Raw genomic sequence first — 57671 nt, 5'->3', positions numbered from 1 at the left:
TCCAATCATTTTGAGTATTTAAATTTTTTAGGATTGACGAATCATTAACTTCTACTTCAGTAATTTCGTCCAGATTCACTTTTTTTATTTGGAAGTCTAATCTTGTATTTTCTTCTTTTGGATCTAATGGCGTTAAAGATTTCCAAAAGGCGTTAGATAGTTTAATTGGATGACCATTTTTGCCTTCAAAATTGGGGAGAACAATGGTATTTTTAATTTCAATTATTGCATTCAGTACCGTAGCATTTGGAATTGGAATATCAATGGGACTAATAAGAACAGCTTGATTGGTTTTTATTTTTTGTAATACAGTTTGCAGTGTTGAAAAAGAACCTCGTTCTGGATTTGGATTAATAACGACTCTCACTTTCATTTCTTTAAAATACATAAAATGAGTTTGCGCCTCAGCTAGCAATGGAATAGCGTTGAAATAGTCTTGGTAATGGAAACCCAAACCAATGTAGACTTCTGTGATTTGTGTTTTCGAAATCCGATCTAATTGCTCTAAAATCCAATACGTATTATTATAATCTAATAAACCTTTAGCAATACCCATTCTTTCTGATTTGCCCCCAGCAAGTACTATAAAAACGGTATTATTTGCCATAATACACTTTTAGTAATTCAGATGCCACACTGATTGCTATTTCTTTGGGATTGGTTCCGCCTAAATCTAGTCCAACTGGACAATGAACTGCTTTGATTCCAGCTGTAAAACCCAATTCGTTAATCAATAAATTATTAAATTTATTTTTCTTGGTTTTACTGCCTATCAATCCGATGTATTTTGTTTTGGAGTGAACGGCTAATGCGGTAATTTCAAAATCCAATTTGTGATCATGTGTCATGATAACTACGTAGCAATTGTCTCCCCAATTGATCGTTTGTTTGTAGTGATCGAATGCAACACTACTAAATAAAATTGATTTATCTATTTCAATAGTGTTTTTCCAATTCTCTCGTGTATCAAAAAGAGTGATATTAAAAGGAGTATCTTTTAGAACTTCACATAAAGCAATGCCAATATGTCCGGCTCCAAACAGAAACAATTCAGGGGATTGATTCATAGGTTCAATAATTAGTTCTACTTTGCCACCACAGCATTGCTCAAATTCAGGCCCCAGAGTATAAGAGAATTCTTTTGTTTGATTTTCATGAATTGCATTAACTGCCTCTTCAATAATTTGAAATTCTAATTTACCGCCACCTATGGTTCCGTGAATCTTTTTTTGATAGGTTACAATCATTTTAGAAGCTACTTTGCAAGGAGCAGAGCCTAAAACTTTAGTTACTGTAACCAGAGCTACGGGTATTTTTTTAATTTTAAATTCGTGTAATAATTCAATCCAGTTATTCATTAAAATAATTATTGGTTGGAGTGCATAATAGATTAAGCAGGTAAAAATGATATTATACAATATCAAAATCGCTCAAAGGTAAATTATGGTACCTTTTACCAGTAAGTTTAAAGATAGCATTTATAATAGCGGGAGCAATTACGGGTACTCCAGGTTCTCCTACGCCAGTTGGGTTTTCGGTACTCTCCACAATTTCAACATGAACATTTGGAATTTCATTCATTCGAATCATTTTGTAATCAGTAAAACTATTTTGCTCAATCGCCCCATTTTTAGCAGTAATTTTCCCATAAAAGGCTAATGACATTCCAAAAATAGCGGCGCCTTCCATTTGTGCTTTTACGGTATCTTTGTTTATTACGGTTCCGCAATCTATAGCAGTATAAATGTTATGCACTTTTATTTTATTATTTACCATTGATACTTCAACAACTGAGGCCACGTAGCTATAAAAACTATATTGAACCGCTATTCCGTAAGCATGACCTTCTGGTAATGGTTTTCCCCAATTGGCATTTTTTGCAACCACATTTAAAACGTTTTTAAGTCGGGCTGTGTTGTATTTTAGAGGATCTTTTGTGTCTTCGATTCGGTCAGGGCCTATTAGATTCAAACGAAACTCTAATGGGTCTTTATTGGCAGCAAAAGCCAATTCGTCAGCAAATACATTCACCGAAAAACCATGAGGAATATTAATTACAGATCGCATCCAGCCAATTCGCACATGAGCAGGTGCTTGACCTACTTCGACCTTAAAGTTTTTAATGGCATAAGGAATATTAGCTGCACTGGCTATTTCCCAATCGGCTGGAAAATCAGTTCCGGGCGCAAAGGTCGACATGATAGAAGGGAATGCAAATCGGTGTAGCCAGCTGGTAACATTACCTTGACTGTCTATAGATGCCTTCATGTATTGCGCACTTACAGTATGATAATATCCATGCTTCACATCGTCTTCACGTGTCCAAATTACTTGTACAGGAGCTTTAATCATTTTTGATACCATAACAGCTTCTACCACATAATCTGGCTTTGATTTTCTTCCAAAACCACCCCCTAAAAAAGTAACATTTAAAGTTACTTTATCAACAGTTGTTTTTAAATAATCTACTACTTCATTTCGGGCAGTTTGAGGATCTTGTGTGGGTGCCCAAACTTCGCAAGTATCTCCTTGAACCCAAGCAACTGCATTTGGTACTTCCATTGGGGTATGTACTAAATGAGGAAGTTGAAAGGTGCTTTCGATAGTTTTATGCCCTCCTTTAAAGCCTTCGTTTACATTGCCTATTTCTTTAGCCACTTTCCCTGGTTTATGGACATTTTCGGTAATTTGACTCATGTAATGATCCGAATCATACGTTTCGTTTTCGCCGTAATTCCATTCAATTTCTAATGCAGCTTTACCTTTGAATGCAGCCCAAGTATTCGTAGCAATTACAGCTACACCACCAAGAGGACCAAAAGGTCTTTCAATGCGAGGAATTTCAATTATGGCTTCCACTCCACGAATTTTCATTGCGGCAGTCTTATCAAAAGATTTAACGGTTCCAAATGTAACGGGACAACGTGCGATAGCTACAAATTTCATATTTGGTAAACGTTTGTCTAATCCAAAAACAGCAGCTCCATTTACATATTCATTTATATCAATGCTTTTTAAATGTTTACCAATGTATTTAAAGTCATTTGGATTTTTATAAACAACGTTTGTTGGAACTTTAAGTGTTTTAGCTGTTTCTACAAGTGCTCCAAATTCTATTTTTTTACCACTTGTGTGAATAATAAAGTGATTTTCGGCAGTACATTCTTTTTCAGGAACCTGCCATGTTTTTGCTGCGGCAGTAATTAACATGGCTCTAACCGTAGCGCCCATTTTTCGCATAGTGTCATATAGGTAAAGAATACTTTTAGAACCATCGGTATTTTGATCCCCATATTTTATGTCACCCATAGCTTGTTTAACCGTCACTTTATTCCAGTCGGCATCCATTTCGTCAGCAATGACTGAAGTTAAAGAGGTTCTTACTCCATTCCCCATTTCAGATCGGGAAGCAATTAAAATCAAACTTCCATCAGAATTCAATTGAACGAATAAATTAGGATTAAATTCAATTTTGTTTTCAGGCTTTTTTTTATCGAAATATAAGTAAGTACTACCAGCTAGAATTAATCCACCCGAGGCCAAACCAATGTTTTTAACAAAACTTCTACGGCTCATGTTATGAATATCACTCATGGTTTGCTTTATTTTTAAGTTCAACAGTATGGTGAATGGCTTTTTTTATTCGCTGGTAGGTGCCACAACGGCAAATATTACCACTCATGGCGTCATCGATATCTTTGTCTGTAGGATTTTCGTTTGAGTTAAGTAGGGAAGTAGCAGTAATTAATTGGCCAGGTTGACAGTAGCCACATTGTGGAACATTATATTCCGACCATGATTTTTGCAATAATTGTAGATTTTCTTGAGTACCTTCAATTGTTGTAATCTCTTTTCCAGTAACTGCAGAAACAGGTGTCAAACACGAATAGGTAGCAGTATTGTCAATTAATACTTTGCAAGAGCCACAAGCACCTATTCCACAGCCAAATTTAGTGCCAGTCAGGCCAATAATGTCTCTAATAGCCCATAATAAAGGCATTTCTGGATCTACATCTATCTGATGTTTTTCTCCATTAATTTGAAGTGTAATCATGTTGCTTTACAATTTGTGTTACGGACCCCCAATTTAAGCTTTTTATTTCTAATTTAATTTTTTTTTAAAATTAGGTTCAATTGAGTAGATTTTATTACTTAAGTATTAAGGTTGATAGGAATGTGCTTTTAATACGAAAGTTTAAAATCGCACTCTCTATTATAAGATTAATAAATGCAGCCTTTTATTTTATTAATATGATTATTAATAGTTGGTTTTTAGAATATTTGATAATTATTTTAATCGCAATTATTTTTTTTATTTTATATCAATTCTTCTATTCTATTTGCATTATTATATTGAAAATGTAATACCGGTCATTTACACACATCATTTGTTTTATATAATGCTTCAAATCTTTTATTTTAATTTTTAAAATAAATCTATTTTCACAAAAATAATTTTACTGTTTTAGAAAACGTTAAATATTGTGAAGCAATATTTTCTGAAATTTAATTTTCGAAATAGCACTGCTATAAGAGCACAACTTTTTCCGTAAACAAACTGATTGAATTAATAATATAAACCAAAATTACGCTCTGTTACAACTAAAAAATTAACCATTAAACTAAAAATTATGAAAAAATTAGGTATGATTGCTTTTGCACTAACTTGCTTATTAGGATTAGAATCCTGCTCGGATAATGTAACATCTGTCGAAGAAAACCAACAGGTAACTGCAAGTATAAGTAGTGCTACAAGTAAAGTCGCTGGTGCTCCATGGGTAAAGCAATTTGAGGAAACATTTAATATGGGTTCTTCACTCTCGCAATGGACAAAAGCACAACGTACAGATTATAATTCTAACTATTGTGATTATAAAAGTTCCGTACCTACAATACAAACTAGGGATGGTAGAGATTGTTTAGAAATAAAGACTACAAAGTTGAGTGCAAGTAAATACCAATCGGGTCTAATTAAGTCCATATATCAGTATAAACCTGAAAATAATACAGAATATATGCTATCTGCTAATATTAAATTAATAGCTATGGATGGTGCTAATTATAAATCATTCACAGATACTTATGGAGCTTGGCCCGCTTTCTGGAGTGTCCAAGAAAATGCTTGGCCAGTTCAAGGAGAAATTGACACTATGGAGGGTTATTCTTTTGCTCCTAATGCGTCCCGTTTTACCTCTAATCTTTTTTACGGTACAACATCTGGGACAAATCAATTAGGAAACGCTGCAGAAAGAAGTTATCCAAGTGCATTTAATGTAAATGGTAATAATGGGTGGCATTTATACGAATCTTTTTGGAGTGTAAAAAATAATGTGGTGACGGTAACTATAAAATTAGATAATGTAACGGTTTCTACATACACTAATAGCAGCGTGTCAAAGCTCAATTTGAACAATTTTGGACCGCATAATATCATTATAAATATGAATGTAGGATCAAACGATTCCAATTTTATTGACCCCAATAAAATAAACTTATTTACAAGTACTATGATGTGGGTAGATGATGTTACGGTATATAAAAGATCCATCTAAATAATTTAGAGAAGATAACCCGTGTCATAACACTGCTATAGGTAAATAAGTATTAAAAAAAAATATTTAATACTTGGATTTGATAAAATCCGCAAAAATAGGCTTGCTATTTGCACGTCGATTTTGCGGATTTTTTAATATTCTGTTAAAATGTAATTTATCAGAAACCACAATTTCATCAAAAGTGAGTTAAAGTGGGGATATTGATAGATAAAAAACAAATTGTAATAGGGCTTTAGGTCTTACTAAAAAGTGGAAGTAATAACTCTGGATTTTATAATTAATATATGAGACTCTTTTTATGTCAGTTTTTTTTTGATTTTATCATTACTTTAAAAATAGAATAGTAGAATTATATTTTTGATATTAAAAATAACTCAAATATCACTAAAAGTTGGTATTGTGTATAATGGGGGTATTGTTTTACTTTGTAATATAATAAATGCAAATAGATTAGATTAAAGCGAAGAGATGAAAACTAAGTCAATAAATAGAATTAATAAATACGATACGTTGTTCTTGTATATCGGAACTTTTTTTGTTGCAATAGCTGGTTTGTCTGGAATTTTAATGGCAATCTATTTATCAATTCAACTAACTGAGAGTTTTTAATTATATAGATTAACCAATATATCAGTTTGTAAACGAAAAAAAGGTATAAGTAGTTGATCAACTACTTATACCTTTTTTTTAAGTGACCACGGTGGGATTTGAACCCACACGCCCTTGCGAGCACCAGCCCCTCAAGCTGGCAAGTCTACCGTTTCTCCACGTGGCCTAAAAATAAAAAAGGTCAAGTAATAAATTACTCGACCTTTTAGTGACCCGACTGGGGCTCGAACCCAGGACCCCATCATTAAAAGTGATGTGCTCTACCAACTGAGCTATCGAGTCAAAGCTTTCAAGGAAATTATGTGTTGATCACTACAATTGTGACCCGACTGGGGCTCGAACCCAGGACCCCATCATTAAAAGTGATGTGCTCTACCAACTGAGCTATCGAGTCATATTCTTTCCTTGAATGCGGGTGCAAATATAAGGACTTTTTTTGAAGTTTTCCAAGCAATTTTATTATAAATTTGTCTTTTTTTAACAATTAATCTTAACGCCTTAGTTTATAAGGTTTTATTCTATGAAAAAAATTATATTATTAGGCTATATGGGTTGCGGTAAGTCTACCATTGCCAAAATGCTTTCAAAAAACATTCATATTCCATTTGTCGATTTAGATAAATATATCGAGGATAAAGTAAATAAGTCTATAAATTCTATTTTCGAATTGTATGGTGAGATTTATTTTAGAAAACTAGAACACGAATGTTTTGTTGAGTTATTGAATTCTGATCAGGAAGTTATTATTGGCTTAGGTGGAGGTACTCCATGTTATGCAAATAATCATGAATTATTAAAAGGGAGTGGTGTGAAGTCAATATACTTGAAAGCATCGATCCAAACCTTGTTTGATAGATTGTCTGTCAATAAAAGTAAAAGACCGCTTATTGCCAATAAAAATGATGAAGAGATGAAGGAGTTTATAGCCATGCATCTTTTTGAAAGGAGCTTTTATTACAATCAGGCACAATATATCGTTTCAGTAGATGCTAAAACGATAGATGAGACGGTAAATGATATTCTAGCTGTTTTAGCTTAAATAAGCGTAACTGTCATCGTTTTCATCAAATACAACTTGAACGTGCTCTAATAGAGAGGTAGAAAGTGAAATTCCTTTAAAATCAGCTTTAACTGGGTATTTTTTGTGATTGCGATCTACTAGGACAGCTGTTTTGAATTTTTTCAATGGAACATCTAGAAAATGTCTTACAGCATATATAAGTGTAGTACCTGAGTTTAATACGTCGTCAATTAGGATTAGTCCTTTGTTGGCATATTGTTCTTTGGTTATAGATGTGTGTATTGGTAATTCAGGATGTTGTTTGTCAATATGAACTTCGCATAGTAAAACATTTAAAGTGGAAATGGTTTTAAGTTCACTTGCTATTTTTTCTGCAAAAACATAACCATTAGTGGCAATTCCGGCAAGAACTACCTCGTTTTCATCTACAAAAGTCTCGTAAATTTGATAGGCAATTCTTTTTATTTTATGCTCTATTTCTTGATTTGTTAAGATGATGTTTTTGCTCATTATTAGATTTGTTTCAAGTTTATTATTTCAAGTTATTCTGTGTCTTCTTCTTCGGATATGATTTCGTTACCAAATTCATCAATATCTCGTCGGTCTTTTTTGGTTGGTCTTCCAGTACCGTTTTTTCTATAATGGTCTTTCGATAATTTTAGTAGTTCTAAATGTTGATACACTTCGGCTGGAGTATCATTTCTTCTGTAAATATCAACTAATTTAGCTCCTACGCGATTCTCTGGAATATCTAAAACGGTGATTATCTGGGTGATTTGATCTTTTCTAAATGTGATTTTATCAGTCGGAAAAACCTCTTTTGAGGGTTTAGCAACAAGACCATTTACAGTGACATGATTCTTTTTACAAGCCTCTGTTACCATATTTCTTGTCTTGTAATATCGGACACACCATAAATATTTGTCTATTCTCATAAAAATTCTAAAATCGGAGTTAAATTGTTTACAAAAATAAATCAATATTGTATCTTGCGCACTTAAAAATCAACAATAATGAACAAATTTAAGTATTATTTTATTTTAATAATTACAACATTCTCTTTATTTTCATGTTCGAAGAATGATACCCCTGCAGTTGAGCCACTTAGAGATTATGCAGAACAATATACAACCGATAATACTACTATTGAACAATATTTAAAAACATATTATATTACTGTAGTGGATCACCCTGGTTTTTATGATGATCAGGATGTTACTTTTACTAAAATTCCGGATGGTGGAAGTCAAAAATCAATTTGGGATCAAACGGATTATGAACTAAAAAGTAGAACAGTAAGTTTAAATGAGGTTAATTATAATTTATATTATTTAGTTTTGAGAACGGGAACAGGAAGTTCACCTACAAATGTAGACGGAGTTTTGTCGTCTTATAAAGGAGATTATTTGGAAGAGATTAGTGCATCAAATGTAACTACACTAACAGCAACACCATTTGAGGAAGTGAAATACCCACAACAAATGATAAGTCTATTCAGTACTATCACAGGTTGGAGTGAGATTTTTCCACAATTTAAAACAGGGAGTTATACTACTAAAGAGGACGGTACTATTTCATACAAAGATTTTGGAGCTGGTATCATGTTTGTTCCGTCAGGATTGGCTTATTATGCTTCAGGAAGTGGAGTTGTTCCTGCTTATGTCCCTTTGGTTTTTAGTTTTAAACTATATGAATTGCAAAGACTGGATCAAGATGGAGACGGTGTTCCTTCTTATTTAGAAGATCTAAATGGTGATGGTTATGTTAGAAGTTTTGCTACGGGTATTGTAAATCCTGACGATACTGACGGTGACGGTATTCCCAATTTCTTAGACGTTGATGATGATGGAGATGGCTATAGCACGAAAAGAGAAATTGCTGCAGGAACAGATTATTTAGATAAAAATAGTCACCCATAGTTAGTTAGTTTATAAACTTCAAAATTTAAGAAGTTTCAGTTTTTTAGTTGAGATTTACTTATTTTAAGATATAAAAAAATCCCATTCAGTAATGAATGGGATTTTTTAATGATATAATAAAGAAGAATTATTTTCTTTTGATTACTCTTTCAACAGCTTCAACAATCGCTTCATTGTTTAACTTGTATTTTTCCATTAATTGAGCAGGAGTTCCAGATTCACCAAAACTATCATTGACAGCAACAAACTCTTGTGGAGCAGGATTGTTTAAAGCTAATACTCTAGAAACGCTTTCTCCAAGTCCTCCAAGGATGTTGTGCTCTTCGGCAGTAACGATACATTTAGTTTTAGCCAATGATTTTAGAATGGCGCCTTCATCTAATGGTTTAATCGTATGGATGTTAATTACTTCAGCAGAAATTCCTTTAGCTTCTAATGCTTCAGCTGCAATAAGTGCTTCCCAAACTAAATGCCCTGTTGCTACAATAGTTACGTCAGTACCTTCACTAAGCATAATCGCTTTCCCTATTACGAAAGGCTCGTCAGCAGGCATAAAGTTAGGTACAACTGGACGTCCAAAACGCAGGTAAGCTGGACCATGATGATCTGCTAATGCTAGCGTAGCTGCTTTAGTTTGATTGTAATCACAAGTATTAATTACTGTCATTCCTGGCAACATTTTCATTAATCCAATGTCTTCAAGAATTTGGTGTGTTGCACCATCTTCTCCTAATGTTAATCCAGCATGTGAAGCACAGATTTTTACATTTTTTTCGGAGTAAGCTACTGATTGACGAATTTGGTCATATACTCTTCCTGTAGAGAAGTTAGCAAAAGTTCCTGTGAAAGGAATTTTTCCACCAATAGTTAAACCAGCTGCAATTCCAATCATGTTTGCTTCAGCAATTCCAATTTGGAAAAAACGCTCCGGGTGATTTTTTTTGAAATCATCAAATTTCAATGATCCAATTAAATCCGCACAAAGTGCAACAACATTTTCATTTTTCTGACCTAATTCAGTCATTCCCGCTCCAAAACCTGAACGAGTATCTTTACTTCCTGTATTTGTATATTTTTTCATTTTCTAATTTAGATTTTTGGCAGTATTCTACTGAACACTAATTACTGAATACTTTTTTAGTAATCTGAATTACCTCCAGTATTATAATTCTGTCCTAAAGCATTTTCTAGTTGAGCATCATTTGGTGCTTTACCATGCCATGCATGACTGTACATCATATAGTCTACTCCGTTACCCATCTCAGTGTGCAATAATACACAAACTGGTTTTCCTTTTCCTGTTCTTGATTTTGCGTCATTCATACCAGCAATGATTGCTTCGATATTGTTCCCTTCTTTTATTTCAAGAACATCCCAATCAAATGCTTCAAATTTTGCACGGATACTACCCATAGCCAAAACTTCATCAGTAGTTCCGTCAATTTGTTTTCCGTTAAGGTCAATAGTAGCAATAAGATTATCTACTTTTTTAGCAGATGCATACATGATTGCCTCCCAATTTTGACCTTCTTGTAATTCACCATCTCCGTGAAGCGTATAAATCAAATGGTTGTCACCATTTAATTTTTTTGCTTGTGCAGCACCAATACCAACAGATAAACCTTGTCCAAGTGAACCAGATGCTATTCTTACTCCTGGTAAACCATCGTGAGTAGTTGGGTGTCCTTGTAATCTTGAATTAATCAAACGAAAAGTCGCTAATTCAGAAACTGGGAAATAACCGCTTCTTGCTAGTACGCTATAAAATACTGGAGAGATATGACCGTTTGAAAGGAAGAATAAATCTTCTCCAATTCCGTCCATATCAAAACCTTCTTTGCGTTCCATAAGGTTTTGGTATAAAGCTACTAGAAATTCAGTACAACCAAGTGAACCTCCAGGATGTCCTGAGTTTACGGCATGTACCATTCGAAGAATGTCTCTTCTTACTTGGATAGTTAAATCGTTTAATTGTTGTGTGTTAGGCTTCATTTTGTGTGTAAAAGTTAAACTGTTGCAAATGTAATTTTTATTTTGGCGTAAGACAAATGATTTTTGATTTTGTTATACTGCGATTTTGCTCATTATTATTCTAAAAAATAATGAATAACTACTATTTTGGGTATAATTTTTTTCTTTTTTTTTACAATCTCTTTTTTTATAATGTTCCTGTAATTATTACCTTGCGAGTATGTACGAACAATTAGAAAAGAGTATTTGTGAAAAGGTAACACTGTCAACTGAAGAGTTTGAATTGTGTAAAACTTTTTTTATCCCAAAAAAAATCAGAAAAAAACAAACCTTACTTCTTGAAGGGGATGTTTGTACGTACAATGCCTTTGTTGAAAAAGGAATTTTAAGGTCCTATACTACTGACGAGAAAGGACATGAAAATGTGATACAGTTTGCTTTTGAAGGATGGTGGATTACCGATTTATCTAGCTTTTTAACTGGAGGAAATTCTACTTATACTATTGAAGCTTTAGAAGATTCCGAATTATTGTTATTAACCACGACAGCCAGAGAATCATTAATGAATGCGATTCCTGCTTTTGAAAGGTATCAAAGACTTTTGTTGCAAAATGCATATATCGCTTTACAAACTAGAATCAATAGTGCATTGACAGCTACGGCCGAAGAAAAATATTTAAAATTGACCACTTATTACCCTGATATTGTGACCCGTATCCCACAACATATGGTGGCCTCGTATTTAGGCCTTACTCCCGAGACATTAAGTCGAGTGAGAAAACAAATAAACCTTCGCAAATAAAATTGATCTAGATCAATGTCATTTCTTATTCTACCTCAATGGAAGAAGAGACTTTCCCGTTGTAGTTTTGCGTCACTAAAATGATGAAGATGCAAAATAGTAAAACAATTGCCGTTATTGGTGCTTCAGACAAAAGAAATTTTGTGGTATTAAATGAGCTAGCAGCTCGTTACCAAATGTTATTATTTGATAAAAACGAAAAGGCACTTTCGGATGTCCATCAAGCACTTTTAGTTCAAAATCGATATGCTTCTATCGAAAAGATGGATTGTCCCACTAATGCAAGTTGGGAAGCAGATATCATTATTCTTTCAGGATTTTGCATTAACGATGCTAATATAGTTCATAATATTAAAAATGTTGCTACAGCAAAAATTGTAATTATTATGGAAAATGATGATGAGTTTACCAAATCAATAAATCATCAAGTAAGTTTTGATCTTATTTTTCCACATTCAAAAATAGTCGAAGTTATAAATATAAACACCGATGATAAAGCAGAGAAAGAGTTCCTTTTAGAAGGACATGATTCTAATGCTTTAGATATCGTTTCAACCATTTTAGAAGGAATTGGTTTCAACACGTATGTCTCACAAATTAATTAATAAAAATAAATCTTATGAATAATAGCATTTTATTACAACCCTATACATTCAATTCTACATCTTTTAATAACCGTATGGCTATGGCACCTATGACAAGAAGCCGGTCAGGAAACGAAGGAAACTTGGCTACGGAACAAATGGCAATATACTATTCTGATCGTGCCGATGCAGGTTTACTAATTACCGAAGGTACCGTAGTGAGCACGAAAGCAGTAGGTTTTATTAATGTTCCGGGAATTTACAGTGCAGCACAAACGGAAAGCTGGAAGCAAGTGACGCAAGCGGTTCATAATAAAGGAGGGAAAATATTTGTTCAATTATGGCATACTGGTAGGTTGTCACATCCAGATTTACATAATGGAGAATTACCTCACGCTCCCTCGGCAATTAATCCTGAGGCCAAAGCATTTACTGCTCAAGGTTTTGTAGATACCGTAACTCCAAAAGAAATGACTGTTGCCGAAATTAAAACAACTATTGAAGATTTTGCAAATGGGACTAGAAATGCCGTAGAAGCGGGTTTTGATGGTGTTGAATTACATGCAGCCAATGGGTATTTATTTCATCAGTTTTTTAATGGAGCCTCAAATACACGTACAGATGAATACGGCGGAAGTATTGAAAATAGAGCCCAAATTTTATTTGAAACCTTAGATGCCCTAAAAGGAATTATTGATTACTCTAAAGTGGGAGTTCGATTGAATCCATCTATGCACGGTGTACAAGGAATGACAATAGACAAGGAAACAATTCCTGTACATGAATATATTGTAAATCGTTTAAACGACTACGGATTAGCTTATGTGCATTTAACGGAACCTTTTACGGATGTTAGTGAAGTACCTTATGCCGTTACTGAAGTAGCCAAACATTTTAGACCTATATATAAAGGGTTGTTGATGATTAATAAAAGTTTTACTAAAGAAACAGGTAATAAAGTGATTGAAGAAGGGCATGCCGATATGGTCGCGTTTGGTGTTCCTTTTCTAGCTAATCCTGACTTAGTTGCTCGATTTAAGAAAGATGCTCCCCTGAATACTCCAGATCCAAGTACTTTTTACACTTTTACTGAAAAAGGATATAATGACTATCCTAAAATGGAAGTTTAATCGATTTAATTTGTTGATGAGATTTACTGTTTATTAATTCTTATATATGATGCAATAAAATAATGATTATATGAATTAGAAAATCTCATAAGAAAAGCTCCATAAATTTATGGAGCTTTTTTTTAAGCATTTTCTTCTAAAAAAGAGATGCTTTTTTTCTAAATTTTGCTTTGTAAACTGCTCCAGCCTCCACCATTGTGAACAGTGGTAAATCCTTTTGATTTTAAAATACTCTTAGCCGATGCACTACGCATTCCTGATGCACAACAAGTAATAATAGTTTTCTCTTTTTTGATTTTAGCAATATGGCTATTAAGTTCATTCAAAGGCGCATTTATCGAGCCTTTAATATGTCCTTGTTTGTATTCTCCGGGACTACGAACGTCAAGGATTACTGCTCCTTGTTTTACTAAATCAGCGTAATCTACTTTTGGTCCTAAACCAAATATCTTTTTTAAGGTGTTTATCATTGTTATTGATTTATTTTGATTTATAATAGTTTACGTCTAGCCACGAACCGCCGTTGTAACATTCAATTCCTTGTTGAGAAAGGAAATGCTGTGCTTGTCCGCTTCTATTACCGGAGGCACAACATAGAATTAACGGAGCTTTAAGTTTTTTTAACTCTTCGATTCTTTCAGGAATTTCATTTAAGACGATGTTAATAGACCCTACTACATTGCCTCCTATAAATTCACCATAGGAGCGTACATCTACAATAGTTCCTTGGTTTTCTTTTATTATTTTTTCTAAGTCCATTTTTTATTTTCTAAAGGTTTTTGAAATCATCCAAAAAACATTGATTGATTATCAGATGTTATTTGAATTTTATTTTACAAAAGTAATAGAACTCTACATGGTGTACAGTAACATTTGTTACATAAGATTTTTTTTTGATCATATTTTTTTTCAAAAAACAAGCCTGCTAATACTAACAGGCTTACGAAGATTTTAAAATAATATATTACTATTTATGCTCTAATGTTGGAAATAGCATCAGCTCTAAAAGCATTTTTATTAATAGATGATATCGCAATGCCAGTTAGTTCAGCATCTGCTTTTTTTGCTTCATCGAGAGTTTTGGCTAATAAAGTGGCTGCTTTATTTTCTCCTAATGTTTTTGCAAAAGCATGTAAAGTACCATATGTGGCTATTTCATAATGTTTCATTTTTTGTTCGGAAGCAATAATACTAGCGTCACGTACCATACCATGATCTGTTTTTTTTATCATTTTATCATTTTCCTTTAGGATTCCTTCCATAGCATCGCATTTTTGCGCTTTTGCTTCAATTCCTGTAGTTTCAAATATTTTTTCTAATCTGGAAACATGTTCATGTGTTTCCTTTAAATGATTTTTTAAAGTTGTTTTTAACTCAGGATCAGAAGCATTTTCCATCATTTTAGGTAAGTTAATGCTAAGTACCTTTTCTGCATAATAAATATCTTTCAAGCCAACTTCAAATAAATCTCTTAATCCATGTGAAGGATTTGCTTTTGCTTTCATTGTTTCTTTTGAAGCTTCTTGTTTTCTAGTTGTAGGTGCCATAATAATTGGTTTTTATATATTAATAGATTGTATTATAAAAATTTTTGTCTTTTTCTAATTTCTTTTAATTTTCAATATCCATAAGCTATTATTTTTCTTATTCTATTTATAAAGTTATAAATATTTTAATTTAAGTAACTGTTAATTAACTTAATATAAACATAAACTGCGTGAATTAACTAAAAGTAGTAAGGCGTTTCTTTGTAATAACAACATGTTGTTTTTTGAGTTTTGTTAGCTTTCTTTAAAGAGAACTAAAAAATATATTTTTCAAATTTATTTAAACATAATTAAAAACAAAAAAGCCAGTTAAACCTTTTGATAAAGGAAAAACGGGCTTATTGATACAAGTTTTTAAATGTTTTTATAATGCGATAACAGCTACTGAAATAGTTTTGATAACTATTGTATCGAGTTATTTTTCATTTCTTCAAGCAGTTTAATTATTTTATCCAATTTGTCTACTTCGATATTATTTAATTTTAAGGTTAATGCTTCAATTTCTTGTTTAGCATCAATGTTAGTTTGGTAATCAGCTTGGGCTTGCATTCTATCTCTTTCACTTTGTCTATTTTGAGACATCATAATGATAGGAGCGGCATAAGCTGCTTGCGTTGAAAAAACAAGATTAAGTAATATAAAAGGATAAACATCCCAATGCTTCACAAAAGCCAATAAATTGAGACCCATCCAAAGTACAACTAGTATTGTTTGTACAATAATAAATTTCCATGAACCCATTCCTTTTGCTACACTATCAGCTAGTCGGCTACCAAATTCTAATGTTTCAAGATGTTTTTGATGCCAGTTGTTCGTTTTTATCATTGTTTTTGGATTATTTTTTTTATAAATATTTCAGATCAAATATAACTCAATCTTTGTTGCAATAAATTAAAATTTTAGTTAATGTGAGTACATTGTTTGTCGAAAGAAAATAGTCATTCGGCTACACAATTAATAGCATTCATCTAATAGTATATTTATGAGCTTTAATGTCTTTATATATTTGTGGTATAGTTTTAGATAATAGAGTAGGTAACAACAAGTATTATAATTGGTTATTATGTTTTGTTGAGAAGGTCAGTAAAATAAGTGTATCTGTAAATGCATTCGCTTGAGATAAGATTAAATCATTAGCAACACTTTGAAGAAAATTACAGAGCGGACCATACAGTTAAAATATAGAATGTTTAGTTTTTTAGTTGATTGGTTAAATTCCCCAATTTAGCCGTTTAGAACAGTCTTAGCTTTCTTAGTTAAGACTGTTTTATATTTTAATTATCAATGTATTTAATAATTCTTGTCCTTCTTCCCAATATTGCAATCGCGATTCAGAGTTGAGGTGTCCTTTTAGTCCCACATTGATAAAAGTACTTCCCCATTGATGAGCAAGAAAAACAGCTTTTTCTACAGAAATATAGGGATCGTTAGCACTCGTTACCAGAATGGTAGGGTACATAAATTTGGATAAAGGAATTGGTGAAAAATTTCTTGTTTCTTCTGGTGTGTGTAATGGTGAATCTACATCAGCAGGAGCCACAAGTAAGGCGCCAGCGATTTTATTTGTAGTATTCTTTTTTGACCAATGCGCTACAAGTGAAACGGCTAGACTATGAGCAACAATAATTATTGGACCGTCAATGCTATCAATACTTGAGGAAAGGCCATTCAGCCAATCCTCTAAAATTGGATTGTCCCACTCTTTTTGAATTACTTTTTTTGAATTTTCAAATTTGTTGAGCCAATAATTTTGCCAATGCTCTTTTCCAGAATCACCTAATCCAGGAACTATTAATAAGGTAAAGTCCATGCTTTTTTTATTTTTATAATACCAATTGTACTGAATTGCAATGTACTATTTTACAGTAATACAATTACCATTTTTAAGTTGACTTTTTTGTCTTATATTCGTTAAAAAAAAGATGCGTTTTCCTATAGTTATTTTAATAAGCGGGATTTTATTGATGAGTTGTAGTTCTAAAAAATTTACTTCCGTTTCTTATCTAAAATCTGCAGAGGGTACTACTGCAAATAGTCCTAATTTGAATGTATTTGTTCCAAGAAGTGATAAAAGCGCACCTTTTCCAATTTTAATTTTTGTACATGGAGGAAACTGGAACAGTGGTAGAAAAGGAACCTATGATTTGTTAGGAAGAAATTTTGCTAGCAAAGGAGTAGTTACTATTATTCCTGATTATACTTTAAGTCCAGATGCTAGTTATGATGAAATGACCGAGCAAATCGCATCAGTAATTCAATGGGTAAAAGCGAACGGCAGCAAGTATAATGGAAATCCAAATCAAATTTTTATAACTGGTCATTCTGCGGGAGGGCATTTAGGGGCCTTGGCAGTGATGAACCCAAAATATGGTATTGAACCTAAAAGTATTTCAGGGATTATTTTAAATGATGCCGCGGGTCTTGATATGAAAAACTATTTAGAACAAAATCCACCTACAACAACCGATAATTATTTGACAACTTGGACCAATAGTCCTGATCAATGGAAGGAAGCTTCTCCCATTTATTTTTTGAATAAAAATACGCCACCGTTTTTAATCTATGTTGGGGACAAAACGTACCCTTCTATTAAAGTAGCAAACAAGCGTTTTGTTGACGCCTTACAACCCTATCAACCAACAGTTACTCCAATGCATTTAAATAAAAAACATATTCCTATGGTAACACAATATTTATGGCCATGGAGCAACCGTTTTGAGGAGGTTATTGAATTTATGAATAGTCATAAATAATTCTATTTGGCTTTTTGAAAGGAAGTTCTATTTTTTTGTTCCGATAAAATACCGCTTAATAAAGGTTTCGTTAGTTCTTCTATTTCATTCTCTGTGATGTCAATCGCTTTTGAGTTGTCAATTAATTGCAACCAAGGTTTTGGAGCATCAAAATTATAAGAACCAAAAACAACTACTGGAGTACCTTTTACTTTTACATTTTCTTCATCAGCTAGTACCCATTGGTCAGCCCAATCATAAAGATAGCGCGCATCTTTTTCTCGAAGACGCAAGCAAGAATGAGAAGCTGGATAACCGGGTAAACTGTATTGATGCCATCCCACACCTTCTTTGTTAGCAATATTAAAGTTCCATTTTAAATCCCATTCATCATTGAAAGTACTCGTTGTTTGTTCCGCCTTCCAGTTGGTATAGAAAAGTCCAGTAGGGGTTTGGTCTTTTTTTCGTCCCATATTAGTTGGCCCCGTATAGATTAACTCTCCATTTTCATAGGCTGCAAATGTTTGTGTTGGGTAAGAAAAATAGATGATTTTATCAATATCTTTTAGATACTCAACATGAGTAGGAAAAGGCAAGTAAAATTCAATATCACCGCTGAAATCTCCAGGAATGATTACTGAATCCATTTGAGTAAAATTGGTTTTGTCAGTTCTATTAAGTGCAAGGGCAATATCCATTTTTAGGGAATCTTTCGCATTTTGTTCCAACCATTGTTTTGTATTAGTTAATGTATAAGAGACCATTTTTGGTTGTTTTCTTACGCGCACTTTTTTGGTTTTAATAGATTCTGTTGATTCATTTTGCTTGCATGAGTAAAGTACTACGATGATGCTTAAAAGAAGAATAATTTTTTTCATAGGTTAATTTTATAATACAAAATTGGGCTAAATTCTTGACCAAAGTATTACACAATTATCGATTTAATTTATTTTATTCACATATTAAAAATCTTATTGGCGGGTTAAATTGGGCCAATTTTTTACGATAGGGTAGGGTGTTTTCACTTTTAGTTGTCTTACTAGTATAAACGATAGTGTACTATCACTAAAATTTAAAATTATGAAAGCAATTAAAACAATACTAGCAATAACACTTTTTGGAATTATAGGAACAGTAAATGGGCAAGAAGCTAGAGTAAAAAATGAAACGACCATAAATACGAATCAAGATAGAATGGCGTATTATGAGCAAAGAGGAGCGGAAGATGCTCGTTTTGAGTTAGAATTTAAAGCTAAAAGCAAAGCTGATGAAAAAGCTTTTTGGGAAGAACAAAAAGAGTATGAAAAGAATTTAAAGAAGCATAATAGGAAAGCGTATCGCGCTTATATAGCGAGTAAGCAAGAAGCCTATGCAGAGCACCATCATCATTGTGATGGACATTGTTACCATAGCGATTCGTTTTACCAGCATGCTGGATATTACTACTATGGGTATGATGAACAAAACTATCAAACAACTCCTCACAGTACTTCAGTAAATACACAAATACGAGTAAACACACCAAGTGTGCGATTAGGTGTTTTTTAATAATTTGAATTAGTAAAAAAAGCCGCTCTTTCTTAGTAGGAAAGAGCGGCTTTGTTATCTTTAAATCCTTGAAAAAATTTTGGGCCAAATGAAATTCTCTCTATCGATGTTGATCCATTAGAATAACATTACCATCTGGATCCGATATCATAAAACTTGCAGGTCCCGAAGTTGTATCATCTATTTTTCCTTCTATTTTTATCTTTTTACTTAGGAGTTGTTTTTGAATTTCTCGGATATCATCAAAATTTTCAATGTTTTTACCGTTTTCATCCCATCCAGGATTGAAAGTTAAAATGTTGCTTTCAAACATACCTTGAAACAGTCCAATGATTGAATTCTCATTTTTCATTATCAGATAATTTTGGTCTAAATCCCCCGCTAAAACGGTAAAACCGAGACTTTCGTAAAACCTTTTGGACACTTTAATGTCTTTGACACTAAGGCTCACAGAAAACGCACCTAATTTCATATTTTCTCCTTTTAGTTTGTTACAATTTTTGTTCACTTCCTTTTTTTTCTTGGATTGTTTGTTCACATTTATGAATGAATGAAAACAATAACCAAGTCCAATAGAGCTTGCAAGTACTAAAATACAAAAAAATGTTCTTTTATTTACTTGTCGTTGCTAGGACAGAGTATAATTCTGCGCATAGTTATATGTAGAATGGGGCGGTTGGGTTAAATTTTAATGAACCTAAGTGATTTTTAAAGTTCATTTATTTCAATAACAATTGTTTTTGTCCAAATATCACTTAAACTTTGGTGTTTATTTGTGTTTTTTATAATTATTTATTCCAATTAAGCCAAAGGGAAACTTATCAAATGGATCCAATAAATGTCTTTTTAAAGATTGACTGAAGGTGAGTTTACCTCATAATTTATCGATAGCACTACTTTGCATGAAGGATAGGAGCGGCATCTCCCGATTTAGAAAAACAAGGCTTTTTTTGGCCGTAGTTTTTCTTATCGGGAATACAGCGGATAGCCTGACCGGAGCTTTGGCGCAGGGCATGCCCAAATGATTTTATTACAAAAATCACTTTAGAAACGACTTTTATCGTTGATTTCCCAAATCTTAATTAAATTTTTGAATTATCTAATTCTCTAGTTTTCAAATTAACCTATCTTTGCCCGCCGAACAATCGGTAGAAAAACGGTATTATGAAGTTTGATTTATTAAAAAAAGACCCGCAGTCGAAAGCTAGAGCGGGAAGTATTACTACAGATCACGGCGTTATTGAAACGCCAATTTTTATGCCTGTTGGGACTGTTGCCTCGGTAAAAGGGGTGCACCAAAGGGAATTAAAAGAAGATATAAACCCAGATATTATCTTGGGAAACACCTACCATTTATACTTGCGTCCGCAAACGGAAATCCTAGAAAAAGCAGGTGGATTACATAAATTCATGAACTGGGACCGTAATATTTTGACGGATTCAGGTGGATATCAAGTCTATTCTTTGTCTTCTAATCGTAAGATTAAGGAAGAAGGAGTGAAGTTTAAGTCGCATATTGACGGTTCATACCATGTGTTTACACCAGAGAATGTAATGGAAATTCAGCGTACCATAGGTGCTGATATTATCATGGCTTTTGATGAATGTACACCATATCCTTGTGACTATAATTATGCAAAGCGCTCTATGAAAATGACACACCGTTGGTTAGACCGATGTGTGAATCATTTGGAGAAAGTGCCTATGAAATACGGTTACGATCAAGCATTTTTCCCTATTGTTCAAGGAAGTTGTTACAAAGACTTGCGTCAACAATCGGCAGAATATATTGCAAATTCAAACCAAGTAGGTAATGCTATAGGTGGACTTTCAGTAGGGGAACCGGCTGAGGAAATGTATGCGATGACCGAAATAGTTTGTGAAATTTTACCCGAAGATAAACCCCGTTACTTAATGGGTGTGGGAACTCCAATTAATATTTTGGAAAACATTGCACTGGGAATCGACATGTTTGACTGCGTAATGCCTACACGTAATGCTAGAAACGGAATGTTGTTTACGGCAAATGGTTCTATCAATATCAAAAATAAAAAATGGGAAGCCGATTTTTCACCAATTGATGAAATGGGACACACATTTGTTGATACAGAATATACGAAAGCCTACTTACGTCACCTGTTTGCTGCTAATGAATACCTAGGAAAACAAATTGCTACGATTCATAATCTTGGATTTTATATGTGGTTGGTTCGTGAGGCTAGAAAACATATCTTAGCAGGGGATTTTAGACCATGGAAAGAGATGATGGTGAAAAATATGAACCAGAGATTGTAAAAATATGGTGATTGGTTTATTCGGTTATTTGTTTAATCGTATAAAGAGCACATTTTTTTTAAAACAAATAAACGATTAAGCGATTACACTTTTATGCTAACAATAATAGACAAATACATTCTGAAAAGATACTTAGCCACTTTTTCGGCTATGTTGTTGATGTTTGTACCTATCGGGATTATTATTGACGTTTCGGAGAAAATCAATTTCATGATTGAGAATAAGATTCCCTTTCTTGATATTGCAGTTTACTATTACAATTTTACAATCTATTTTGCCAATAATTTATTCCCTATATTTCTGTTTTTGTCCATTATTTGGTTTACTTCCAAGTTGGCTAACAATACAGAAATTATTGCCATACTAAGTTCGGGGATTTCTTTCACCCGATTTTTAAGGCCCTTTATTATTGGGGCTACAATTGTCTCTTTAGTTGTTTTATTCTTGGGTTTTTCTATTGTTCCTGCTGCCAATGAAGGCTTTAATAATTTTAGGTATACCTACCTTAGAACGGGCGGAAAAGAGCAAATGCGAGGAGACAATACGGATGTATATAGACAAATTAATGACAAGGAGTTTTTGTATGTTAATAGTTTCAATACCGCATCAAAAGTGGCTTTTAATTTTGCGTTAGAAAAATTCGAAAAAGAAAAATTGGTTTCTAAAATTACGGCTAGCCGAATAAAATGGAATCCCAAAGATAAAACCTACACGATGTATGATTATACAAAGAGGACTGTAGGAGAATTAGGGGATAAAATTGAAAAACAACCAGAAAAGAAGGCGAAATTCAGTTTTGAGCTGGATGACCTAACACCTGTTATTTATATTGCTGAAACCTTGCGTATAGATAAGCTAAATAGTTTTATTGATAAAGAAAGAAAAAGAGGATCATCCAATATAAATATATATATGGTGGTATTTTATAAAAAGTTCAGCGTTCCTATATCAGCATTTATTTTGACCATTATTGCGGTTTCAGTTTCTTCCATGAAACGTCGAGGTGGAATGGGGATGAACTTAACTATAGGAATTTCAATTGCTTTTTCTTTTGTGTTTTTTGATAAGATATTTGGAGTACTAGCAGAGAAGTCTACTTTCTCTCCTTTCTTGGCGGTTTGGTTTCCTAATATTGTTTTCGGAATTTTAGCTATATTTTTATTACGCAATGCAAAACGATAAATTTAAAAGTTATTTAAATCTTCATTTAATCGTTTTTATCTGGGGTTTTACGGCTATTTTGGGGGCTTTAATAACCATCACTGCTGATGCTATCGTTTGGTACCGCATGTTAATGGCAGGAGTGTTTTTAGCATTGTTTATTGTTTTCAAGAAAAAATCATTCAAAATACCAACAACTGCTTTTCTTAAACTTGTTTTTGTAGGACTCTTGATTGCACTACATTGGGTCACTTTTTTTCATGCTATCCATGTTTCTAATGTTTCCATAACACTATCTGTTTTTTCATTAGGAGCTTTTTTTGCCTCTCTATTAGAACCTCTTTTTTATGGTAGGAAAGTATTGTGGTACGAAGTTTTATTCGGACTCATAATCATTGCGGGACTTGGCATGATTATGAAAGTAGAGGTTAATTATTTTGAAGGGATGATTTTTGCACTTATTTCCATTTTACTAGGAGTACTGTTTACTTTAATGAATGGAAAATTAATTCATAAACACGATCCATCAGTTATTTCTTTCTACGAATTTATGGCTGGTGTTTTCTTTATTTCTATTTACTTTATTTATGAAAATAAATTCTCAACAGACTTCTTTATACTAACAACTCATAATTGGATGCTTATTTTACTTCTGGCTTCCATTTGTACGGCTTATGCTTTTACAGCTTCGGTGAAAGTGATGGAAAAGCTAAGCCCTTATACGGTGATGCTTACTACCAATCTAGAGCCCGTTTATGGAATTGTTTTAGCCTATTTTATTATTGGTGGAAAAGAGAAAATGAGTACTTCTTTTTATATAGGAGCTGTGATAATTATATTGACAGTAATCCTGAACGGTATTATTAAACACAGGAAGAAAGAGATTGTATAATTGCCATATAATCATTATGTTGGTTAGAATTAATCTTTTTTTTCAGTTAATACCTTCAGCTTGTAATTAGCTTTTTTTTAACAGCCCCAAACAAATTAAATGTGATACCTTTGCAAAGTTTTACTAATTAAAAAACAAGGAATGCAAAAACACCTGCGATTAAACGAATACAAAGTCTTATTTTTTAGACTGTCTCTTGCTTATCTTTTTTACTTCATTGCGCGAGTTTTATTTTACGTTTATAATGCCGATTTATTACGAGTAGAATCCTTTTCTGACTTTATATCCTTGTGTTATTATGGACTGTCATTTGATACGACAGCGATCTTATATGTCAATTTACTTTTTATAGTTGTATCGATTATTCCGGTATTTAAAAACACTAATAATGGATACCAAAGGTTTTTGTTTTATCTTTATTTTGGAACCAACTTGCTGGCTTATTCAACTAATTTCGTAGATTTTATTTACTATAAATTTACTTATGCGCGCTCTACAACTGCTGCTTTAAGTGTATTAGAGCACGAAACGAATAAGGCTACTTTGTTTTCTAATTTTTTATTGGAGTATTGGCATGTGTGGTTATTATTCATTTTATGTGCTGCATTATGGGTTTATTTGTATAAAAAAGTAACCGTACTTGCTTTTAAACCTACGAAATACATTCCTTATTTTAGTTTCTCCACCGTTGCCTTTTTATTGATTGTTCTTTTTGTAATTGGGGGAATTCGTGGTGGTGACTTTAAAAAATCAACCCGCCCAATCAATCTTTTAGATGCCAGTCGTCATGTCAAAAACATTGTACATTCAGATATTGTTTTAAATACACCTTTTGCTATTTTCAGGACTTTGTTTACTAATGGATTTGCTAAAACGCATTACCAAGGAGTTACAGAGAAAGTAATTCTAGAAGAAGTAAAACCGATCAAAGAGTATCATAATAATCCAAAAACAAAACCGAATGTGGTTGTTTTTATATTGGAAAGTTATGGAAGAGAATATATAGGAGCATTTAATAAAAACACAAATATTCCTAATTATAAAAGTCATGCGCCGTTCTTAGACTCCTTGTCACAGCACAGTATGATTTATACCAATGCCTACGCAAATGGAAGGCAATCTATTCACGGAATGTCATCGGTTTTGGCTGGGATACCTTCGTTTAAAGATGCGTTTACGTCTTCCCCTTATCCAAAGCAAAAAATAGAATCACTCGTTTCTGTTTTGAAAGGAGAAGGATATGATACTTCATTTTTTCATGGGGCTGCCAATGGTTCTATGGGATTTTTAGGTTTTAGTAACATTCTAGGTATCGATCATTATTATGGAAGAACAGAGTTCAACGACGATTCTCAATTTGATGGTTTTTGGGGAATTTGGGACGAACCTTTCTTACAGTATATGAAGAATACGTTGGACAAAAAGAAAACTCCTTTTTTCGCCTCCGTTTTTACAGTTAGTTCACACGAACCATATATTATTCCTGACAAATACAAAGACCGTTTTCATGAAGGAGGAGTGCCCATTCATAAATGTGCAGAATATACTGATTTTGCCTTGAAACGTTTTTTTACAGAAGCCAAAAAACAACCTTGGTTTTCCAATACGATTTTTGTTTTGGTCGCTGATCATTGCAACCAGATTTATTATGATGAATATCATAAACCTATTAATCGTTATGCTGTCCCAATAATCATTTACAAACCAGGAAGTGATTTAGTAGGTGTAGATACTGATTTAGCGCAACAAATCGATATTTATCCGACTATAATTGATATGATTGGCTATGATAAACCATTTAGGAGTTGGGGTAGGAGTTTATTAGATAAAAAATCAAGTGCTCCTTTTGTATTAAATTCTACGGGCAGTATTTATCAATTTTCAAGAGGGAATTACATCTGTACTTTTGACGGGAAAAACGCACTAGGGTTTTATGATAAGGACGATAAAGCATTGAAACATAATTTAATTAAAAATAGAAATGCAGAGATGGATGATATTGAATTAAATTGTAAAGCTTTTATTCAAGATTATATGAATAGAGTAATTGATAAAAATTTATATTCAAAGTAACTACTGTTTTTTTTAATTGAATCTAATAGCATTGATTTTCAACGATTAATGATTCGAAATTAAAATTTAGCAAATAATTGAACCCAAGTTTAATACCGAATTTCCTTTTTTTTGAATTAGTATTTAAGAGTTTTTAGGACTTAATTCAAAAATAAAAGGGTGCAAACGATTTAATATTTTATATTTGCAGTTCGAATAAAAAACAAAAACGCACAAATCCTATGGAATATTTAGATTTTGAGCTTCCAATAAAAGAACTAGAAGATCAGTTAGAAAAGTGTCAAGTTATTGGTCAAGAATCAGATGTTGATGTTACAACCACATGTAAGCAAATCAGCAAGAAATTGATAGAAACCAAAAAGAATATTTATAAAAACTTAACTGCTTGGCAACGTGTACAGTTATCAAGGCACCCAAGTAGACCTTATACTTTAGATCATATCAAAGCACTTTGTGGTGATACATTTTTAGAGCTTCACGGGGATAGAGGTTTTGCTGATGATAAAGCGATGATTGGTGGTTTAGGAAAAATTGGAGGACAATCTTTTATGATAGTTGGTCAACAAAAAGGGTACAATACAAAAACACGTCAATATAGAAATTTTGGGATGGCAAATCCTGAAGGCTATCGCAAAGCATTGCGATTGATGAAAATGGCGGAAAAGTTTGGTATACCTGTTTTAACGCTTATTGATACTCCGGGTGCTTATCCAGGACTAGAAGCGGAAGAACGTGGACAAGGAGAAGCTATTGCTAGAAACATTTTTGAAATGGTTCGTCTTAAAGTGCCTATTGTTACCATTATTGTTGGAGAAGGTGCTTCAGGTGGTGCATTAGGAATCGGAGTTGGAGACCGTGTTTATATGTTAGAAAACACATGGTATTCTGTTATTTCTCCAGAATCGTGCTCTTCTATTTTATGGAAAAGTTGGGAGTACAAAGAACAAGCTGCTGAAGCTTTGAAATTGACTTCTTCTGATATGAAAAGACAAAAATTGATTGATGACATTATTCCAGAACCATTAGGAGGAGCTCATTATGATAGAGAGACTACATTTAAAACTGTAGAAGAATATATCTTAAAAGGATATAATGAGTTGAAAGACTTATCAACAGAAAAGTTAATCGCTCAGAGAATGGACAAATACAGTAAAATGGGTGAATATAAAGAGTAAAATCTTACAAATTACTATTTAATCCGAAGCCCTACAGTTTCGGATTTTTTTTTGGTTATAAACAAAAATGAGTAAGTTATGAACATTTATTTGTAATAACTCTACTGCAATATTTTTTAAAATTACGTTACTTTCGCTACATGGAAAACTTCAAAAACATAAACCCAATTAAGGTTGATAAAACAACAATTATTAGCCTGGAGAAAGGGAAATTGCCCCCACAAGTTTTAGAACTAGAAGAGGCTGTACTTGGAGCGATGATGATTGATAAAAAAGGAGTTGATGATGTAATTGATATTTTACAGCCTGATGCTTTTTATAAAGAGGCCCACAAACATATTTTTGAGGCTATTGTGCAACTATTTACAGATACGCAACCAATTGACTTGTTGACCGTTTCTGCTCAATTAAAGAAAAACGCAAAGTTAGATTTAGCTGGTGGTGATTTTTACTTAATTCAGCTTACGCAAAAGATTTCCTCATCAGCACATATTGAATTTCACTCTCGAATTATTCTTCAAAAGTTTATTCAGCGAAGTTTGATTCGTATTTCATCGGAAATTATCGAGGATTCGTATGATGACTCAGCGGATGTTTTTGATTTGTTAGATAAAGCCGAATCTAAATTATACGAAGTAACCCAAGGAAATATTAAACGAAGCTCTGAAACAGCACAAAGTTTAGTATTACAAGCTAAAAAACGTATTGAAGAAATCGCTGGACAGGAAGGATTGAGTGGTGTGGCAACTGGTTTTGAAAAACTGGATAAAATTACATCAGGATGGCAACCTAGTGATTTAATTATTATTGCGGCCAGACCTGCAATGGGAAAAACAGCTTTCGTATTATCGATGGCTAGAAACATGGCAATTGATTATGGAATGCCAGTGGCGTTGTTCTCTCTTGAGATGGCGTCAGTTCAGTTAATTACTCGTTTAATTTCCTCAGAGACTGGTTTGTCATCAGAAAAATTACGTACTGGTAAATTAGAAAAACACGAATGGGAACAGCTAAGTACTAAGGTTAAAAACTTAGAAAAAGCCCCTTTATTTATTGATGATACGCCATCGCTTTCTATTTTTGATTTAAGAGCAAAGGCAAGACGTTTGGTTTCACAACATGGAATCCGAATTATAATTGTCGATTATTTGCAGTTAATGACTGCTGGAGGAAATGGTAAAGGTGGTGGAAACCGTGAACAAGAAATCTCAACAATTTCCCGAAACTTAAAAGCACTAGCAAAAGAATTAAATGTGCCGGTAATAGCACTATCTCAGTTATCACGTGCTGTAGAGACGCGTGGATCTAGTAAAAGACCACTGCTTTCTGACCTTCGTGAATCGGGAGCGATTGAGCAAGATGCGGATATCGTTTCGTTTTTATATCGCCCTGAATATTATAAAATTGATGAATGGGATGATGATGAAGCTTCACCAACGGCTGGTCAAGCAGAAATAATGATAGCAAAACACCGTAATGGTAGTATTGAAAACGTTCGTTTGAAGTTTATAGGACACTTAGGTAAGTTTGATAATCTAGAAGACCACAGCGGTAGTTATGATGATCTTCCTTCGTCAATGAATCAAGAAGATAATCCTTTTATAACTAAAAACCTTCCTTCGGCACATGAAGCTTTTGGTAGTAATTTGAATGATGACGATGATGATAGTGATATGCCATTTTAGTAAAACAAGAAAGCCTTTATTGGGCTTTTTTTATTTCTAGTATAATAAAAAGCCCTAATTTTAATGTTGAAATTAAAAAGCTAGTATTTTCGTTTTTATAGTATTTTAATATTGAATTGTTTTTTTAGAACATAAAAATTATTCATTTTTGGTACTAATTTAAAGCCAGTTACTGGAATTTATGAAGATAGAATAACTATTGGAGTAGCTAGTGCATTAGCAATGGAGAGTATCTATGACTTCTCTTCAGCTTGTGATTGTAAAAGTCCAATGTATACATAATTTAAATGCTGACAACTTTAGTTAATATAGGGAATATACTTTTATTTTTAAATTTAGTTTTATTTGTAAAATGCTTTTCGGGACAAGGAAAACCATTTACAATTTTCACTTTTTATTTAGCGCTTATGTTTTTAATACAAATGAGCTCTAGTATGATGTCTAGATTTGGAATTAATAATCTTTATTTATCTCATTTTTATTTTATTGGACAATTTTTTGTGTTAGGCCTTTTTTATGGCACAATTTTTAAAACTAAAAAACTAAAAAAAGATACATTAGCAATTGGAATAATTGGTTTGGCTATTATTGGAGTTGAATATATTTTTGATCCTAGTCAGTTTTTTAAATTTAATATTTTCGAAATTTTTATAACTTCACTATTAGTTATGATATTTGCAGTTATACATTTGTATAATATGCTCTCTGAAAAAAAAGAGTTTTATTATATTAATTGGGGAATAATTATTTATCTATTTGGTAGCACCATACTATTTATCACAGGAAATTTAATTGTTACTTTAAACCGTGAGTACACTAAATTGCCATGGATATTAAATGCTTTTTTGTATATAATTTACCAATTGTTTATTACATATGAATGGTATAGCAATTTTTCTAAAAGAACAGTTCAGTAAAAAACAAAAAACTTCCCTCAGTAAATGAATTATTTCTAGTAAATAAAAATGCGACAGCGATAATCAAAACACCTTTTTTTTGTAAAACGATAAAACTTAATTTATTTTTTTTCGCAATAAAAAGTACTATTTTTTATGTTAAAATTGTAAAAAATAGTACTTTAGCTCTATAGTATTTTACTATAGAGTATTCGTTTTTATTAATTAAAAAAATAAAGATTAAATGGCAAAGGAAACTATATTAGAAAAATTATCAGAAAAAGTGGGTGTTACAATTAATGCGATTCCATTAAAAACAGCTCAAAAATGGGCAAAACGCTGGACCCAAAGGGAAGGTAAATACAATAAGCATCATGAATTAAACGCTTTTTTAATTCCTGCTGTTGATTTAAAAGAATTGTTGAATGAAGGTGGTACACATGTTAGAGCTTATATTGGTGTTCAAAAAGTGAAGCCTGAACAAGAAGGGGAGCAACCTACTTATGTTGAAAAATTAATGTTTGTAGGAACAGAATATAATCCAGAAACTGGTATTTATGAAGATCTGATCACTACTCCAGGACCTGATGGAAATCTTCAATCTGCTCCAGATGACATATATGATTTTACAAAGCCGTGCCCTCCTTATGATGATCCTAAGAGCCCTTTAGCAGTCTAATTATGGGATATATTTGGGATTTATTGGCTAATATGGGTTGTCTTTTTTTATTTGTAAACTTGCTTTTATTTAGTTTAAAGTTTAGAGGTAACGGCAAGGCTTATAAAATATTTACTGTTTATCTTTTAGTTGTTTTAGCAGTTCAATTGCCTTCTTTCTTTTTAAAAAGTTTACATATTAATAATCTTTTTTTATCTCATTTTTATTTTTTAGGACAATTTATATTTTTAGGCCTGTTTTATAAATCCCTTTTTACAAATCTCTTACAAAAGAAAATTATAAATATCGGTTTTGTATGTTGCTTTATTATTTTAGGAATTCAATATAGTTTAGATACTAGTTTAGTGTTTAAATTTAATTTATTCGAAATATTTTTGACATCATTCTTATTGATTATCTATAGCGTGTTTCATTTTTATAATATGCTAAGCGATAAAAAGGAGTTTTATTATATCAATATTGGAATTATGCTCTATTTATTTGGAAGTACAATACTATTTTTTGTAGGGAATCTTACTGCTTTAATGAGTGCTGAAATGAGTAAAATAACTTGGGTTACTAATGCTCTTTTATATGTTGTTTATCAGTTGTTTATTGTATTCGAGTGGTATAAAAGTTTTTCAAAAAAAACAATTCAATTAGGAAAATGAAAACAAGTCCAGTTTATGAGAAGGAAATAGTTTCGATTATTTTATATACCTCTATTTTTTTTATCATTTTAGCTTTAGTGTTAATTTTGTTTTTCTATTATTCTAGAAAGAAGATTATTCAAAAGGAAATAGAGAAGAAGGATTTAGAAATTCAGCACCAACGAGATCAATTACGTGCTGTAATTATAACTCAAGAGGAAGAACGGAAACGGATAGCTCAAGATTTGCATGATGATATTAGCTCGAAGCTTAATATTGTTTCTTTAAATAGTCATTTGTTAAAAACCCCAAATTTAACAGTAGATGAATCAGAAGAGATTACGGCTAATATTATAAATCTTACAGCCAAAGCTCTAGAGAATACAAGAAGGATTGCTCATGATTTATTACCACCAGTTTTAGATAAGTTTGGTCTGCATGCTGGTATTGAAGAATTATGTTCTGAGTTCAATAGTAGTAAGCATGTTCAGGTTAATTATGTTAACGAGGTATTGTTTGACATGAGTGATAATGATAAGCATCTTCATGTTTTTAGAATATTACAAGAGTTGATGAATAATTCTTTGCGCCATGGAAAAGCTACAATTATAGATATCTTATTTGAAGAAAAGAATGGGAAAATAATTTGTTGCTATTCGGATAATGGTTTAGGATTTGAAATGAAAGACAAGAAAAATCAAAGCGGACTTGGGATGAAAAACATTCAAAGTAGAATTGATTTTTTAAATGGTACTATTATAATTGATTCAGCTATTAATAAGGGAGTCAAAGTAGTTGTAAATTTTTAAATTATGAATAGAAATATTAAACTAATTTTAGTTGATGATGAAGTTTTATTCAGAAAAGGAATTTCTTTTTTATTGGATAGAGAAGAAAATATAAAAGTGATTCATGAAGCATCAAATGGAATGGAACTTTTGTCTTTTTTAGAGGAAAGCAAGATTCATCCCGATATCATTATAATGGATTTAAAAATGCCTTTATTAAATGGTGTTGAAGCCACTAAAGTAATTCATAAAGAATACCCAAAAATTAAAATAATTGCTTTATCCAGTTACCGTTCTAAATCATTTGTTGCTAATCTAATGCATGTGGGAGCAGTATCTTATTTAATAAAGAATACTACTCCAAAAGAATTATTGAAGACCATTCATGAAGTCAACATCAAAGGGTTTTATTATGATGATTATGTGATGAAAGTAATCAAAGACATTGCGTTAAGTGATAGTATTACTAATAAAGAATTAAAGTCTAATTATTTAACAAGTCGTGAAGTTGAAGTACTACAACTGATATGTGAACAAAAAACTACTTCAGAAATAGCCGAATTACTTTTTATTAGTCCAAGAACTGTTGATGGACATCGTAACAATTTATTGCTTAAAACAGAATCTAAAAATATAGCTGGTTTAGTTTTTTTTGCGATTCAAAATAAAATAGTTTTATTGTATGATTGAGTAAGAATCTATTTAAAATTTAAGCATTTAGATATTTTATCGCCAAAATAAAATATAAGATAATAGTCATTACTAATAAACACAAACCTCCTTTTTTTAAAAAGAATAATGCTCTATATTGCTTATTGTTCTTATAATCTTCCATTTGCCCTTTTTTTATTATTAAATATATCCAAATTTATTAATAATGTTTTATCCATTTATGCGTATTAATACCCGTTTTGTAATTGAAATATTTATTGATAAAAATGGGTACTAGAATCTTTAAATAAAATACCTTTATACTCTATTCAATATTTTCATAATGATTTCTAAAAAAGTTTTATTTATCCTATTTTTTCTACTTTCATTTGCTTCAAAAGCTTCCTTTATTTTGTTGCCAATGGACGAAAATACACAACAGAATCATCTAAAAGCGTATGGAGTCACTTTTTGGTGTTTAGAAAAAAGCTACAAAGCGAGTTGGTTACTTAATTACCGTGGCGGATCTTTTTTATTACCGGATGCGTTAGAGATACGTAAAGAATGTCAGATTCGAGGAGTAAGTTTTGAAGTATTAACTGATGCTGAGGAATCTAGAATACTAGATGAAATTGCGAGCCCATCTCAAAATATGGAAACCGTTATTCTTGAAAAAGCACCAAGAATTGCAGTTTATACTCCCAAAGGGAAGCAACCTTGGGATGATGCTGTCACACTTGTTTTGACGTATGCCGAAATTCCTTTTACTCCCATTTATGATGAAGAAGTTTTAAATGACCAATTAGTATTATATGATTGGTTGCATTTGCATCATGAAGATTTTACAGGCCAATATGGGAAATTTTTTGGAGCCTATAGAAATGCACCGTGGTACATTGAACAAAAAAAAGAAGCAGAAGAGTTAGCAACCAAGTTAGGATATGCAAAAGTATCTCAAGAAAAAGGAGCTGTAGCCAAAAAAATTAGAGACTTTGTAATAGGTGGTGGATTCATGTTTGCCATGTGTTCCGCAACAGATAGTTTTGATATTGCTTTAGCAGCAGATGGAGTTGATATATGTGAGCCCATGTTTGACGGTGATGATAGTGAAGCCAATTATCAAGCTAAAATGAATTATGATAATTCTTTTGCATTTAAAGATTTTATATTAGAGAGAAAACCAGATAAATATGAGTTCTCCGATATTGATATGACGGAAAAAAGAAGAGTTCCTATGGAAAAGGATTATTTTACATTAATGGAGTTTTCCGCTAAATGGGACCCAATTCCCACAATGTTATGCCAAAATCATACACAGTTAGTAAAAGGATTTATGGGGCAAACAACCTCTTTTGATTCTGACCTTATAAAATCTAATGTTTTAAAAATGGGTGTTTGCGAACTGAATGGAGAAGCAAGGTATATTCATGGTGAAAAAGGAAAAGGAATGTTTACTTTTTATGGTGGTCATGATCCTGAAGATTTTCAACATCGAGTAGGTGATTCACCAACAGTTTTGGATTTACACATGAATTCTCCAGGGTATCGATTGATTTTGAATAATGTATTATTTCCCGCAGCAAGAAAGAAAAAACAAAAAACCTAGAGCTATAGATTTCATATTTAATGCAATTTTATTGAACGAATGAATTATTCAAAAATACTACAAGAAATACAACAGGATTTACTTGAATATCCAACTACTGGAAATGTTACCACAACAATTCCAGAATTAGCGAAGGTGAATCCCAATAAATTTGGCATCCATCTCACAACAATTGATGGAGAAGATTTTGGTATTGGAGACAGTGAAGAGCAATTTTCTATTCAAAGTATATCAAAAGCACTGACTGTTGCATTAGCTTTTTCTTTTTTGGATGAAAAAATTTGGAAAAGAGTGGGTGTAGAACCATCAGGTACTGCTTTTAATTCGTTAATTCAATTAGAATATGAAAAAGGAATTCCAAGAAATCCATTTATAAATTCGGGAGCAATTGTAATAGCTGATATGTTGGTATCCTGTTTAAAAAATCCTAAAGATGACTTTTTGAGTTTTATTCGAATGATTTCTGGAAGTCCATCGATTAATTATAATTTTGCTGTAGCACAGTCCGAAAAGGATACCCGTTTTAGAAATGCAGCTTTGGCTAATTTTTTAAAATCATTTGGTAATATTGATAATGATGTTGATGAAGTTTTAGATTTTTATTTCCATCAATGCTCCATAGAGATGACTTGTAAAGAGCTGGCTCATTCTTTTTTCTTTTTTGCCAATGAAGGGAAAACAAAGGATGGAAAACAAATTTTGACAAAAAGCCAAGTAAAACGTCTGAATGCTTTAATGCAAACTTGTGGATTTTATGATGAGTCAGGTGAGTTTACCTATAAAGTGGGATTGCCTGGCAAGAGTGGAATAGGTGGAGGAATTGTAGCTTTATTTCCTAAGGTATTTGTAGTGGCTACTTGGTCACCAAAATTGAATAAAAAAGGAAATTCTGAATTAGGGATGCATGCATTAGAGTCTTTGACTACTAAAACAGGTATGTCTGTATTTTAATAGAATCAATTTAAAGTGAATTGAAACCAAATTGGAATGTGATCTGAAATTTTTCTAGCTTCTTTTAATGAGTTAAAATTTTTATAAAAAAGGAGTACTCCAGAATTTATAAAGTTGATTTTGGATGTTTTGTAATACATATTGTCAAACTCTGATGCAAGACATTTGCTGTTTTTACATTCTTTTTTTAACGATGTTTTTTGATTGATAAAAATACTTTTATAACCCATTATTTTCAAAGGATTAAAAACAGAATGAGATTGTGGGCAATTAAAATCTCCTGCAAATATTAAATTTAAATTGGGATATTCTTCAGGTATAAATTTAAAATGTTTAATCTCTCTTTCTGGTTGTTTACTTTTTGTTATGGCATGAAAATTTACTACAGTAAATTGCTTATTATCACATTCAAATGTGCAATAATAAGGTTCTCTATCAATCTCTAGTGCAAATTGTTTCTCAAGCCAAGCTCTTCCGATTTTTTTTAGTTTGCTAGTTTTCCATATGTAAGCGTATCGTTCTGTTTTATAAGCACTGCTACTTGTAGGGTTACTAATAACATAATCCCATTTAGCCCCTTTGCGATTAAGAACATCAACTAATTGAGCAACGGCTTGAGCTCCACCATAGCCAGCGACTACTTCTTGAATGGCTATAATATCATAATCTTGAACGGTTTGTGCCATAAAGGCAATTTCAGAAGTGGATTTTGATTTCCCTAAATTTTCAATATTCCAGGAAACTAGCTTGGTTTGTGAATAGAGTAAAGAACAAAAAAAAAGAAGGAATACCAATACGATATTTTTCATTTGTAAAAAGGGAAAATAGGGTTTAAATATAGTGCAACTTACTGAAATTTTTTATAAATAGTTAGAAACAGCTCGGTTTTAATCCATTTTAAGTTTGTATTTGAATCCTTCAATATCTGTTGCTATTATTTTTTTTCGGTTTAATATCTCAAATACTATTTCTGTTTCATGTCCTTTATTGTCAATTAAAATTCCAATACCATTTTCACCTTCTACAGTGATATGACCTTGAACATTATTTCCATCTTCATCTGTACCGCAAACATGATCTTTATATTTTAAGGGAATAGAAATTAGGTTCTTTTTTATTTTTTTATTTTCCGAATCACTTTTTTTGATAACTATTTGCTTGTCATTTTGGTCTTTTATTTTTTGTTCGCATCCGCCAATAGTTATTGATAAGCATATGATTAGTAGTCGAAATGTTTCAATTTTGGAAATCATGGTGGTATTTTTTTGTAAAATTAATTTATAAAAAAATCGATTCCTTACGGGAAACCTCATTTTGGATTTTTTTTTAAACTTTAACAAACAATTTTCACCAGTTTCATTTTTATTTGAATAAATCGTTCTACCTGTTTTGTAGTTAATGCACTTTGGATTTGTGCTTTGTACAGTTTTTCAGCGATAATTTCAGATTTGATTTTCATATAAGGATATATTGATAAAGAAATAGTATTCCCTGTCAATGACTTCTTATAATGCTTGATGTATTTTTTAGTGTAATTATTATAATCTTCTAGGTATTTGTCCCATTCACTGTTTTTTGGAGGTTTGCTCTTTTTTATTGTGAAATCTATTAAAAAAGGAGTGTCTTTGTTTTCCATTTTTGACTGAATGCTTTAAATTAATTCAAAACTACAACCTGTAAAAGTCTCTTCCTTGAGGGAAACCGTAAAGTAGAAAGAAAAATAATTTAGTTTATACGAGGCCTAAATCTTTAGCAATGGCAATGAGGTGTACATTGTTATTGGCTTTGAAGTATATTTTTAATTTATTGATTCTCTTCTCAATACTGCTGGAACCATTTGGGGAAATGCTAGCTGCTTTAAATTCAATACCTATTTCATCGAGAGTTTGTCCTTTGGATAAAAATTTCAATAAATAAATATCATATGCCTCAATTTCTATTAAAGATTTATCTCTTAAAGCATATGATAATTCAGATGATATGATTTTTTCTTCATTTTGGTAAATACTACGAATGGCTTTTTGGAGTTCGGGTATACTGTTTCGTCCTTTTGATATATACGCATTAATTCCCAAGTCATTAAATAATGATTTTATGCGGTATGTTTTGTCTTCAATTGAAAACACGATTGTTTTAATTTCTGGCTGAATCTTCTTAACGGCTTCTATAAGTTCATCTCCAGAATTTAATATATTTTCTCTATGATCAATTTTAAACGATAAATCACTTATTAATAAATCGTATGGGAGATCGTCATGTAATGCTTTTTTTATTTTCAATAAAGCATCATCACAATATTTTGCATGGTGAATTTCAGAAATCGAAAGTTCTTCCAAAGCTTGTACAATGGCGATACTGATACTATCTAAATCTTCAGCAATTAAAATTTTTTTGAACATAGTTTCATTATTTATATTGGAAAAGTAATCTTTACTTTGAATCCTTTTTCGGATTTAGTGTCAAAAGTAATTGTTCCTTTGATAGCTAGAATACGGTTTTCCACATTGTGGAGTCCATTTTTTATATTTATTTTTTCAAAATTGGCTCCAATACCATTATCAGTGTAATCAAAATAGATAATATTTTTATTTATTTTAAAGGAGAGAACTACTAAGCTGCTTTTACTATGTTTTTTCATGTTAACTAAGAGTTCCTGTATTACACGATAAACCGTTATTTTTTTAGTGTTTTCTATAGATGACCAGTTGATGGATTCTAATTCATTTATTAAAATAGTTGTTGTGTATGAGTTATAACCTGACATCATCTCTTTTAAATTAGGTATGAAATGAATTCCAGTTTCTATAGTACTATTTTCTTTAGAAATATTTCGAGTTCTAGAATATATAGTATCTAAGTTGTTGAGTAAGGTTTCTTTGTTGTTTGGCAAAACAAGGTCTTGCGTTTCGGCAAATGCCATTGTTTGAAATACATCATTGGCTAGTTCGTCATGTAATTTTTTTGATATTCTAGTTTCGGTATTGTATGTTGCCTCAATTTGTATGCGTTTATTTCTATTTCGAAAGTAAGTTACGATAAAGAATATCCCTATTAATAAAAGGCTAATTCCAAAATAAGAAAGGTATTTTTGATTTTTTTCTCTTTCAAGGTGTAAATCAGATTCAGCTTTTTGTGCAATAAGACTAAGATTTTCAGCTCTATTTTTATCAGTATCAAATTTAATTTTCACAAATTGATTTTTTGCATTATTACGAACTTTAATAATACTATCATTTAAAGCTATAAAGTCAACTGCTAATTGGTTTGATTTTTCATCAAAATTTGTGGTAATTAAAAAAGAAAGCGATTTTAGTCTAGAATCGATATTGTGAATCTTTCTCGAAGTATGATACGCATTTAGAGCATATTCATTTGCTATTTGTGGTTGGTTTTTTTGATAATATTCTGCAAGATGTAAATTGCTTCCTATTATTCCATAAAAATCATTGTTCTTTTTTCTAATGGATAAAGCTTCTAACATCATAGGCAACCCTTTTTGAATTTGATTTTCTTTAAAATAGGAAAAGCCTAAATTGTCTACTATTTTAGCTTTTCTAATTTCATTGCTTTTAAGAATTTTTAATTGTAATAAAGGTTCTAGTAATTGTATGGATTTAGTATATTTCTTTTGATCTATATAAATGTTGGCTTTATTATTAATCAATATAATTTGAGCTATAGTATCTGTCGTGCTCGTTTTAGCTTTATCATAATAATATATTGCATCTTCATAATTGGAGAGTTCTTTTGAAGAGATACCAAGTAAGTTATAGGTTGCAGATTCATATAATGACCCTTTTTGTATAAATGGTAATGCTTCAATTAGGTTTTTTTCGCTTCCCATATAGTCACTTAAAACTTGCTGCATTGTTGCCATCTGAATCAAATTAAAAGCAATTTTCGAACTGTCTTTTTCTAATTCGTAATTAATTTTGGATCGGTTGTAGTAATAGTAAGCACTATCAAAAACCTGTTTTGAATTAAAATCTTCAGCTTTGTCTAATAGCGCTCTTGCAAAAATGCTATTACTTTTTTTTGTTTTTTCTGTTTTAGGATTTTTTTTGTTTTTTGAAATATTATCACAAGAATAGATAAAAAAGAGAAGTAGTAAAATAAAAATCGGGGAACGCAACATAATTGAAAGTTTCCCCGAAATTAGTAATTAATACTTAATTATTTTTATTATTTATTAAGGTTTAATTGGAATTACATCATCACCTGGACCATCGGCAAATATTTTTTGTTCAGAGGCATTAAGTGTTTTAACACTATCTTTCGCTCTTAAATCGTCTTTTTCTATGGCATCCGTTGTGCATGATATTGTTATCATACTCATAAATGTTAACACGGCTATAAGGACTGTTTTTTTCATAACTTTTAATTAAAATTTGACATAGGAATGGCTGTATGATATTTAAAATCATATTTTGTATTTGACCAATCATGTCATTTGGATTGATTGTTTAGCTCTTGTGGGAAGTGAAGTGTAGCGTAACAGTATAATCTTATTTATACTTCCCGAATAAACGAGCGATACTGTTTAGCGACACTTTTAAAAACTAGTTTTGTACATTTGTTTTAATTGCAGGTTAAAACAAGAACTAATTCTGAAGCAAAGAAATGCTGTCTTTGGTGGTCTGTTGGCAAAGAATTCCGATGATTCCAATAATTCCGAAGGTTTCTATCGCCTTCTGTTTAATTCCGATAAATGCTTATGAAGAAAATTACTTTTGAAGAATATAAAAGTGCTATTAAAGCACATTACAAAGTATCAAAATTGGAGGACGTTTCGGGAATTTTATTAAATCCTACACCTGCTCAATTGCGAAACTTGTGTTTAATGAAATTTGAAAATGGCTTGACTAGTGCTGATGAAAATATATTTAGTTTATTCTTCCATGTAAAAGAAGGACAAGACTTAAGAAAAGCAATAGATAAGTTTGATATTGGAAAATTCAAACCTATAATTTCATTTTTGAAAGCCGAAAAAGATTCGGATAATTCATCTAGGATTGAATTAGCAGCCATACTAGTTGATTTTTGCCCAAGGCCTTATAATAAGTATTTAAACTTGCAAAGTAGTAGTGAGGTAATTAAGCAAGGGGGTGCAACATTAGTTGAAAAGAAAAAGCTAGTTGCAGCTGGTTTTGGAATTGGTAAGGGATTAAGTAAGGAGAGTGGAGTAGTAGTGAATGGAAGCGTAAGAAAGAAAGTTACTATTTTTGTTGCAGTATTCTTATCGTTGTTTTTTATGGGGTATACTATAAAAGGAGTTTTTTTTCCAAATAAGGAGTGTATGCAGTGGATTGAAAATCATTATGAACCAGTGAGGTGTTCTGATGATAAATTAGGAATTGTTCATTCGGAAATAATTGTTCCCATTGATGGCAAAGTGATAGGTTTAGTGAAGTTAAATTCAAGTGGGGAGCATGAATTTTTTAAGAATGAAAAAGTGCTGATTTGGTATTATAAAAGAAATGGAGTTATTGAACTTTTTAATGGTCCTGGATTCCATCCAGAGACGGGAAAGTCTTTAAAACCGATTACAAATTATATTATTAAAAAATACAGTTTAAAATAAACTAAAAGTTGTAGGAATATTTATTTAGACTTTTTATGAAAAATACAAGGAGCGGGTGGCTTGCAGTTCATTTTATAAAAAAAAACCTTCTTGGTTTATTCATAAAATAAAATGGATAAATATTAAGTCATAATCCGTATTATACTGGAAATTTTATATTAACCGTAAATCCTCTGCTTGATTTAGAATTGTAATCTATAGTTCCCTCTATGTCTTCAATACGTTTTTCAATATTTTCAAGACCATTTTTCTTATTGATCTTTTGATCTTTAACTCCAATTCCATTATCAGAGTAGTTAAGATCAATCGTATTGTTGTTTAACTTGAAAGAAATGACAACCAAATTGCAATTACTGTGCTTTTTCATGTTAACTAATAGCTCTTGTAGTACTCGATAGACTGTTATTTTTTTTGTGTTTTCAATTGATATCCAATTGATGCTGTCCAAACCACTAAGTAATACATTGGCAATATCAGTGTTGAAATCAGTAATCATTTCTTTTAGAGTTGGTATAAAATTTATTCCAGTGTCGATATAACTGTTTTCTTTCGAAATATTGCGCGTTCTTAAATAGATTGTATCTAGGTTATGGAGTAATGTTTCTTTGTTGTTTTCTGTTGAAAGATCTTGTGTTTCAGCAAATGTTATCATTTGGTATAAATCATTAGCAAGTTCATCATGTAGTTTTTTTGCAATTTTGATTTCGGTTGTGTAAGCTGCTTGGATTTTTTCTCTTCTATTTTTCGATTTTAAATAAAAATAGATTAATCCAGTTAAAATTAATATCATTAAAATTACAAAATAGAGTGCCTGAGTTTTACTCTTCTGCACCTGTAATTTTAAAATATCATTAACTTTTTGTTCTTTGAGTTTTAGGTTTTCGTCTTTTTCTTTCTTTGAATCGTATTTTATTTTTGCAAAATTATTCTTTGCCTTTTGTCTTACTTTTGTTATGCTATCATTAATTTTTAGATAAAGTAGTGAGTTTTGTTTAGATTTTTCTGAGTTATTGTAAGTCATTAATGTTGCTAAACTATTTAAGCGATCATCTACACTATTTAATTTTGTAGCTTTTTCATATGTTAGACGTGCAAAATAAATTACTAAATATCGATTACTTTTTTTATAATACTCTGTAAAATGGGTATAGCTGCCAATCAGACCCCAATCATCTTTATTTTGTTCTCTTATTCTTGTCGATTGATTTAAGTAATTAAACGCTTTTGGATTGCCAACTTTGAAATAGCAATAACCTAGATTATCAAGGATTCTTGAATATGTTTCGCTATTATTTAGAACTTCTTTTTTTAAGATTAAGGGGGAGAGAATTTGTATTGCTTTGTGGAAATCTTCCTGTTCCATGTAGGTTAAAGCTATATTGTTTTGAATTGCATTTTTTAGAAGTTGATTTGTTTTTAAATCTAATGCTTTATTGAAGTAATAAAGTGCACTAGTATAATCAGCGGTGTAATTGTAGTTGTTACCCAATATGGTATAAATATTCCATTTACAGTTAGTTTTTGTAGAGTATTTTAAATAGGCCAACGCACCAATTACTGTGGTTTCACTTCCAGAATAATCTCCTTGATTTTGCTGGATAGTCGCCATGTTTGATAATGAATAAATGATTTTCGGTATATCTTTTTTTACATCGCAAACTAAATGTGCTTTATTAAAATAGAAGTAGGAACTGTCATATATTCCTTTTTTAAAATAATTATCTCCAAGATTAATTAATCGATTAATTTCAGCTTTCCTACTTTTATTATCTAATTTTTTCTGTGTTTTTTGCTCGCAAGATTGAAGAACTACTAGTAGCACTAATAAAATGAGGTATATTGAAAAACACGATTTTTTTAATATCATCTGACGAAAATAGAGAATTAATTTGATTATTTAAAAACTTTGAAGTCCAATTTGAATATTATTTTTGAGTCAATTAGAAGCCCTTTTAAACACAAAAAACCCCAATCTTTCGATTGAGGTTTCTATATAAGTAAGTAGTCTTAAATTGAGTTGATAAAACGTTTATTTTACTTTATTAAGTATTGCTTTGAAAGCTTCTGGGTGGTTCATAGCCAAATCTGCAAGAACTTTACGGTTCAATTCGATATTGTTCTTTTTCACTTTACCCATGAATTGAGAATAAGACATTCCTTCCAATCTAGCTCCAGCGTTAATACGTTGAATCCATAATGCACGGAAATTTCTTTTATTCACTTTTCTGTCACGGTAAGCGTAGCACATTGCTTTCTCTACCGCATTCTTAGCAACTGTCCAAACGTTTTTACGTCTACCAAAGAAACCTTTGGCTTGCTTCATTATTTTTTTTCTTCTTGCTCTTTTAGCAACTGAATTTACCGATCTTGGCATAATTTTTATGTGTTTTTGTAGCAGGCGGCTTGAATTGAATCAAAAGCACTTAATGGCCATACTCCAAGGTTATTTTAAATTGTTTTAACCTAAAGAATTTCTTTAGTCTAATGTTTTAAAAGTCAAACGTAAAAAGCCAGTAGACTTTAAAACTTTAAGACTTTCTAACTTTCGACTTATTAGATGATTCTTAATTGTTGTTTGATGCTTTTCATATCTGTTTTGTGAACTAACGCTGAATGTGTCAAAGCTAATTTACGTTTTTTAGATTTTTTAGTCAAGATGTGACTTTTAAAAGCATGCTTTCTTTTAATCTTTCCAGAACCAGTAACTTTAAAACGTTTCTTGGCGCTAGATTTGGTTTTCATTTTAGGCATTTTTTCCTAGTGTTTTAATTTATTCTTACTTACTTATCTTCTAGTCTTAAAGACGAAAGTCTTAAAGTCATAAAGTAAAGACTTTAGACATTAGAACTTTCGACTTTCGACTTATTTATTTTTTCTTCTTTGGAGCAATGAACATAATCATTCTCTTTCCTTCTAGAACTGGCATAGCTTCTACTTTACCATATTCTTCTAAATCTGTTGCTAATCTTAATAATAAGATTTGACCTTGATCTTTATAGATAATTGAACGTCCTTTAAAGAATACAAAAGCTTTTAACTTAGCACCTTCTTTTAAGAACTTTTCAGCATTCTTTCTCTTAAATTCATAGTCATGCTCATCTGTTTGAGGACCAAAACGAATCTCTTTCACAGTTACCTGTGTTGATTTTGCTTTTAAGATTTTATCACGTTTCTTTTGCTCGTAAACAAATTTCTTGTAATCCATAATCTTACATACTGGCGGCTCAGCATTTGGTGAAATTTCAACTAAATCTAGTTCAAATTGATCCGCTAAACGTAAAGCTTCAGAAAGTTTAAAAACTCCTGGCTCTATATTTTCACCTACAAGACGTACTTCTTGTATACCACGAATGTTGTTGTTGATTCTGTGGGCATCCTTTTTTTCTACGCGAGGTTGGTAACCTCTGTTGCTTCTTATTGCTATGACTTTATAATTTAAGTTAAACTGTAAATACTTTTAATGTTTTTTTAATCTCTTCATCTACAATAGCAGCAAATTCTTCTATTGTAATGGTAATATTCCCTTTTCCCTCCTGTCCATGACGACGGATGGATATAGTTCCGTTTTTCTCTTCTTCTTCACCTACAATCAACATGAATGGGATCTTCTGCATTTCAGCATCTCTAATTTTCTTCCCAATCGTCTCGTTTCGGTTGTCAATGAGGGCGCGAATTTCGTGATTTTCTAGCAAATCTAAAACTTTTTTGGCATATATTTCATATTTCTCACTCAAAGACAATATAATAGCCTGTTCAGGCATTAACCAGAGTGGGAAATTTCCTGCAGTATGTTCTAGTAAGATGGCTATAAAGCGCTCCATAGATCCAAACGGTGCTCTATGAATCATTACGGGTCTATGTAATTCATTGTCAGATCCTTTGTATGTCAAGTCAAAACGTTCAGGAAGGTTATAATCTACCTGAATAGTTCCTAATTGCCATTGTCTGCCAAGAGCATCCTTCACCATGAAATCCAGCTTTGGACCATAGAAAGCAGCTTCGCCATATTCTACTACAGTGGTCAAGCCTTTATCTGCTGCAGCATTGATAATTGCATTTTCTGCTTTCTCCCAGTTTTCATCAGTTCCTATGTATTTTTCTCTATTCTCTTTGTCTCTTAAAGATATCTGGGCAGTAAAGTTTTCGAATCCTAATGAACCAAATACATAAAGTACTAAGTCAATTACTTTTTTAAACTCTTCGTCAAGCTGTTCTGGAGTACAAAAAATATGAGCATCATCCTGAGTAAAACCACGCACACGGGTTAAACCATGCAACTCTCCACTTTGCTCATATCTGTAAACAGTACCAAATTCAGCATAACGCTTTGGTAAATCTTTGTAGGACCATGGTCTCACATTGTAGATCTCACAGTGATGAGGGCAGTTCATTGGTTTCAATAAAAACTCTTCTCCTTCGTGAGGAGTACTTATTGGTTGAAAACTATCTGCTCCGTACTTAGCATAATGTCCAGATGTAACATACAATTCTTTCTGTCCAATATGCGGTGTAACCACTTGTTCATAACCTGCTTTCTTTTGTGCTTTCTTCAAGAATTGCTCTAAACGCTCTCTCAATGCAGCTCCTTTAGGTAGCCATAACGGTAAACCTTGTCCTACTTTTGCTGAGAAAGCAAATAATTCTAATTCCTTACCTAATTTTCTATGGTCACGTCTTTTTGCTTCTTCAAGTAATAATAGGTACTCTGTTAAATCTTTTTGTTTTGGGAATGATGTTCCGTAAACACGAGTTAACTGTTTGTTCTTTTCATCACCACGCCAGTATGCACCAGCAACGCTCATGATTTTCATTGCCTTGATTATTCCAGTATTTGGAATATGTCCACCACGGCATAAGTCTGTAAAGGTATCATGATCACAAAACGTAATTGTTCCGTCCTCAAGATTTGTAATCATTTCTGTTTTGTAAACATTGTCTTTGTATAATTCCAAAGCTTCTGCTTTAGTTACAGGACGCAATTTAAATTCATGTTTTCCTCTTGAAATTTCAAGAACACGGTCTTCAATTTTCTTAAAATCTGCTTCTGTGATTTTTTGCTCTTCAAAATCTACATCATAATAAAACCCATTAGCAATTGCAGGTCCAAGAGTTAATTTAATACCAGGGTACATTTCCTCAAGAACTTGTGCCATCACGTGTGAAGTCGAATGCCAAAAAGCTTTCTTTCCTCCTTCGTCATTCCATGTATATAATATAAGGCTACCGTCCGTCGTCAAAGGAGTTGTGGTTTCAATAGTTGTACCATTAAAAGAAGCCGAAATTACATTTCTAGCAAATCCTTCGCTAATGCTTTTAGCAACATCCATAGGAGTTACGTCTTGCGCATACTCTCTAACTGACCCATCGGGCAAAGTAATCTTAATCATTGTTTATTAATTTAAGAATGCAAATATAAACATTACAAAAATACATACAATATATATATAAGGTTTGTTCCATATAATATAGGTGTAATACTAAAATGGGGTGTTTTGTACTGTTGATCCCTTATGCATATAAAGTAAGGGAGGGTTTTTAGGAGCTATTTCCTGCTATTCGCTACAATCTACCTCGCCGTACAACGGCTCAGTAGGATTTCCGCTGCTATCAGGGCTAGGGCAAGGTGCTCTCTATAAATTTTCGATTTCAAAAACTGTTTTTGTTACCTATATATAAGGATAGGCTGTCTACTAGATATTGTAGCTCAAGGTGCAGCGTTATACCTCTAGTTGATAAAGGTCTTTTAATTATATAAAGTGCTAGTGTAGTACCTGTTTCTCATCATATAAGTCATATAAGATATTTACGAAAAGCTTATATGTTTATAAACCGCAAAGCGTAAAACCAAAAAGCGCCACAATAAGCATCCGTAGAGTCTCCTTTTCCTTCGGAGAGGGCCAGGTAGAGGACAATTTCTTCCAGCTTCTATGATCTTCTATTACTTATATGGTTCAAACTCTAACAATCCGAATCAAAACCCACGATCAACAAGGATTAAAACAAAACTTATATGACTTATATGTTAGGGAAAAAAGCACGGCAACCGTGCAAACATTACAAACCCTAAAAGATTTGTCCAACAATTTTAAAAAACCGCAAACCAACCCCATGTTCAAGTTCTACATTTCCAATGTGTTAAAAATAAATCGCAAATAAAGCAAAGAAAAGCGGTTAAAAAGTATTGAATAACGATTTAAAGAGTCTACTTTTGCACCCGCAACAACGCAGACGTTATTTTAAATACTGGCAAGCAAACGAAACAAGGCAGAAAATTTAATTTCAAAAAAAGTTTCAAAAAAGCTTGTGAGATTTAAAAGTGATAGTTACTTTTGCACCCCGCTAAACGCTCAACGTTCCTTGACAAGCTGATAAGAGAAGAGAAGAAAAAGAAAGATTTATTTTTCTAAAAAACTTCAAATTTTTCTTGCCAGATAAAAAGAGAAGTTGTACTTTTGCACCCGCTTCGAGAAACACGTTAAGTGTTGCTACGAGTGGAAAACAAGATAAGACACGTTCCTAGACATATTGAATTGACAGCCGTTTTTGAGAGAGATTTCAAAGACAAAAGAATAAGAGTAATAGAATCGAGAGATTTGAAAAAACCACTAGACCTTCAGTCAAAAATAAATAGAGAATCATTTATGGTTCTCGCATAATACACGATGAAGAGTTTGATCCTGGCTCAGGATGAACGCTAGCGGCAGGCTTAACACATGCAAGTCGAGGGGTATAGTTCTTCGGAATTAGAGACCGGCGCACGGGTGCGTAACGCGTATGCAATCTACCTTTCACAGAGGGATAGCCCAGAGAAATTTGGATTAATACCTCATAGTATAATTGAATGGCATCATTTAATTATTAAAGATTTATCGGTGAAAGATGAGCATGCGTCCCATTAGCTAGTTGGTATGGTAACGGCATACCAAGGCTACGATGGGTAGGGGTCCTGAGAGGGAGATCCCCCACACTGGTACTGAGACACGGACCAGACTCCTACGGGAGGCAGCAGTGAGGAATATTGGACAATGGGCGCAAGCCTGATCCAGCCATGCCGCGTGCAGGATGACGGTCCTATGGATTGTAAACTGCTTTTATACGAGAAGAAACACTCCTTCGTGAAGGAGCTTGACGGTATCGTAAGAATAAGGATCGGCTAACTCCGTGCCAGCAGCCGCGGTAATACGGAGGATCCAAGCGTTATCCGGAATCATTGGGTTTAAAGGGTCCGTAGGCGGTTTAGTAAGTCAGTGGTGAAAGCCCATCGCTCAACGGTGGAACGGCCATTGATACTGCTAGACTTGAATTATTAGGAAGTAACTAGAATATGTAGTGTAGCGGTGAAATGCTTAGAGATTACATGGAATACCAATTGCGAAGGCAGGTTACTACTAATATATTGACGCTGATGGACGAAAGCGTGGGTAGCGAACAGGATTAGATACCCTGGTAGTCCACGCCGTAAACGATGGATACTAGCTGTTGGGAGCAATCTCAGTGGCTAAGCGAAAGTGATAAGTATCCCACCTGGGGAGTACGAACGCAAGTTTGAAACTCAAAGGAATTGACGGGGGCCCGCACAAGCGGTGGAGCATGTGGTTTAATTCGATGATACGCGAGGAACCTTACCAAGGCTTAAATGTAGATTGACCGGTTTGGAAACAGACTTTTCGCAAGACAATTTACAAGGTGCTGCATGGTTGTCGTCAGCTCGTGCCGTGAGGTGTCAGGTTAAGTCCTATAACGAGCGCAACCCCTGTTGTTAGTTGCCAGCGAGTCATGTCGGGAACTCTAACGAGACTGCCAGTGCAAACTGTGAGGAAGGTGGGGATGACGTCAAATCATCACGGCCCTTACGCCTTGGGCTACACACGTGCTACAATGGCCGGTACAGAGAGCAGCCACTGGGCGACCAGGAGCGAATCTACAAAACCGGTCACAGTTCGGATCGGAGTCTGCAACTCGACTCCGTGAAGCTGGAATCGCTAGTAATCGGATATCAGCCATGATCCGGTGAATACGTTCCCGGGCCTTGTACACACCGCCCGTCAAGCCATGGAAGCTGGGGGTGCCTGAAGTCGGTGACCGCAAGGAGCTGCCTAGGGTAAAACTGGTAACTAGGGCTAAGTCGTAACAAGGTAGCCGTACCGGAAGGTGCGGCTGGAACACCTCCTTTCTAGAGCCTTAGTGTTAGTTGATTAATCAACACGGTAGGGAAAGAGACGAAAAGAGAAAGTGGAAACAAAGATTGAGAATTTATTACTCTTGCTGTTAGTTCAAATAATACCATTTAAGAATAAGAGTGTCTCGTAGCTCAGCTGGTTAGAGTACTACACTGATAATGTAGGGGTCGACAGTTCGAGTCTGTCCGAGACAACTATTAAACTTAAATAGATTCTGAAATAAATTCAGAATAAAAGGAAATTTTAGAAGTATGAGTATGAATTATACATTAATTCAAAATTCACCATTCATAATTTAAAATTTGAAACGGGGGATTAGCTCAGCTGGCTAGAGCGCCTGCCTTGCACGCAGGAGGTCAACGGTTCGACTCCGTTATTCTCCACAAATCAAAAGTTGATACGTTGATTTGTTAAATCGGTTAAACGATTAAACGAAAAAACGATTAAACTAGCGATAAAAGTTCATTGACATATTGAGATAAGAAAAATATAAAAAGTAGAAAGCGTTTTTTACTATTTATAGTAGAAAACAAACAAAAACGGTCTTAATTAAATTTAAGATTGGTACAATAAGCAAAATAAGGGCGTATGGGGGATGCCTTGGCTCTCAGAGGCGATGAAAGGCGTGATAAGCTGCGAAAAGCTACGGGGACGGGCACACACCGATTGATCCGTAGATACCTGAATGGGGCAACCCACTAGATTGAAGATCTAGTACACCGATAGGTGGGCAAACCCGCTGAACTGAAACATCTAAGTAGGCGGAGGAGAAGAAAACAAAAGTGATTCCGTAAGTAGTGGCGAGCGAACGCGGATTAGCCCAAACCAATGTTGTTACGGCAATGTTGGGGTTGTAGGACCACGATATTCAATGTAAAACGAACTAGAATCTACTGGAAAGTAGAACCAAAGAGGGTGATAGTCCTGTATAGGTAAGTGATATAATTGATAGTGGTATCCTGAGTAGGGCGGGACACGAGAAATCCTGTCTGAATTTGGCGGGACCATCCGCTAAGGCTAAATACTCCTGAGAGACCGATAGTGAACCAGTACCGTGAGGGAAAGGTGAAAAGAACCGTGAATAACGGAGTGAAATAGATCCTGAAACCATACGCTTACAAGCGGTCGGAGCCCCTTCGTGGGGTGACGGCGTGCCTTTTGCATAATGAGCCTACGAGTTAACGTTGCTGGCAAGGATAAGTGGTTAAGCCACGGATCCGTAGCGAAAGCGAGTCTGAATAGGGCGCTTTAGTCAGTAGTGTTAGACGCGAAACCGTGTGATCTACCCATGGACAGGTTGAAGCTGTGGTAACACATAGTGGAGGACCGAACCCGTTGACGTTGAAAAGTCTTGGGATGATCTGTGGGTAGGGGTGAAAGGCCAATCAAACTCGGAAATAGCTCGTACTCCCCGAAATGCATTTAGGTGCAGCGTTAGTTATAAAGTTATATAGAGGTAGAGCTACTGATTGGATGCGGGGGCTTCACCGCCTACCAATTCCTGACAAACTCCGAATGCTATATAATGTTCACTAACAGTGAGGGCTTGGGTGCTAAGGTCCAAGTCCGAGAGGGAAAGAACCCAGACCATCAGCTAAGGTCCCCAAATATATACTAAGTTGAAAGAACGAGGTTTGTCTGCATAGACAGCTAGGATGTTGGCTTGGAAGCAGCCATTCATTTAAAGAGTGCGTAACAGCTCACTAGTCGAGCGGACGAGCATGGATAATAATCGGGCATAAGTATATTACCGAAGCTATGGATTTACAATTTATTGTAAGTGGTAGGGGAGCATTCTCACAGGGTAGAAGGTGTATCGTAAGGTATGCTGGACCGGTGAGAAAAGAAAATGTAGGCATAAGTAACGATAATGCGGGCGAGAAACCCGCACACCGAAAGACTAAGGTTTCCACAGCTATGCTAATCAGCTGTGGGTTAGTCGGGACCTAAGGCGAACCCGAAAGGGACAGTCGATGGACAACGGGTTAATATTCCCGTACTACTGTTAACTGTGATGGGGTGACGGAGTGATGAAAGTGCCGCGAACTGACGGAATAGTTCGTTGAAGTACCTACCTATAAGACCCGCAGGCAAATCCACGGGTTTTGGGGAAATACGATAGTACTCGGCGTCTTCGGACAAAGAGATAGTGCACCTAAGGGCTTCCAAGAAAAACCTCTAAACTTCAGGTTAATAGTACCCGTACCGCAAACCGACACAGGTAGTCGAGATGAGAATTCTAAGGTGCTCGAGAGATTCATGGCTAAGGAATTAGGCAAAATAGACCCGTAACTTCGGGAGAAGGGTCGCCAGCAGCAATGCTGGCCGCAGTGAAGAGGTCCAGGCGACTGTTTATCAAAAACACAGGGCTCTGCAAAATCGTAAGATGAAGTATAGGGCCTGACACCTGCCCGGTGCTGGAAGGTTAAGTGGAGATGTTATGGGTAACCAGAAGCATTGAAATGAAGCCCCAGTAAACGGCGGCCGTAACTATAACGGTCCTAAGGTAGCGAAATTCCTTGTCGGGTAAGTTCCGACCTGCACGAATGGTGTAACGATCTGGACACTGTCTCAGCCATGAGCTCGGTGAAATTGTAGTAACGGTGAAGATGCCGTTTACCCGCAGTGGGACGAAAAGACCCTGTGCACCTTTACTATAGCTTAGTATTGACCTTGGATAAATGATGTGTAGGATAGGTTGGAGACTGTGAAGTGGCGTCGCTAGGCGTTGTGGAGTCATTGTTGAAATACAACCCTTTGTTTATCTGAGGCCTAACCCCGTTTTGCGGGGGACATTGCTTGGTGGGTAGTTTGACTGGGGTGGTCGCCTCCAAAAGAGTAACGGAGGCTTCTAAAGGTTCCCTCAGTACGCTTGGTAACCGTGCGTAGAGTGCAATGGCATAAGGGAGCTTGACTGAGAGACATACAGGTCGATCAGGTACGAAAGTAGAGCATAGTGATCCGGTGGTTCCGCATGGAAGGGCCATCGCTCAAAGGATAAAAGGTACGCCGGGGATAACAGGCTGATCTCCCCCAAGAGCTCATATCGACGGGGGGGTTTGGCACCTCGATGTCGGCTCGTCACATCCTGGGGCTGGAGAAGGTCCCAAGGGTTGGGCTGTTCGCCCATTAAAGTGGCACGCGAGCTGGGTTCAGAACGTCGTGAGACAGTTCGGTCTCTATCTACTGTGGGCGCAAGAAATTTGAGTGGATCTGATTCTAGTACGAGAGGACCGAATTGGACAAACCTCTAGTGTATCTGTTGTCACGCCAGTGGCATGGCAGAGTAGCTACGTTTGGAAGGGATAAGCGCTGAAAGCATATAAGCGCGAAACCCACCACAAGATGAGATTTCTTTTAAGGATCGTGGGAGATGACCACGTTGATAGGCTATAGATGTAAAGGCAGTAATGTCATAGTCGAGTAGTACTAATAATCCGTAAGCTTATGTACACCTTTCCAGCCTCGCAAGAGGCTGGGGAAACTTTCTAATTCCTAGATTCGTTCAGGAACTAATATTTTTTTCTTTATCTCAGTATGTTAAGATATTGTTCAATAGATTTTTATCATAAGATAAACAATCATTGAAAAATTGCCCAAAGCAATTATAACTTCTTAAGGTGGTTATTGCGGCGGGGCTCACCTCTTCCCATCCCGAACAGAGTAGTTAAGCCCGCCTGCGCAGATGGTACTGCAGTTATGTGGGAGAGTATGTCGTCGCCTTTCTTTAAAAACCCTATTCATTTATGTGAATAGGGTTTTTTTGTGCGCAAAAAAAATCGATTTTTCTTCAAGGAATGGGTATTAGAGAAGAAATAGTAATCCTAATGATTTATGTGTTTTCAGAACAATATATCTAATCCAACCGTAGTTCGGCAGATTTTGCTATGTAAATCACCTTTTTTTCTGAATATAAAAATGTACCAAAGCAGTAATTATTAGATTTTGGTATGGGTAATAGTTTTATTATTTATAGTGACGAAAGCATTTGTTATGTAATGAAGTGGTTTTTGATTGAGATTAAATAAGGGAATATCAACTTAATATATTTTAGTCTGACAATTGACTTTAGTTTAATTTATTCTCTAGTAAATAAGTCAATAGGAACATAAACGAAATTCTCACTGAATTATAACACTAAAGGTTTGGAATGTATTTTTACTGCAAACAATTTACGGGTATTTTTGAATGATTCGATGACAGTATCCGATTTTCGTGGTCAGACTAAAAAAATCAGACCTCTCAAGGGTTCGTTTAATTGTTATTGAAATTTAAATGGAACAGGAGTTGTCTAAAGTGGATTTCTTAATTTCATTTTGCATTCTTTTAAAAGAATATTTTTGGATAAGAGCTACGAGAGTATTGCTTTGTTATGTCAATGAAGCGCGGTTTGGGTAAAGATTGGAACTGATTGCTGACAATTTTAAGGACTTGCTTTGCTTTAGGGAGTTGCTACTGTCTGTTTTTGGTTTTTGATTTAGGGTTGATCAGACTTTAAAAGGGGCTTGGGCGTATCTCATATGGTCATTCTTTTTTTTAGAGAAGCTTTTATGGGATAAAATACGATTGAAAGAGCGTAGTTAGTCTGTCTTGTTAGGACGATAGAAGTGCTATTGGGAAAGGCTATATTTTGCGGAGGTAGTTCAAACTGCTTTATTAAAGCTTCTCTGTCGATAAGGGAGTATTGGATGGATAAAAAAACTTTATTTAAAATACGGGTTTTCAACAACTTAAAAACAAAGTTGCGAAAAGGTTAAAAAAAAGGCATTAAAAGTATTGAATAACGGTATAAAGGTGTTATTTTTGCACCCGCAACAACGCAGACGTTCTTTAAAATACTGGCAAGCAAACGGAATTAATTAGGAAATTTATTTTCTAAAAAAGTTTCAAAAAAGCTTGTGAGGTTTAAAAGTAATATCTACTTTTGCACCCGCTTGGAGAAATACGTTAAGTGTTGCTACGAGTGAAAAACAAGATAAGACACGTTCCTAGACATATTGAATTGACAGCCGTTTTAAGAGAGATCTTAAGACAAAAGAATAAAGAGTAATAGAATCGAGAGATTTGAAAAAACCACTAGACCTTCAGTCAAAAATAAATAGAGAATCATTTATGGTTCTTGCATAATATACGATGAAGAGTTTGATCCTGGCTCAGGATGAACGCTAGCGGCAGGCTTAACACATGCAAGTCGAGGGGTATAGTTCTTCGGAATTAGAGACCGGCGCACGGGTGCGTAACGCGTATGCAATCTACCTTTCACAGAGGGATAGCCCAGAGAAATTTGGATTAATACCTCATAGTATAATTGAGTGGCATCATTTAATTATTAAAGATTTATCGGTGAAAGATGAGCATGCGTCCCATTAGCTAGTTGGTATGGTAACGGCATACCAAGGCTACGATGGGTAGGGGTCCTGAGAGGGAGATCCCCCACACTGGTACTGAGACACGGACCAGACTCCTACGGGAGGCAGCAGTGAGGAATATTGGACAATGGGCGCAAGCCTGATCCAGCCATGCCGCGTGCAGGATGACGGTCCTATGGATTGTAAACTGCTTTTATACGAGAAGAAACAACTCTACGTGTAGAGTCTTGACGGTATCGTAAGAATAAGGATCGGCTAACTCCGTGCCAGCAGCCGCGGTAATACGGAGGATCCAAGCGTTATCCGGAATCATTGGGTTTAAAGGGTCCGTAGGCGGTTTAGTAAGTCAGTGGTGAAAGCCCATCGCTCAACGGTGGAACGGCCATTGATACTGCTAGACTTGAATTATTAGGAAGTAACTAGAATATGTAGTGTAGCGGTGAAATGCTTAGAGATTACATGGAATACCAATTGCGAAGGCAGGTTACTACTAATATATTGACGCTGATGGACGAAAGCGTGGGTAGCGAACAGGATTAGATACCCTGGTAGTCCACGCCGTAAACGATGGATACTAGCTGTTGGGAGCAATCTCAGTGGCTAAGCGAAAGTGATAAGTATCCCACCTGGGGAGTACGAACGCAAGTTTGAAACTCAAAGGAATTGACGGGGGCCCGCACAAGCGGTGGAGCATGTGGTTTAATTCGATGATACGCGAGGAACCTTACCAAGGCTTAAATGTAGATTGACCGGTTTGGAAACAGACTTTTCGCAAGACAATTTACAAGGTGCTGCATGGTTGTCGTCAGCTCGTGCCGTGAGGTGTCAGGTTAAGTCCTATAACGAGCGCAACCCCTGTTGTTAGTTGCCAGCGAGTCATGTCGGGAACTCTAACGAGACTGCCAGTGCAAACTGTGAGGAAGGTGGGGATGACGTCAAATCATCACGGCCCTTACGCCTTGGGCTACACACGTGCTACAATGGCCGGTACAGAGAGCAGCCACTGGGCGACCAGGAGCGAATCTACAAAACCGGTCACAGTTCGGATCGGAGTCTGCAACTCGACTCCGTGAAGCTGGAATCGCTAGTAATCGGATATCAGCCATGATCCGGTGAATACGTTCCCGGGCCTTGTACACACCGCCCGTCAAGCCATGGAAGCTGGGGGTGCCTGAAGTCGGTGACCGCAAGGAGCTGCCTAGGGTAAAACTGGTAACTAGGGCTAAGTCGTAACAAGGTAGCCGTACCGGAAGGTGCGGCTGGAACACCTCCTTTCTAGAGCCTTAGTGTTAGTTGATTAATCAACACGGTAGGGAAAGAGACGAAAAGAGAAAGTGGAAACAAAGATTGAGAATTTATTACTCTTGCTGTTAGTTCAAATAATACCATTTAAGAATAAGAGTGTCTCGTAGCTCAGCTGGTTAGAGTACTACACTGATAATGTAGGGGTCGACAGTTCGAGTCTGTCCGAGACAACTATTTATACTTAAATAAAAAGAAGAAATCTGGAGTTGAGAAATCATGAATCATAGATTCATAATTGATAATTCACAATTCATAAATAGATTGGGGGATTAGCTCAGCTGGCTAGAGCGCCTGCCTTGCACGCAGGAGGTCAACGGTTCGACTCCGTTATTCTCCACAAATCAAAAGTTGATACGTTGATTTGTTAAATCGGTTAAACGATTAAACGAAAAAACGATTAAACTAGCGATAAAAGTTCATTGACATATTGAGATAAGAAAAATATAAAAAGTAGAAAGCGTTTTTTACTATTTATAGTAGAAAACAAACAAAAACGGTCTTAATTAAATTTAAGATTGGTACAATAAGCAAAATAAGGGCGTATGGGGGATGCCTTGGCTCTCAGAGGCGATGAAAGGCGTGATAAGCTGCGAAAAGCTACGGGGACGGGCACACACCGATTGATCCGTAGATACCTGAATGGGGCAACCCACTAGATTGAAGATCTAGTACACCGATAGGTGGGCAAACCCGCTGAACTGAAACATCTAAGTAGGCGGAGGAGAAGAAAACAAAAGTGATTCCGTAAGTAGTGGCGAGCGAACGCGGATTAGCCCAAACCAATGTTGTTACGGCAATGTTGGGGTTGTAGGACCACGATATTCAATGTAAAACGAACTAGAATCTACTGGAAAGTAGAACCAAAGAGGGTGATAGTCCTGTATAGGTAAGTGATATAATTGATAGTGGTATCCTGAGTAGGGCGGGACACGAGAAATCCTGTCTGAATTTGGCGGGACCATCCGCTAAGGCTAAATACTCCTGAGAGACCGATAGTGAACCAGTACCGTGAGGGAAAGGTGAAAAGAACCGTGAATAACGGAGTGAAATAGATCCTGAAACCATACGCTTACAAGCGGTCGGAGCCCCTTCGTGGGGTGACGGCGTGCCTTTTGCATAATGAGCCTACGAGTTAACGTTGCTGGCAAGGATAAGTGGTTAAGCCACGGATCCGTAGCGAAAGCGAGTCTGAATAGGGCGCTTTAGTCAGTAGTGTTAGACGCGAAACCGTGTGATCTACCCATGGACAGGTTGAAGCTGTGGTAACACATAGTGGAGGACCGAACCCGTTGACGTTGAAAAGTCTTGGGATGATCTGTGGGTAGGGGTGAAAGGCCAATCAAACTCGGAAATAGCTCGTACTCCCCGAAATGCATTTAGGTGCAGCGTTAGTTATAAAGTTATATAGAGGTAGAGCTACTGATTGGATGCGGGGGCTTCACCGCCTACCAATTCCTGACAAACTCCGAATGCTATATAATGTTCACTAACAGTGAGGGCTTGGGTGCTAAGGTCCAAGTCCGAGAGGGAAAGAACCCAGACCATCAGCTAAGGTCCCCAAATATATACTAAGTTGAAAGAACGAGGTTTGTCTGCATAGACAGCTAGGATGTTGGCTTGGAAGCAGCCATTCATTTAAAGAGTGCGTAACAGCTCACTAGTCGAGCGGACGAGCATGGATAATAATCGGGCATAAGTATATTACCGAAGCTATGGATTTACAATTTATTGTAAGTGGTAGGGGAGCATTCTCACAGGGTAGAAGGTGTATCGTAAGGTATGCTGGACCGGTGAGAAAAGAAAATGTAGGCATAAGTAACGATAATGCGGGCGAGAAACCCGCACACCGAAAGACTAAGGTTTCCACAGCTATGCTAATCAGCTGTGGGTTAGTCGGGACCTAAGGCGAACCCGAAAGGGACAGTCGATGGACAACGGGTTAATATTCCCGTACTACTGTTAACTGTGATGGGGTGACGGAGTGATGAAAGTGCCGCGAACTGACGGAATAGTTCGTTGAAGTACCTACCTATAAGACCCGCAGGCAAATCCACGGGTTTTGGGGAAATACGATAGTACTCGGCGTCTTCGGACAAAGAGATAGTGCACCTAAGGGCTTCCAAGAAAAACCTCTAAACTTCAGGTTAATAGTACCCGTACCGCAAACCGACACAGGTAGTCGAGATGAGAATTCTAAGGTGCTCGAGAGATTCATGGCTAAGGAATTAGGCAAAATAGACCCGTAACTTCGGGAGAAGGGTCGCCAGCAGCAATGCTGGCCGCAGTGAAGAGGTCCAGGCGACTGTTTATCAAAAACACAGGGCTCTGCAAAATCGT

General features: G+C 34.4%; 50 protein-coding genes, 7 tRNA genes and 5 rRNA genes (2 of these 62 only partly in view). 33 read left to right on the top strand and 29 right to left on the bottom strand.

Annotation, left to right across the window (positions count from 1 at the left end):
* The 4 genes in view from AB3G39_RS14320 to AB3G39_RS14305 are tightly spaced (at most 52 nt apart) and all read right to left on the bottom strand, a layout consistent with a single transcriptional unit that may run on beyond the window.
* Positions 1 to 607, bottom strand: partial view of an NTP transferase domain-containing protein gene (locus tag AB3G39_RS14320; protein ID WP_367774056.1) — the 5' portion only. The gene continues 23 nt to the left of window position 1, outside the view; only the first 607 of its 630 coding nucleotides appear in the window; its start codon is at positions 605 to 607; its stop codon lies off the left edge, out of view.
* Positions 597 to 1358 carry a xanthine dehydrogenase accessory protein XdhC gene (gene xdhC, locus AB3G39_RS14315; protein WP_367774058.1) on the bottom strand — a complete coding sequence of 254 codons (762 nt, stop codon included), beginning with the start codon at positions 1356 to 1358 and terminating at the stop codon, positions 597 to 599. The genes AB3G39_RS14320 and xdhC overlap by 11 nt, the downstream gene beginning before the upstream one ends.
* A gap of 52 nt (positions 1359 to 1410) precedes the next feature.
* Complete coding sequence (locus AB3G39_RS14310; RefSeq protein ID WP_369769443.1) at positions 1411 to 3594, bottom strand: molybdopterin cofactor-binding domain-containing protein; 2184 nt, start codon at positions 3592 to 3594, stop codon at positions 1411 to 1413.
* Positions 3587 to 4054, bottom strand: a complete 468-nt coding sequence (locus AB3G39_RS14305; RefSeq protein ID WP_367774061.1) for a (2Fe-2S)-binding protein — start codon at positions 4052 to 4054, stop codon at positions 3587 to 3589. Before AB3G39_RS14305 ends, AB3G39_RS14310 begins: the two co-directional genes overlap by 8 nt.
* Before the next feature lie 577 nt (positions 4055 to 4631).
* On the opposite strand from AB3G39_RS14305, the gene AB3G39_RS14300 reads away from it, so the two are divergent.
* Both AB3G39_RS14300 and AB3G39_RS14295 read left to right on the top strand, forming a co-directional pair.
* A complete protein-coding gene (locus tag AB3G39_RS14300; protein WP_367774062.1) occupies positions 4632 to 5552 on the top strand; it encodes a glycoside hydrolase in 921 nt (306 codons plus the stop codon).
* A 471-nt stretch (positions 5553 to 6023) separates the two neighbouring features.
* Positions 6024 to 6164: a hypothetical protein gene (locus tag AB3G39_RS14295; protein WP_367774063.1), complete on the top strand. Its 141-nt coding sequence runs from the start codon at positions 6024 to 6026 to the stop codon at positions 6162 to 6164.
* 83 nt (positions 6165 to 6247) lie between these two features.
* Here AB3G39_RS14295 and AB3G39_RS14290 read toward each other — a convergent pair.
* The 3 genes from AB3G39_RS14290 to AB3G39_RS14280 form a co-directional block, all read right to left on the bottom strand.
* Positions 6248 to 6330, bottom strand: a tRNA-Leu gene (locus AB3G39_RS14290).
* Positions 6331 to 6373: 43 nt separating this feature from the next.
* Positions 6374 to 6446: transfer RNA gene (locus AB3G39_RS14285), tRNA-Lys, on the bottom strand.
* 39 nt (positions 6447 to 6485) lie between these two features.
* Positions 6486 to 6558 (bottom strand) — tRNA-Lys (locus AB3G39_RS14280).
* Positions 6559 to 6684: 126 nt separating this feature from the next.
* Here AB3G39_RS14280 and AB3G39_RS14275 point away from each other — a divergent pair.
* Complete coding sequence (locus tag AB3G39_RS14275; protein WP_367774065.1) at positions 6685 to 7203, top strand: shikimate kinase; 519 nt, start codon at positions 6685 to 6687, stop codon at positions 7201 to 7203.
* Here AB3G39_RS14275 and AB3G39_RS14270 read toward each other — a convergent pair.
* The gene (locus tag AB3G39_RS14270) at positions 7195 to 7695 is read right to left on the bottom strand and encodes a phosphoribosyltransferase family protein (protein WP_367757773.1); all 501 of its coding nucleotides are present in this window, start codon (positions 7693 to 7695) and stop codon (positions 7195 to 7197) included. The genes AB3G39_RS14275 and AB3G39_RS14270 overlap by 9 nt on opposite strands.
* A 32-nt stretch (positions 7696 to 7727) precedes the next feature.
* On the bottom strand, positions 7728 to 8120 hold the full coding sequence (locus AB3G39_RS14265; protein WP_367774067.1) for an RNA-binding S4 domain-containing protein: 393 nt from the start codon (positions 8118 to 8120) through the stop codon (positions 7728 to 7730).
* Between the two features lie 78 nt (positions 8121 to 8198).
* Between AB3G39_RS14265 and AB3G39_RS14260 the strand changes: the two genes are divergently transcribed.
* Positions 8199 to 9104: an FKBP-type peptidylprolyl isomerase gene (locus AB3G39_RS14260; RefSeq protein ID WP_367774068.1), complete on the top strand. Its 906-nt coding sequence runs from the start codon at positions 8199 to 8201 to the stop codon at positions 9102 to 9104.
* Positions 9105 to 9231: 127 nt separating this feature from the next.
* On the opposite strand, the gene AB3G39_RS14255 is transcribed toward AB3G39_RS14260, so the two are convergent.
* Complete coding sequence (locus AB3G39_RS14255; RefSeq protein ID WP_367757779.1) at positions 9232 to 10185, bottom strand: transketolase family protein; 954 nt, start codon at positions 10183 to 10185, stop codon at positions 9232 to 9234.
* A gap of 56 nt (positions 10186 to 10241) precedes the next feature.
* Entirely contained in the window at positions 10242 to 11096 is an 855-nt protein-coding gene (locus AB3G39_RS14250) for a transketolase (protein ID WP_367757781.1), read from the bottom strand.
* Positions 11097 to 11295: 199 nt separating this feature from the next.
* Between AB3G39_RS14250 and AB3G39_RS14245 the strand changes: the two genes are divergently transcribed.
* The 3 genes from AB3G39_RS14245 (at position 11296) to AB3G39_RS14235 (ending at position 13591) form a co-directional block, all read left to right on the top strand.
* Positions 11296 to 11877 (top strand): Crp/Fnr family transcriptional regulator, encoded by a 582-nt coding sequence (locus AB3G39_RS14245; RefSeq protein ID WP_369765512.1) that lies wholly within the window; start codon positions 11296 to 11298, stop codon positions 11875 to 11877.
* Positions 11878 to 11966: 89 nt separating this feature from the next.
* Positions 11967 to 12482, top strand: coding sequence for a hypothetical protein (locus AB3G39_RS14240; protein ID WP_369765511.1), 516 nt, complete (start codon positions 11967 to 11969; stop codon positions 12480 to 12482).
* 14 nt (positions 12483 to 12496) lie between these two features.
* On the top strand, positions 12497 to 13591 hold the full coding sequence (locus tag AB3G39_RS14235) for an alkene reductase (protein WP_367757786.1): 1095 nt from the start codon (positions 12497 to 12499) through the stop codon (positions 13589 to 13591).
* A 158-nt stretch (positions 13592 to 13749) separates the two neighbouring features.
* On the opposite strand, the gene AB3G39_RS14230 is transcribed toward AB3G39_RS14235, so the two are convergent.
* From AB3G39_RS14230 to AB3G39_RS14210, 5 genes are all read right to left on the bottom strand, one after another.
* The gene (locus AB3G39_RS14230) at positions 13750 to 14061 is read right to left on the bottom strand and encodes a rhodanese-like domain-containing protein (RefSeq protein ID WP_369765510.1); all 312 of its coding nucleotides are present in this window, start codon (positions 14059 to 14061) and stop codon (positions 13750 to 13752) included.
* A gap of 10 nt (positions 14062 to 14071) precedes the next feature.
* Complete coding sequence (locus AB3G39_RS14225) at positions 14072 to 14350, bottom strand: rhodanese-like domain-containing protein (RefSeq protein WP_367768141.1); 279 nt, start codon at positions 14348 to 14350, stop codon at positions 14072 to 14074.
* Positions 14351 to 14562: 212 nt separating this feature from the next.
* Entirely contained in the window at positions 14563 to 15138 is a 576-nt protein-coding gene (locus AB3G39_RS14220; protein ID WP_367768144.1) for a ferritin-like domain-containing protein, read from the bottom strand.
* A gap of 402 nt (positions 15139 to 15540) precedes the next feature.
* A complete protein-coding gene (locus AB3G39_RS14215; protein WP_367768147.1) occupies positions 15541 to 15963 on the bottom strand; it encodes a DUF1003 domain-containing protein in 423 nt (140 codons plus the stop codon).
* 442 nt (positions 15964 to 16405) lie between these two features.
* Positions 16406 to 16948 (bottom strand): RBBP9/YdeN family alpha/beta hydrolase, encoded by a 543-nt coding sequence (locus AB3G39_RS14210; RefSeq protein WP_369753349.1) that lies wholly within the window; start codon positions 16946 to 16948, stop codon positions 16406 to 16408.
* A 112-nt stretch (positions 16949 to 17060) separates the two neighbouring features.
* Here AB3G39_RS14210 and AB3G39_RS14205 point away from each other — a divergent pair, with 112 nt between their 5' ends.
* Positions 17061 to 17891: an alpha/beta hydrolase gene (locus AB3G39_RS14205; protein WP_369753350.1), complete on the top strand. Its 831-nt coding sequence runs from the start codon at positions 17061 to 17063 to the stop codon at positions 17889 to 17891.
* A gap of 2 nt (positions 17892 to 17893) precedes the next feature.
* On the opposite strand, the gene AB3G39_RS14200 is transcribed toward AB3G39_RS14205, so the two are convergent.
* On the bottom strand, positions 17894 to 18748 hold the full coding sequence (locus AB3G39_RS14200; protein WP_367768155.1) for a L,D-transpeptidase: 855 nt from the start codon (positions 18746 to 18748) through the stop codon (positions 17894 to 17896).
* Between the two features lie 202 nt (positions 18749 to 18950).
* Here AB3G39_RS14200 and AB3G39_RS14195 point away from each other — a divergent pair, with 202 nt between their 5' ends.
* On the top strand, positions 18951 to 19418 hold the full coding sequence (locus tag AB3G39_RS14195) for a hypothetical protein (RefSeq protein WP_369765509.1): 468 nt from the start codon (positions 18951 to 18953) through the stop codon (positions 19416 to 19418).
* A gap of 100 nt (positions 19419 to 19518) precedes the next feature.
* Here the strand turns inward: AB3G39_RS14195 and AB3G39_RS14190 are convergent, their stop codons facing one another.
* The gene (locus tag AB3G39_RS14190; RefSeq protein WP_369753352.1) at positions 19519 to 19890 is read right to left on the bottom strand and encodes a VOC family protein; all 372 of its coding nucleotides are present in this window, start codon (positions 19888 to 19890) and stop codon (positions 19519 to 19521) included.
* A gap of 692 nt (positions 19891 to 20582) precedes the next feature.
* On the opposite strand from AB3G39_RS14190, the gene tgt reads away from it, so the two are divergent.
* The 13 genes from tgt to AB3G39_RS14125 all read left to right on the top strand — a co-directional run bounded on the left by tgt (position 20583) and on the right by AB3G39_RS14125 (position 34899).
* Positions 20583 to 21713 carry a tRNA guanosine(34) transglycosylase Tgt gene (gene tgt, locus AB3G39_RS14185; protein ID WP_369753353.1) on the top strand — a complete coding sequence of 377 codons (1131 nt, stop codon included), beginning with the start codon at positions 20583 to 20585 and terminating at the stop codon, positions 21711 to 21713.
* A gap of 93 nt (positions 21714 to 21806) precedes the next feature.
* Positions 21807 to 22895 carry an LptF/LptG family permease gene (locus AB3G39_RS14180; RefSeq protein ID WP_367757808.1) on the top strand — a complete coding sequence of 363 codons (1089 nt, stop codon included), beginning with the start codon at positions 21807 to 21809 and terminating at the stop codon, positions 22893 to 22895.
* A complete protein-coding gene (locus AB3G39_RS14175) occupies positions 22882 to 23766 on the top strand; it encodes a DMT family transporter (protein ID WP_367757810.1) in 885 nt (294 codons plus the stop codon). The genes AB3G39_RS14180 and AB3G39_RS14175 overlap by 14 nt, the downstream gene beginning before the upstream one ends.
* 141 nt (positions 23767 to 23907) lie before the next feature.
* On the top strand, positions 23908 to 25839 hold the full coding sequence (locus tag AB3G39_RS14170; protein WP_369765508.1) for an LTA synthase family protein: 1932 nt from the start codon (positions 23908 to 23910) through the stop codon (positions 25837 to 25839).
* 221 nt (positions 25840 to 26060) lie between these two features.
* Complete coding sequence (locus tag AB3G39_RS14165; protein ID WP_367768170.1) at positions 26061 to 27014, top strand: acetyl-CoA carboxylase carboxyltransferase subunit alpha; 954 nt, start codon at positions 26061 to 26063, stop codon at positions 27012 to 27014.
* A 140-nt stretch (positions 27015 to 27154) separates the two neighbouring features.
* Complete coding sequence (gene dnaB, locus AB3G39_RS14160; RefSeq protein ID WP_367757819.1) at positions 27155 to 28699, top strand: replicative DNA helicase; 1545 nt, start codon at positions 27155 to 27157, stop codon at positions 28697 to 28699.
* 407 nt (positions 28700 to 29106) lie between these two features.
* Positions 29107 to 29616, top strand: coding sequence for a hypothetical protein (locus tag AB3G39_RS14155; protein ID WP_367757821.1), 510 nt, complete (start codon positions 29107 to 29109; stop codon positions 29614 to 29616).
* A 223-nt stretch (positions 29617 to 29839) separates the two neighbouring features.
* Positions 29840 to 30274: a hypothetical protein gene (locus AB3G39_RS14150; RefSeq protein WP_367757824.1), complete on the top strand. Its 435-nt coding sequence runs from the start codon at positions 29840 to 29842 to the stop codon at positions 30272 to 30274.
* 2 nt (positions 30275 to 30276) lie between these two features.
* A complete protein-coding gene (locus AB3G39_RS14145) occupies positions 30277 to 30924 on the top strand; it encodes a hypothetical protein (RefSeq protein WP_369753354.1) in 648 nt (215 codons plus the stop codon).
* Positions 30921 to 31712, top strand: coding sequence for a sensor histidine kinase (locus AB3G39_RS14140; protein WP_369753355.1), 792 nt, complete (start codon positions 30921 to 30923; stop codon positions 31710 to 31712). Before AB3G39_RS14145 ends, AB3G39_RS14140 begins: the two co-directional genes overlap by 4 nt.
* A 3-nt stretch (positions 31713 to 31715) precedes the next feature.
* Positions 31716 to 32381: a response regulator gene (locus AB3G39_RS14135; RefSeq protein ID WP_369765507.1), complete on the top strand. Its 666-nt coding sequence runs from the start codon at positions 31716 to 31718 to the stop codon at positions 32379 to 32381.
* A gap of 304 nt (positions 32382 to 32685) precedes the next feature.
* Positions 32686 to 33948, top strand: a complete 1263-nt coding sequence (locus AB3G39_RS14130; protein ID WP_369765506.1) for an asparagine synthetase B — start codon at positions 32686 to 32688, stop codon at positions 33946 to 33948.
* 39 nt (positions 33949 to 33987) lie between these two features.
* A complete protein-coding gene (locus tag AB3G39_RS14125; RefSeq protein ID WP_367768184.1) occupies positions 33988 to 34899 on the top strand; it encodes a glutaminase in 912 nt (303 codons plus the stop codon).
* A gap of 5 nt (positions 34900 to 34904) precedes the next feature.
* Here the strand turns inward: AB3G39_RS14125 and AB3G39_RS14120 are convergent, their stop codons facing one another.
* The 6 genes from AB3G39_RS14120 to AB3G39_RS14095 all read right to left on the bottom strand — a co-directional run bounded on the left by AB3G39_RS14120 (position 34905) and on the right by AB3G39_RS14095 (position 39229).
* Complete coding sequence (locus AB3G39_RS14120; RefSeq protein ID WP_367768187.1) at positions 34905 to 35708, bottom strand: endonuclease/exonuclease/phosphatase family protein; 804 nt, start codon at positions 35706 to 35708, stop codon at positions 34905 to 34907.
* A gap of 78 nt (positions 35709 to 35786) precedes the next feature.
* Entirely contained in the window at positions 35787 to 36152 is a 366-nt protein-coding gene (locus AB3G39_RS14115) for a hypothetical protein (RefSeq protein ID WP_367768190.1), read from the bottom strand.
* Between the two features lie 80 nt (positions 36153 to 36232).
* Entirely contained in the window at positions 36233 to 36535 is a 303-nt protein-coding gene (locus AB3G39_RS14110; protein ID WP_367768193.1) for a hypothetical protein, read from the bottom strand.
* Between the two features lie 94 nt (positions 36536 to 36629).
* The gene (locus AB3G39_RS14105; protein ID WP_367757845.1) at positions 36630 to 37298 is read right to left on the bottom strand and encodes a response regulator transcription factor; all 669 of its coding nucleotides are present in this window, start codon (positions 37296 to 37298) and stop codon (positions 36630 to 36632) included.
* An 11-nt stretch (positions 37299 to 37309) separates the two neighbouring features.
* The gene (locus AB3G39_RS14100) at positions 37310 to 39034 is read right to left on the bottom strand and encodes a hypothetical protein (RefSeq protein ID WP_367768196.1); all 1725 of its coding nucleotides are present in this window, start codon (positions 39032 to 39034) and stop codon (positions 37310 to 37312) included.
* A gap of 54 nt (positions 39035 to 39088) precedes the next feature.
* Entirely contained in the window at positions 39089 to 39229 is a 141-nt protein-coding gene (locus tag AB3G39_RS14095) for a hypothetical protein (RefSeq protein ID WP_367768199.1), read from the bottom strand.
* Between the two features lie 384 nt (positions 39230 to 39613).
* On the opposite strand from AB3G39_RS14095, the gene AB3G39_RS14090 reads away from it, so the two are divergent.
* Positions 39614 to 40480, top strand: a complete 867-nt coding sequence (locus AB3G39_RS14090) for a hypothetical protein (protein ID WP_369765505.1) — start codon at positions 39614 to 39616, stop codon at positions 40478 to 40480.
* 139 nt (positions 40481 to 40619) lie between these two features.
* Here the strand turns inward: AB3G39_RS14090 and AB3G39_RS14085 are convergent, their stop codons facing one another.
* From AB3G39_RS14085 to thrS, 5 genes are all read right to left on the bottom strand, one after another.
* Positions 40620 to 42347, bottom strand: a complete 1728-nt coding sequence (locus AB3G39_RS14085; protein WP_369765504.1) for an ATP-binding protein — start codon at positions 42345 to 42347, stop codon at positions 40620 to 40622.
* A 162-nt stretch (positions 42348 to 42509) separates the two neighbouring features.
* Positions 42510 to 42854 carry a 50S ribosomal protein L20 gene (rplT, locus tag AB3G39_RS14080; RefSeq protein WP_026708677.1) on the bottom strand — a complete coding sequence of 115 codons (345 nt, stop codon included), beginning with the start codon at positions 42852 to 42854 and terminating at the stop codon, positions 42510 to 42512.
* Between the two features lie 179 nt (positions 42855 to 43033).
* Positions 43034 to 43231 carry a 50S ribosomal protein L35 gene (gene rpmI, locus AB3G39_RS14075; protein WP_022827375.1) on the bottom strand — a complete coding sequence of 66 codons (198 nt, stop codon included), beginning with the start codon at positions 43229 to 43231 and terminating at the stop codon, positions 43034 to 43036.
* Positions 43232 to 43346: 115 nt separating this feature from the next.
* Complete coding sequence (gene infC / locus AB3G39_RS14070; RefSeq protein WP_369754072.1) at positions 43347 to 43904, bottom strand: translation initiation factor IF-3; 558 nt, start codon at positions 43902 to 43904, stop codon at positions 43347 to 43349.
* A 16-nt stretch (positions 43905 to 43920) separates the two neighbouring features.
* Positions 43921 to 45867 (bottom strand): threonine--tRNA ligase, encoded by a 1947-nt coding sequence (gene thrS, locus AB3G39_RS14065; RefSeq protein ID WP_369765503.1) that lies wholly within the window; start codon positions 45865 to 45867, stop codon positions 43921 to 43923.
* A gap of 1104 nt (positions 45868 to 46971) precedes the next feature.
* Here thrS and AB3G39_RS14060 point away from each other — a divergent pair.
* The 10 genes from AB3G39_RS14060 to AB3G39_RS14015 form a co-directional block, all read left to right on the top strand.
* Positions 46972 to 47136 carry a hypothetical protein gene (locus AB3G39_RS14060; protein WP_367768211.1) on the top strand — a complete coding sequence of 55 codons (165 nt, stop codon included), beginning with the start codon at positions 46972 to 46974 and terminating at the stop codon, positions 47134 to 47136.
* A gap of 3 nt (positions 47137 to 47139) precedes the next feature.
* Positions 47140 to 48653 (top strand): 16S ribosomal RNA (locus AB3G39_RS14055).
* Positions 48654 to 48780: 127 nt separating this feature from the next.
* A tRNA-Ile gene (locus AB3G39_RS14050) sits at positions 48781 to 48854 on the top strand.
* A 115-nt stretch (positions 48855 to 48969) separates the two neighbouring features.
* Positions 48970 to 49043: transfer RNA gene (locus tag AB3G39_RS14045), tRNA-Ala, on the top strand.
* A 184-nt stretch (positions 49044 to 49227) separates the two neighbouring features.
* Positions 49228 to 52113, top strand: a 23S ribosomal RNA gene (locus AB3G39_RS14040).
* Positions 52114 to 52276: 163 nt separating this feature from the next.
* Positions 52277 to 52386, top strand: a 5S ribosomal RNA gene (rrf, locus tag AB3G39_RS14035).
* A gap of 1404 nt (positions 52387 to 53790) precedes the next feature.
* A 16S ribosomal RNA gene (locus tag AB3G39_RS14030) occupies positions 53791 to 55304 on the top strand.
* A 127-nt stretch (positions 55305 to 55431) separates the two neighbouring features.
* Positions 55432 to 55505 (top strand) — tRNA-Ile (locus AB3G39_RS14025).
* A 92-nt stretch (positions 55506 to 55597) separates the two neighbouring features.
* Positions 55598 to 55671 (top strand) — tRNA-Ala (locus tag AB3G39_RS14020).
* Positions 55672 to 55855: 184 nt separating this feature from the next.
* Positions 55856 to 57671: ribosomal RNA gene (locus AB3G39_RS14015) — 23S ribosomal RNA — on the top strand; it runs 1070 nt beyond the window's last position.
* The 16S, 23S and 5S rRNA genes sit together here with 4 tRNA genes alongside, the layout of an rRNA operon.

Source organism: Flavobacterium sp. WC2416, assembly GCF_041200095.1.
Classification (GTDB): Bacteria; Bacteroidota; Bacteroidia; order Flavobacteriales; family Flavobacteriaceae; genus Flavobacterium.
The sequence above is the reverse complement of the archived record's forward strand: the minus strand, read 5'-3'. Positions and strand labels throughout refer to the sequence as shown.

Coding starts and splice junctions, on each gene's coding strand:
- xdhC (WP_367774058.1), bottom strand. CDS start 1,358: ATGAATAACTGGATTGAATTATTACACGAATTTAAAATTAAAAAAATA.
- AB3G39_RS14310 (WP_369769443.1), bottom strand. CDS start 3,594: ATGAGTGATATTCATAACATGAGCCGTAGAAGTTTTGTTAAAAACATT.
- AB3G39_RS14305 (WP_367774061.1), bottom strand. CDS start 4,054: ATGATTACACTTCAAATTAATGGAGAAAAACATCAGATAGATGTAGAT.
- AB3G39_RS14300 (WP_367774062.1), top strand. CDS start 4,632: ATGAAAAAATTAGGTATGATTGCTTTTGCACTAACTTGCTTATTAGGA.
- AB3G39_RS14295 (WP_367774063.1), top strand. CDS start 6,024: ATGAAAACTAAGTCAATAAATAGAATTAATAAATACGATACGTTGTTC.
- AB3G39_RS14275 (WP_367774065.1), top strand. CDS start 6,685: ATGAAAAAAATTATATTATTAGGCTATATGGGTTGCGGTAAGTCTACC.
- AB3G39_RS14270 (WP_367757773.1), bottom strand. CDS start 7,695: ATGAGCAAAAACATCATCTTAACAAATCAAGAAATAGAGCATAAAATA.
- AB3G39_RS14265 (WP_367774067.1), bottom strand. CDS start 8,120: ATGAGAATAGACAAATATTTATGGTGTGTCCGATATTACAAGACAAGA.
- AB3G39_RS14260 (WP_367774068.1), top strand. CDS start 8,199: ATGAACAAATTTAAGTATTATTTTATTTTAATAATTACAACATTCTCT.
- AB3G39_RS14255 (WP_367757779.1), bottom strand. CDS start 10,185: ATGAAAAAATATACAAATACAGGAAGTAAAGATACTCGTTCAGGTTTT.
- AB3G39_RS14250 (WP_367757781.1), bottom strand. CDS start 11,096: ATGAAGCCTAACACACAACAATTAAACGATTTAACTATCCAAGTAAGA.
- AB3G39_RS14245 (WP_369765512.1), top strand. CDS start 11,296: ATGTACGAACAATTAGAAAAGAGTATTTGTGAAAAGGTAACACTGTCA.
- AB3G39_RS14240 (WP_369765511.1), top strand. CDS start 11,967: ATGCAAAATAGTAAAACAATTGCCGTTATTGGTGCTTCAGACAAAAGA.
- AB3G39_RS14235 (WP_367757786.1), top strand. CDS start 12,497: ATGAATAATAGCATTTTATTACAACCCTATACATTCAATTCTACATCT.
- AB3G39_RS14230 (WP_369765510.1), bottom strand. CDS start 14,061: ATGATAAACACCTTAAAAAAGATATTTGGTTTAGGACCAAAAGTAGAT.
- AB3G39_RS14225 (WP_367768141.1), bottom strand. CDS start 14,350: ATGGACTTAGAAAAAATAATAAAAGAAAACCAAGGAACTATTGTAGAT.
- AB3G39_RS14220 (WP_367768144.1), bottom strand. CDS start 15,138: ATGGCACCTACAACTAGAAAACAAGAAGCTTCAAAAGAAACAATGAAA.
- AB3G39_RS14215 (WP_367768147.1), bottom strand. CDS start 15,963: ATGATAAAAACGAACAACTGGCATCAAAAACATCTTGAAACATTAGAA.
- AB3G39_RS14210 (WP_369753349.1), bottom strand. CDS start 16,948: ATGGACTTTACCTTATTAATAGTTCCTGGATTAGGTGATTCTGGAAAA.
- AB3G39_RS14205 (WP_369753350.1), top strand. CDS start 17,061: ATGCGTTTTCCTATAGTTATTTTAATAAGCGGGATTTTATTGATGAGT.
- AB3G39_RS14200 (WP_367768155.1), bottom strand. CDS start 18,748: ATGAAAAAAATTATTCTTCTTTTAAGCATCATCGTAGTACTTTACTCA.
- AB3G39_RS14195 (WP_369765509.1), top strand. CDS start 18,951: ATGAAAGCAATTAAAACAATACTAGCAATAACACTTTTTGGAATTATA.
- AB3G39_RS14190 (WP_369753352.1), bottom strand. CDS start 19,890: ATGAAATTAGGTGCGTTTTCTGTGAGCCTTAGTGTCAAAGACATTAAA.
- tgt (WP_369753353.1), top strand. CDS start 20,583: ATGAAGTTTGATTTATTAAAAAAAGACCCGCAGTCGAAAGCTAGAGCG.
- AB3G39_RS14180 (WP_367757808.1), top strand. CDS start 21,807: ATGCTAACAATAATAGACAAATACATTCTGAAAAGATACTTAGCCACT.
- AB3G39_RS14175 (WP_367757810.1), top strand. CDS start 22,882: ATGCAAAACGATAAATTTAAAAGTTATTTAAATCTTCATTTAATCGTT.
- AB3G39_RS14170 (WP_369765508.1), top strand. CDS start 23,908: ATGCAAAAACACCTGCGATTAAACGAATACAAAGTCTTATTTTTTAGA.
- AB3G39_RS14165 (WP_367768170.1), top strand. CDS start 26,061: ATGGAATATTTAGATTTTGAGCTTCCAATAAAAGAACTAGAAGATCAG.
- dnaB (WP_367757819.1), top strand. CDS start 27,155: ATGGAAAACTTCAAAAACATAAACCCAATTAAGGTTGATAAAACAACA.
- AB3G39_RS14155 (WP_367757821.1), top strand. CDS start 29,107: ATGTTTTTAATACAAATGAGCTCTAGTATGATGTCTAGATTTGGAATT.
- AB3G39_RS14150 (WP_367757824.1), top strand. CDS start 29,840: ATGGCAAAGGAAACTATATTAGAAAAATTATCAGAAAAAGTGGGTGTT.
- AB3G39_RS14145 (WP_369753354.1), top strand. CDS start 30,277: ATGGGATATATTTGGGATTTATTGGCTAATATGGGTTGTCTTTTTTTA.
- AB3G39_RS14140 (WP_369753355.1), top strand. CDS start 30,921: ATGAAAACAAGTCCAGTTTATGAGAAGGAAATAGTTTCGATTATTTTA.
- AB3G39_RS14135 (WP_369765507.1), top strand. CDS start 31,716: ATGAATAGAAATATTAAACTAATTTTAGTTGATGATGAAGTTTTATTC.
- AB3G39_RS14130 (WP_369765506.1), top strand. CDS start 32,686: ATGATTTCTAAAAAAGTTTTATTTATCCTATTTTTTCTACTTTCATTT.
- AB3G39_RS14125 (WP_367768184.1), top strand. CDS start 33,988: ATGAATTATTCAAAAATACTACAAGAAATACAACAGGATTTACTTGAA.
- AB3G39_RS14120 (WP_367768187.1), bottom strand. CDS start 35,708: ATGAAAAATATCGTATTGGTATTCCTTCTTTTTTTTTGTTCTTTACTC.
- AB3G39_RS14115 (WP_367768190.1), bottom strand. CDS start 36,152: ATGATTTCCAAAATTGAAACATTTCGACTACTAATCATATGCTTATCA.
- AB3G39_RS14110 (WP_367768193.1), bottom strand. CDS start 36,535: ATGGAAAACAAAGACACTCCTTTTTTAATAGATTTCACAATAAAAAAG.
- AB3G39_RS14105 (WP_367757845.1), bottom strand. CDS start 37,298: ATGTTCAAAAAAATTTTAATTGCTGAAGATTTAGATAGTATCAGTATC.
- AB3G39_RS14100 (WP_367768196.1), bottom strand. CDS start 39,034: ATGTTGCGTTCCCCGATTTTTATTTTACTACTTCTCTTTTTTATCTAT.
- AB3G39_RS14095 (WP_367768199.1), bottom strand. CDS start 39,229: ATGATAACAATATCATGCACAACGGATGCCATAGAAAAAGACGATTTA.
- AB3G39_RS14090 (WP_369765505.1), top strand. CDS start 39,614: ATGAAGAAAATTACTTTTGAAGAATATAAAAGTGCTATTAAAGCACAT.
- AB3G39_RS14085 (WP_369765504.1), bottom strand. CDS start 42,347: ATGATATTAAAAAAATCGTGTTTTTCAATATACCTCATTTTATTAGTG.
- rplT (WP_026708677.1), bottom strand. CDS start 42,854: ATGCCAAGATCGGTAAATTCAGTTGCTAAAAGAGCAAGAAGAAAAAAA.
- rpmI (WP_022827375.1), bottom strand. CDS start 43,231: ATGCCTAAAATGAAAACCAAATCTAGCGCCAAGAAACGTTTTAAAGTT.
- thrS (WP_369765503.1), bottom strand. CDS start 45,867: ATGATTAAGATTACTTTGCCCGATGGGTCAGTTAGAGAGTATGCGCAA.